The 56651-nt window shown below is 74.0% G+C and carries 52 protein-coding genes (2 of these 52 running past the window's edge); 15 read left to right on the top strand and 37 right to left on the bottom strand.

Annotated features, from left to right (window positions below; translation table 11 throughout):
* Positions 1–205, top strand: the 3' portion of a protein-coding gene (locus H7344_RS04995; protein WP_186344894.1) for a TSUP family transporter. The gene continues 521 nt to the left of window position 1, outside the view; the window shows 205 of its 726 coding nt (coding positions 522–726); its start codon lies off the left edge, out of view; its stop codon occupies positions 203–205.
* A gap of 20 nt (positions 206–225) precedes the next feature.
* Here the strand turns inward: H7344_RS04995 and H7344_RS04990 are convergent, their stop codons facing one another.
* The 11 genes from H7344_RS04990 to H7344_RS04940 form a co-directional block, all read right to left on the bottom strand.
* Positions 226–678 carry a hypothetical protein gene (locus tag H7344_RS04990; protein ID WP_186344893.1) on the bottom strand — a complete coding sequence of 151 codons (453 nt, stop codon included), beginning with the start codon at positions 676–678 and terminating at the stop codon, positions 226–228.
* 69 nt (positions 679–747) lie between these two features.
* A complete protein-coding gene (locus tag H7344_RS04985; RefSeq protein ID WP_186344892.1) occupies positions 748–2520 on the bottom strand; it encodes an alpha/beta hydrolase in 1773 nt (590 codons plus the stop codon).
* Entirely contained in the window at positions 2517–2825 is a 309-nt protein-coding gene (locus tag H7344_RS04980; RefSeq protein WP_186344891.1) for a hypothetical protein, read from the bottom strand. Before H7344_RS04980 ends, H7344_RS04985 begins: the two co-directional genes overlap by 4 nt.
* On the bottom strand, positions 2822–3412 hold the full coding sequence (locus H7344_RS04975) for a hypothetical protein (protein WP_186344890.1): 591 nt from the start codon (positions 3410–3412) through the stop codon (positions 2822–2824). Before H7344_RS04975 ends, H7344_RS04980 begins: the two co-directional genes overlap by 4 nt.
* Positions 3413–3462: 50 nt before the next feature.
* Positions 3463–4662: an acyl-CoA dehydrogenase family protein gene (locus H7344_RS04970; RefSeq protein WP_186344889.1), complete on the bottom strand. Its 1200-nt coding sequence runs from the start codon at positions 4660–4662 to the stop codon at positions 3463–3465.
* Positions 4659–6581, bottom strand: coding sequence for an acetyl/propionyl/methylcrotonyl-CoA carboxylase subunit alpha (locus tag H7344_RS04965; protein WP_186344888.1), 1923 nt, complete (start codon positions 6579–6581; stop codon positions 4659–4661). The genes H7344_RS04970 and H7344_RS04965 overlap by 4 nt, the downstream gene beginning before the upstream one ends.
* Positions 6582–6586: 5 nt before the next feature.
* A complete protein-coding gene (locus H7344_RS04960) occupies positions 6587–8140 on the bottom strand; it encodes an acyl-CoA carboxylase subunit beta (protein ID WP_186345059.1) in 1554 nt (517 codons plus the stop codon).
* 32 nt (positions 8141–8172) lie between these two features.
* Complete coding sequence (locus H7344_RS04955) at positions 8173–9345, bottom strand: acyl-CoA dehydrogenase family protein (protein WP_229707025.1); 1173 nt, start codon at positions 9343–9345, stop codon at positions 8173–8175.
* Positions 9342–11132: an acyclic terpene utilization AtuA family protein gene (locus tag H7344_RS04950; RefSeq protein ID WP_229707024.1), complete on the bottom strand. Its 1791-nt coding sequence runs from the start codon at positions 11130–11132 to the stop codon at positions 9342–9344. The genes H7344_RS04955 and H7344_RS04950 overlap by 4 nt, the downstream gene beginning before the upstream one ends.
* The gene (locus H7344_RS04945) at positions 11125–11931 is read right to left on the bottom strand and encodes a TIGR03084 family metal-binding protein (protein ID WP_186344887.1); all 807 of its coding nucleotides are present in this window, start codon (positions 11929–11931) and stop codon (positions 11125–11127) included. The genes H7344_RS04950 and H7344_RS04945 overlap by 8 nt, the downstream gene beginning before the upstream one ends.
* Positions 11928–12557 (bottom strand): TetR/AcrR family transcriptional regulator, encoded by a 630-nt coding sequence (locus H7344_RS04940; protein WP_308423349.1) that lies wholly within the window; start codon positions 12555–12557, stop codon positions 11928–11930. Before H7344_RS04940 ends, H7344_RS04945 begins: the two co-directional genes overlap by 4 nt.
* Before the next feature lie 114 nt (positions 12558–12671).
* Between H7344_RS04940 and H7344_RS04935 the strand changes: the two genes are divergently transcribed.
* Positions 12672–13430 (top strand): SDR family oxidoreductase, encoded by a 759-nt coding sequence (locus H7344_RS04935; protein ID WP_186344886.1) that lies wholly within the window; start codon positions 12672–12674, stop codon positions 13428–13430.
* A gap of 4 nt (positions 13431–13434) precedes the next feature.
* Here the strand turns inward: H7344_RS04935 and H7344_RS04930 are convergent, their stop codons facing one another.
* From H7344_RS04930 to H7344_RS04915, 4 genes are read right to left on the bottom strand one after another with little or no spacing between them, the layout of a single operon-like run.
* On the bottom strand, positions 13435–14115 hold the full coding sequence (locus H7344_RS04930; RefSeq protein ID WP_186344885.1) for a histidine phosphatase family protein: 681 nt from the start codon (positions 14113–14115) through the stop codon (positions 13435–13437).
* A complete protein-coding gene (locus H7344_RS04925) occupies positions 14115–15215 on the bottom strand; it encodes a phosphotransferase family protein (RefSeq protein ID WP_186344884.1) in 1101 nt (366 codons plus the stop codon). The genes H7344_RS04930 and H7344_RS04925 overlap by 1 nt, the downstream gene beginning before the upstream one ends.
* Positions 15212–15988, bottom strand: a complete 777-nt coding sequence (locus H7344_RS04920) for an SDR family NAD(P)-dependent oxidoreductase (protein WP_186344883.1) — start codon at positions 15986–15988, stop codon at positions 15212–15214. The genes H7344_RS04925 and H7344_RS04920 overlap by 4 nt, the downstream gene beginning before the upstream one ends.
* A complete protein-coding gene (locus H7344_RS04915; RefSeq protein WP_186344882.1) occupies positions 15985–17241 on the bottom strand; it encodes an acyl-CoA dehydrogenase family protein in 1257 nt (418 codons plus the stop codon). Before H7344_RS04915 ends, H7344_RS04920 begins: the two co-directional genes overlap by 4 nt.
* Before the next feature lie 67 nt (positions 17242–17308).
* On the opposite strand from H7344_RS04915, the gene H7344_RS04910 reads away from it, so the two are divergent.
* Positions 17309–17821: a hypothetical protein gene (locus tag H7344_RS04910; RefSeq protein ID WP_188834880.1), complete on the top strand. Its 513-nt coding sequence runs from the start codon at positions 17309–17311 to the stop codon at positions 17819–17821.
* A 147-nt stretch (positions 17822–17968) separates the two neighbouring features.
* Here H7344_RS04910 and H7344_RS04905 read toward each other — a convergent pair whose 3' ends face one another.
* The 4 genes from H7344_RS04905 to H7344_RS04890 form a co-directional block, all read right to left on the bottom strand.
* Complete coding sequence (locus H7344_RS04905) at positions 17969–19501, bottom strand: hypothetical protein (RefSeq protein WP_186344880.1); 1533 nt, start codon at positions 19499–19501, stop codon at positions 17969–17971.
* Positions 19476–20207 carry an ABC transporter ATP-binding protein gene (locus H7344_RS04900; protein ID WP_268238545.1) on the bottom strand — a complete coding sequence of 244 codons (732 nt, stop codon included), beginning with the start codon at positions 20205–20207 and terminating at the stop codon, positions 19476–19478. The genes H7344_RS04905 and H7344_RS04900 overlap by 26 nt, the downstream gene beginning before the upstream one ends.
* Before the next feature lie 173 nt (positions 20208–20380).
* Positions 20381–22594 (bottom strand): 3-hydroxyacyl-CoA dehydrogenase NAD-binding domain-containing protein, encoded by a 2214-nt coding sequence (locus H7344_RS04895; RefSeq protein ID WP_186344878.1) that lies wholly within the window; start codon positions 22592–22594, stop codon positions 20381–20383.
* A gap of 55 nt (positions 22595–22649) precedes the next feature.
* A complete protein-coding gene (locus H7344_RS04890; RefSeq protein WP_186344877.1) occupies positions 22650–23861 on the bottom strand; it encodes an acetyl-CoA C-acetyltransferase in 1212 nt (403 codons plus the stop codon).
* 110 nt (positions 23862–23971) lie between these two features.
* On the opposite strand from H7344_RS04890, the gene H7344_RS04885 reads away from it, so the two are divergent.
* Both H7344_RS04885 and H7344_RS04880 read left to right on the top strand, forming a co-directional pair.
* Positions 23972–24724, top strand: coding sequence for a MerR family transcriptional regulator (locus tag H7344_RS04885; protein ID WP_229707023.1), 753 nt, complete (start codon positions 23972–23974; stop codon positions 24722–24724).
* Positions 24725–24747: 23 nt separating this feature from the next.
* The gene (locus tag H7344_RS04880) at positions 24748–25650 is read left to right on the top strand and encodes an NAD(P)H-binding protein (protein ID WP_186344876.1); all 903 of its coding nucleotides are present in this window, start codon (positions 24748–24750) and stop codon (positions 25648–25650) included.
* A gap of 150 nt (positions 25651–25800) precedes the next feature.
* On the opposite strand, the gene H7344_RS04875 is transcribed toward H7344_RS04880, so the two are convergent.
* The 9 genes from H7344_RS04875 to H7344_RS04835 all read right to left on the bottom strand — a co-directional run bounded on the left by H7344_RS04875 (position 25801) and on the right by H7344_RS04835 (position 34722).
* Positions 25801–26496, bottom strand: coding sequence for a CPBP family intramembrane glutamic endopeptidase (locus H7344_RS04875; RefSeq protein WP_186344875.1), 696 nt, complete (start codon positions 26494–26496; stop codon positions 25801–25803).
* Between the two features lie 53 nt (positions 26497–26549).
* Positions 26550–28064: a DEAD/DEAH box helicase gene (locus H7344_RS04870; protein WP_186344874.1), complete on the bottom strand. Its 1515-nt coding sequence runs from the start codon at positions 28062–28064 to the stop codon at positions 26550–26552.
* 216 nt (positions 28065–28280) lie between these two features.
* Positions 28281–28475, bottom strand: a complete 195-nt coding sequence (locus H7344_RS04865; protein ID WP_186344873.1) for a CsbD family protein — start codon at positions 28473–28475, stop codon at positions 28281–28283.
* Between the two features lie 83 nt (positions 28476–28558).
* On the bottom strand, positions 28559–30013 hold the full coding sequence (locus H7344_RS04860) for a flavin-containing monooxygenase (RefSeq protein ID WP_186344872.1): 1455 nt from the start codon (positions 30011–30013) through the stop codon (positions 28559–28561).
* Positions 30014–30074: 61 nt separating this feature from the next.
* Positions 30075–30875 carry a glutamine amidotransferase gene (locus tag H7344_RS04855; protein WP_229707022.1) on the bottom strand — a complete coding sequence of 267 codons (801 nt, stop codon included), beginning with the start codon at positions 30873–30875 and terminating at the stop codon, positions 30075–30077.
* The gene (locus H7344_RS04850) at positions 30818–31981 is read right to left on the bottom strand and encodes a CaiB/BaiF CoA transferase family protein (RefSeq protein ID WP_186344871.1); all 1164 of its coding nucleotides are present in this window, start codon (positions 31979–31981) and stop codon (positions 30818–30820) included. Before H7344_RS04850 ends, H7344_RS04855 begins: the two co-directional genes overlap by 58 nt.
* Positions 31982–32208: 227 nt before the next feature.
* Positions 32209–32946, bottom strand: coding sequence for an amino acid ABC transporter ATP-binding protein (locus H7344_RS04845; RefSeq protein ID WP_186344870.1), 738 nt, complete (start codon positions 32944–32946; stop codon positions 32209–32211).
* The gene (locus H7344_RS04840; RefSeq protein ID WP_186344869.1) at positions 32943–33830 is read right to left on the bottom strand and encodes an amino acid ABC transporter permease; all 888 of its coding nucleotides are present in this window, start codon (positions 33828–33830) and stop codon (positions 32943–32945) included. The genes H7344_RS04845 and H7344_RS04840 overlap by 4 nt, the downstream gene beginning before the upstream one ends.
* Positions 33823–34722: an ABC transporter substrate-binding protein gene (locus H7344_RS04835; RefSeq protein WP_229707021.1), complete on the bottom strand. Its 900-nt coding sequence runs from the start codon at positions 34720–34722 to the stop codon at positions 33823–33825. Before H7344_RS04835 ends, H7344_RS04840 begins: the two co-directional genes overlap by 8 nt.
* 46 nt (positions 34723–34768) lie before the next feature.
* Here H7344_RS04835 and H7344_RS04830 point away from each other — a divergent pair, with 46 nt between their 5' ends.
* Positions 34769–35914 carry a MalY/PatB family protein gene (locus H7344_RS04830; RefSeq protein ID WP_186344867.1) on the top strand — a complete coding sequence of 382 codons (1146 nt, stop codon included), beginning with the start codon at positions 34769–34771 and terminating at the stop codon, positions 35912–35914.
* Here the strand turns inward: H7344_RS04830 and H7344_RS04825 are convergent.
* The 5 genes from H7344_RS04825 to H7344_RS04805 all read right to left on the bottom strand — a co-directional run bounded on the left by H7344_RS04825 (position 35885) and on the right by H7344_RS04805 (position 42554).
* The gene (locus H7344_RS04825) at positions 35885–37312 is read right to left on the bottom strand and encodes a glycosyltransferase (RefSeq protein WP_186344866.1); all 1428 of its coding nucleotides are present in this window, start codon (positions 37310–37312) and stop codon (positions 35885–35887) included. The two genes, H7344_RS04830 and H7344_RS04825, sit on opposite strands and share 30 nt — an antisense overlap.
* Positions 37305–38240 (bottom strand): glycosyltransferase family protein, encoded by a 936-nt coding sequence (locus H7344_RS04820; RefSeq protein ID WP_186344865.1) that lies wholly within the window; start codon positions 38238–38240, stop codon positions 37305–37307. Before H7344_RS04820 ends, H7344_RS04825 begins: the two co-directional genes overlap by 8 nt.
* The gene (locus H7344_RS04815; RefSeq protein ID WP_186344864.1) at positions 38237–39316 is read right to left on the bottom strand and encodes a sulfotransferase family protein; all 1080 of its coding nucleotides are present in this window, start codon (positions 39314–39316) and stop codon (positions 38237–38239) included. Before H7344_RS04815 ends, H7344_RS04820 begins: the two co-directional genes overlap by 4 nt.
* A 116-nt stretch (positions 39317–39432) precedes the next feature.
* Positions 39433–41031: a glycosyltransferase family 2 protein gene (locus H7344_RS04810; RefSeq protein ID WP_186344863.1), complete on the bottom strand. Its 1599-nt coding sequence runs from the start codon at positions 41029–41031 to the stop codon at positions 39433–39435.
* A complete protein-coding gene (locus H7344_RS04805; protein WP_186344862.1) occupies positions 41028–42554 on the bottom strand; it encodes a serine/threonine-protein kinase in 1527 nt (508 codons plus the stop codon). Before H7344_RS04805 ends, H7344_RS04810 begins: the two co-directional genes overlap by 4 nt.
* 21 nt (positions 42555–42575) lie before the next feature.
* Between H7344_RS04805 and H7344_RS04800 the strand changes: the two genes are divergently transcribed.
* From H7344_RS04800 to H7344_RS04790, 3 genes are read left to right on the top strand one after another with little or no spacing between them, the layout of a single operon-like run.
* A complete protein-coding gene (locus H7344_RS04800; protein WP_186344861.1) occupies positions 42576–44447 on the top strand; it encodes a glycosyltransferase family protein in 1872 nt (623 codons plus the stop codon).
* Positions 44444–45160 carry a class I SAM-dependent methyltransferase gene (locus tag H7344_RS04795; RefSeq protein WP_186344860.1) on the top strand — a complete coding sequence of 239 codons (717 nt, stop codon included), beginning with the start codon at positions 44444–44446 and terminating at the stop codon, positions 45158–45160. Before H7344_RS04800 ends, H7344_RS04795 begins: the two co-directional genes overlap by 4 nt.
* Entirely contained in the window at positions 45157–45849 is a 693-nt protein-coding gene (locus H7344_RS04790; RefSeq protein WP_186344859.1) for a sulfotransferase, read from the top strand. Before H7344_RS04795 ends, H7344_RS04790 begins: the two co-directional genes overlap by 4 nt.
* A gap of 11 nt (positions 45850–45860) precedes the next feature.
* Here H7344_RS04790 and H7344_RS04785 read toward each other — a convergent pair whose 3' ends face one another.
* Positions 45861–47228 carry a GH1 family beta-glucosidase gene (locus H7344_RS04785; RefSeq protein WP_229707020.1) on the bottom strand — a complete coding sequence of 456 codons (1368 nt, stop codon included), beginning with the start codon at positions 47226–47228 and terminating at the stop codon, positions 45861–45863.
* A gap of 16 nt (positions 47229–47244) precedes the next feature.
* Here H7344_RS04785 and H7344_RS04780 point away from each other — a divergent pair, with 16 nt between their 5' ends.
* On the top strand, positions 47245–47928 hold the full coding sequence (locus tag H7344_RS04780) for a pirin family protein (protein ID WP_186344857.1): 684 nt from the start codon (positions 47245–47247) through the stop codon (positions 47926–47928).
* 191 nt (positions 47929–48119) lie between these two features.
* On the opposite strand, the gene H7344_RS04775 is transcribed toward H7344_RS04780, so the two are convergent.
* A complete protein-coding gene (locus tag H7344_RS04775; RefSeq protein ID WP_186344856.1) occupies positions 48120–49046 on the bottom strand; it encodes a diacylglycerol/lipid kinase family protein in 927 nt (308 codons plus the stop codon).
* Positions 49043–50668, bottom strand: coding sequence for an FAD-binding oxidoreductase (locus H7344_RS04770; RefSeq protein ID WP_229707019.1), 1626 nt, complete (start codon positions 50666–50668; stop codon positions 49043–49045). Before H7344_RS04770 ends, H7344_RS04775 begins: the two co-directional genes overlap by 4 nt.
* A 17-nt stretch (positions 50669–50685) precedes the next feature.
* Between H7344_RS04770 and H7344_RS04765 the strand changes: the two genes are divergently transcribed.
* Genes H7344_RS04765 through H7344_RS21065 form a run of 5 tightly spaced genes read left to right on the top strand, consistent with a single transcriptional unit; the run spans position 50686 to position 55661 of the window.
* Positions 50686–51303: a TetR/AcrR family transcriptional regulator gene (locus tag H7344_RS04765; protein ID WP_186344855.1), complete on the top strand. Its 618-nt coding sequence runs from the start codon at positions 50686–50688 to the stop codon at positions 51301–51303.
* On the top strand, positions 51300–52898 hold the full coding sequence (locus tag H7344_RS04760) for a glycerol-3-phosphate dehydrogenase/oxidase (RefSeq protein ID WP_186344854.1): 1599 nt from the start codon (positions 51300–51302) through the stop codon (positions 52896–52898). The genes H7344_RS04765 and H7344_RS04760 overlap by 4 nt, the downstream gene beginning before the upstream one ends.
* 60 nt (positions 52899–52958) lie before the next feature.
* The gene (locus H7344_RS04755) at positions 52959–53981 is read left to right on the top strand and encodes a sigma-70 family RNA polymerase sigma factor (protein WP_186344853.1); all 1023 of its coding nucleotides are present in this window, start codon (positions 52959–52961) and stop codon (positions 53979–53981) included.
* The gene (locus H7344_RS04750) at positions 53978–54625 is read left to right on the top strand and encodes a TIGR03086 family metal-binding protein (RefSeq protein WP_186344852.1); all 648 of its coding nucleotides are present in this window, start codon (positions 53978–53980) and stop codon (positions 54623–54625) included. The genes H7344_RS04755 and H7344_RS04750 overlap by 4 nt, the downstream gene beginning before the upstream one ends.
* Before the next feature lie 10 nt (positions 54626–54635).
* Positions 54636–55661, top strand: a complete 1026-nt coding sequence (locus H7344_RS21065; protein WP_222130256.1) for a LuxR family transcriptional regulator — start codon at positions 54636–54638, stop codon at positions 55659–55661.
* A gap of 18 nt (positions 55662–55679) precedes the next feature.
* Here H7344_RS21065 and H7344_RS04740 read toward each other — a convergent pair whose 3' ends face one another.
* A protein-coding gene (locus tag H7344_RS04740) for a glutathionylspermidine synthase family protein (protein WP_186344851.1) crosses the window boundary here: on the bottom strand, positions 55680–56651 show its 3' portion. It continues 297 nt past the right edge of the window; the window shows 972 of its 1269 coding nt (coding positions 298–1269); its start codon lies beyond the right edge, outside the window — the gene reads right to left on this strand; it ends in the stop codon at positions 55680–55682.

Genomic DNA, 56651 nt, shown 5'->3' with positions numbered 1-56651 from the left:
GGTCGCGGTCGGAGCGCTGCTCGCCGTGGGGCGGGTGGACCTGGAGCTGTGCGTCCTGGCCGCGGCCGGCGCGCTCGCCTGCCCGGTGGGCTGGCGGGTCGGGGACGCGGTGTTCGCCCGGATCCCCGAGGCACGGTTCCGCCCGGTCGTCCTGGTCGGGCTCGTGGCCGGGGCGGTCGCCTCCGGCCTGACGGTCGCTCTCTGACCTCCCGGCGGGGCGCTGCGTCAGGACACGTCGTACGTCTCGCCGAGCAGGGCGTCCTGCTCGTTGGTGGTGTCGACGCACGGACCGCCGACGCCGGCGTCCACCTCGCCGGGATGGCGGCGGGACTCGCCCAGGCTGGCGCGGAGGTCGTCGCGGACCAGCACCGCGTAGGGCCGGGGCTCGGTGCCGGCGTTCTCCACCGTCCAGCCCTCGGTCTCGAGCGCCTCGGTGAGCGCGGCGATCGCCTCCGTCGTGGTGCCGGGGGGCTTCGCCGATCCCCCGGCGGAGTACTCCAGCGACGGCGGCTCAGCGGTGCAGACCGACCACCCGCCGCTCAGCGGACGCAGGTCGAGACCGACGCCCTCCGCGACGTCGGCGAGCGAGCGCACGGCGTCCTCGACGACCGCTCGGGAGGCCGTGGTGGCCTCCGCCCCCTCCTCGGGGGACACCTTCGGGTCACCGCATGCGCTCATCGTCACTCCCAGGAGGGCCGTCAGGGCCAGGGCCAGGATGGGGGCTGCCAGTCTCGCGCGCACCACGGGTCAGCCCCGGTCCCTCGTGCGCGACTCGCCCTCGACCCCGCTGCTGGGCTCGCGGTCCCACTCGGGGTCGCGCGCGAAGTCGTACCACGGGTCGTAGCTGTGCTCGGCGACGTTCACCTGGTCCCCGTGCCCGTCGACGATCAGCCCGATGTTGTAGAGCGACTCGCTGTCGTGGTGCAGGTAGGAGCTGTGGCCGTCGTCCCAGTTGCGGATCGGCGCGCGCTCGACGTCCTCGGCCTCGAAGCGGGTCGCACCGAAGCCGTCGGAGGACGGGTCCGTGCCGAGACCGACCGGGCCCTTGCCGACCCAGCCCTCGTCGCCGAGCACCGCGACGATGTCGCGGCTGTCGCGCCCGACGTAGACGTTGTCCGCCCCGACGCTGAAGTCGTCCGCGTGGTCGGCCGGGCCCGCGCCCGGGCTGCCGATCAGCACGACGTCGTCGGCGCGCAGGTCGAAGTCGCCGGCGGCGTACGACGTGGTCGTCGAGCCGTAGCTGTGCCCGATCGCGGTCAGGTGCGCCGGGTCGTCGGGGCGGGAGGCGCGCAGCCCGTCCACCATGTCCGCGAGCCGGCGCCCGCCGTCCTCCGCCCGGCCCTCGGTGGCAGTGGCGGGGTCGTAGAACGCGTCGGGCGCGTCGTACCCGAGCCAGAACAACGTCGCGACGCTCGACCCGTCGCCGTTGTAGCGCGTCGCCTCGTAGAGGTTGATCATCTGCCCGGTGTAGCTGGTGGTGTCGTCCATCGTCGTGGTGATGCCGGGGGTGAGGACCGCGACGTCGTCGGCGGTGTCAAGGTCGCCGACCCCGATCGCGACGCGGCCGTCGCCGTCGAAGGCGCCGGGGTCGTAGAGGTGCAGCAGGCCGCCCGGCCGCTCGCCCGTGATCGGGTCCTCGAAGGTGTCGGCGTCCTCCAGCGCCTGCCTCGCCTGCTCGGCGTTGGCGAGCACCCGCTCCTCGGTGGGCGAGAGCGTGCCGTCGTCGCGCTTGGACCCGAGGGTCGCGAGGTCGTCGTCGAGCACGACCCGGTTGGCGTCGTCGCGGACCGAGGCGGGGAGGCCGTCGGCGGCGCCGATCCGCTCGGGGTACGCCGTGACGACGGCCTCGCGCTCGGCCTCGCTCAGGCCCTCCCACCAGTCCCGGACCTGCTCCGGGCTCGCTCCCGATCCAGGAGCCCCCGGCCGGTCCATCACGTCCCGAGCCACCTGGGGGACGCCGCCGTCGTCCGCGAGCGCCTCGTCCAACGAGGTGCCCGCCTCGAACGCCTGCCGCAGCAGCGTCTCGGCCTCGCGCACCCGCCGCTGGAGGTCGTCGTGGTCGGTGACGAGCTCGGCGTAGTCGCCCCGCAGCTCGCTCGCCCGCGCCCGCAGCGCCGCGACCACCTCGGGCGTCGCCTCGGTGACGGCGTTGATGTCGGCGACGAGCGCCGTCCGCCGGCCGTCGAGCGACACCTTGCGGTCCACCAGCTCCTCGTAGGTGCGCGACAGGTCGCGGAGGGTGTCGGCGTACGCCGTCACCGCCCGCCCGACGCGCTGGACCGTCGTCGCCATCGCGGCGTGCTCGTCGCCGGCGCTCTTCGTGGCCTCGCCGTAGGCGTCCGCCGCGTCCCCGGTCCACCCCGTGACCCACCAGACCTCTGCCGCGGTGTCGGCGACCTCCTCGTAGCGCCCGGCGGCGGTGTAGAGCGTCGTCGCCAACGTGTCCGCAGCGGCGGGGTCTCCCTCCGGCTCGATGATCCGGTCGGGCTGCGACGGCGGGACCTCGATGACGACGCTCATCGCGCCGGTCCCAGTCGCCCGTCGAGATCGGTCAGGTCGTCGCGCGAGCCCTGGTCGGTCCCCTGGTAGTCGGTGACGCGCGCCCGCATCGCCTCCCCGAAGCCGGTCGCGATGTCCGAGCTCTCCCCGGCGTAGCCCGACCAGGCCGCCAGGAACGCCGTCGCCGCGGCCCGCACGCTCGGCGCCAGCCCGGCCGTGCTCGCGTCGGCGAGGTCGCGCTCGGTGTCGGTCATCAGGCCGGCGAGCTCGTCCCACCGCTCAGCGGCCTTCTCGACCTGGTTGTACTCGATGCCGAGGTTGCTCATGCCGGGGCTCCCTCGACGCCGGTGCCGTCGGTCCCGCCCGTGTCCTCGACCAGGCGTACGTCGCCTGCCCGGTGCCTCAGCACCAGGTGGCCCTCGACCGGTGCCAGCACCAGCTGGAGCTCCTCGCGCGCCACGCCCTCGCCGCGGCCGGCGAGCACGCGGGGCATGCCGTCCGGCGGAGCCAGGACGTGCCAGCCGTCGCGGACCAGCGTGTCCTCGGCCCGGCTGACCACGGCGACGCCCCCGGTCGGGTCGATCCCGGCCAGCCGCACGGTCGTCTCGACCCGAACGGTGCCGCGGGCGCGTCCGGCCGTCCGGCGGGTGGCGACCTCGCCGGGCTCGTCTCCGACCAGCACCGTCCAGAGGTCCACTGCGAGCGACTCGACCCGCGCGGTCTCCTCGGACGGGTCGACCTCGGGCAGCGCCGCCACCTCGTCCTCGGTCGGCCTGGCCGCCGCGGTGGGCGGCAGGACGACGACGCCGAGATCGGGGTGGCGGCGCCGGACCACGGACCAGAACGGGTCCGCCGCCACGCGCGCGACCGCCTCCTCACCGGTGGAGAACGGTCGTCCGGTCGGTTCGGGCATGGTCCTGGCCTACCCCTCCCGGCCTGCGCCCACACCAGCGGCGGGGCCGCTCAGTAGGACTTGGGCAGGCCCAGGGAGTGCATGGCCACGAAGTTGAGGATCATCTCCCGGCTGACGGGCGCGATCCGGCCGAGGCGGGCGGCGACGAGCATGTTGGCCAGGCCCAGCTCGCGGGTGAGGCCGGAGCCGCCGTGGGTGTGGACGGCGACGTCGGTGGCGTTGCAGGCGACCTCGCCGGCGGCGTACTTGGCCATGTTGGCGTACTCGCCGGCGCCCATGTCGTCGCCGGCGTCGTAGAGCGCGGCGGCCTTCTGCTGGAGCAGGCGGGACTGCTCGAGCTCGATCTTGACCTTCGCCAGCGGGTGCGCGATGCCCTGGTGGGTGCCGATGGGAGCCTTCCAGACCGTGCGGGTCTTGGCGTACTCGACGGCCTTGGCGAGCGCGAAGCGCGACATGCCGTTGGAGTACGCCGCGCCCATGATCCGCTCGGGGTTGAGCCCGGCGAACAGCTGCAGCAGGCCGGCGTCCTCGTCGCCGACGAGCGCGTCGGCGGGGAGCCGGACGTCGTCGAAGAACAGCGTCCACTGCTTCTCCGGGGCGTCGAACGTCATCTCCAGCGGCTGCTTCTCGAGCCCCGGCGCGTCGGTCGGGACGACGAACAGGCAGGGCTTGAGCTTGCCGGTCTTGGCGTCCGCGGCCCGGCTGACCACGAGGATGCCCTGCGCCTCGTCGACGCCGGAGATCCAGGTCTTCTGGCCCTTCAGCACCCACTCGCCCCTCGACGACTGAGCGTCCTTGGTGGCGGTGGTGGTGATGTTGTGGGAGTTGGAGCCGGCGTCGGCCTCGGTGATCGCGAACGCCATCGTGTAGTCGCCGGAGGCGATGGCGGGCAGCCAGCGCTTCTTCTGCTCGTCGGTGCCGAAGCGGCCGATGACCGAGCCGCAGATCGCCTGCGAGACGACCATCATCAGCATCGGCGCGCCGGCGGCCGCGGCCTCCTCGAGCACCGCGGCCAGGTCGCCGATGCCGCCGCCCCCGCCGCCGTGCTCCTCGGCGATGTTGACGCCGAGGAAGCCGTGCCTGCCCATGTCCTCCCACAGCTCGGTGGTCTTGCCTCCGGTGCGGGCCTTCTCGGCGACGTACTCGTGGCCGTACTTCGAGGCGAGCGCGAAGACCGCCTTGCGCAGCTCCTGGCGCTCCTCGGACTCGGTGAACGCGATGCTGGTGGTGGGGGCGGTGGTCCCGGTCATGACTGCTCCTCCTCGACGACGGCGAGCACCTCGCCGGCTGCGACCTGCTGCCCGGTGGTGACCGGGAGCTCGGTGACCGTGCCGGCGGTCGGCGCCGCCACGGTGTGCTGCATCTTCATCGCCTCCAGGACGAGGACCGGCTGCCCGGCCTCGACCTGCTGCCCCTGCTCGACCGCGACCCGGACGACGGTGCCCGGCATCGGCGCGAGCAGGCTGCCGCTCGCGACCTGGTCGGCCGGGTCGACGAACCGCGGCACGCGCGTGAACCGCACGTGCCCGCGCGGCGAGTCGACGTCGACGGCCTCGGCGCCGTGCTGGCCGCTGACCACGACGTCGTACGTCGTGCGCACGCCGTCCCGCTCGAGCGTGACCCGCTCCGGGCCGGCCACGACCACGGCGTACCCGTCCACGACGTACCCGTCGCGCGTGCCCAGCCACTCCACCGTGGTGACCTCGCCGTCGCGCTCGGCCAGCTCGGTGCGCTGCGGCTGGCTGACGACGTTGCGCCAGCCGACCGGGATCCCGCGCTGGACGGTGCGCGCGGCACCGGCCCGCTCGGCCAGGGCGAGGGCCGCGGCGACCGCCGCAGAGGTCGTGTGTCCGGGGACGCGCTGCGGCGCGTCCGCGGGCACACGACCGAGGAAGGCGGTGCTGAGGTCCCCCGCCAGGAAGTCCGGCGAGCGCAGCACCTCGACCAGCAGGTCGCGGTTGGTCACCAGCCCGTGGATGCGGGTGCGGGAGAGCACGCCGGCGAGCGTGCGGGCGGCCTGCTCGCGGGTCGGGGCGTGGGCGACGACCTTGGCGAGCATCGCGTCGTAGTGGGTGGAGACCTCCGAGCCGGACTCGAAGCCGGCGTCGACCCGGATGCCCGGCGCCGCCGGGACCTCGAAGGTCGTCAGCACGCCGCTCTGCGGCTGGTAGTCGGCCGCCGGGTCCTCCGCGTAGAGGCGGACCTCGATCGCGTGCCCCTCCGCTGGTCGAGGAGGTTGCGGAGCGCCTGTCTCGAGACCTGCCTCGGCCGAGCGCAGCTGCAGCCCGACCAGGTCGACGCCGTGGACGAGCTCGGTGACGGGGTGCTCGACCTGGAGCCGGGTGTTCATCTCCAGGAACCAGAACCGTTCGGTGGCCGGGTCGTAGAGGAACTCCACCGTGCCGGCGCCGCGGTAGTCGATCGCCTCCGCGGCCGCGCGGGCCGCCTCGTGCATGGCCGCCCGGACCTCGTCCGAGAGCCCGGGGGCCGGCGACTCCTCGACGACCTTCTGGTGGCGGCGCTGCACCGAGCAGTCCCGGTCGCCGTGGACCACGGCGTCGACCAGCTGCACCTCGACGTGGCGGCCGCGCTCGACGTACGGCTCGACGAACACCGTGCCGTCGCCGAAGGCCGACGCCGCCTCCTCCCGGGCTCGGGCGACCTCGGTGTCCAGGTCGGCGAGCGTGCGCACGACGCGCATGCCGCGACCGCCACCGCCGGCGGACGCCTTGACCAGCAGCGGGAGGTCGGCCTCGGTGGGCTGCTCGGGCGCTTCCAGGACCGGTACGCCCGCCTCGCGCATGATCGCCTTGGCGCCGATCTTCGACCCCATCGCCTCGATCGACTCCGGGCTGGGTCCGACCCAGACCAGGCCGGCGTCGAGCACGGCGCGAGCGAAGTCGGCGTTCTCCGACAGGAAGCCGTAGCCGGGGTGCACCGCGTCCGCGCCGGCGCGGCGCGCAGCGTCGAGGAGCAGGTCGATCCGCAGGTAGGTCTCGGCCGGGGTGGCCCCGGGGAGGCGGACCGCGAGGTCCGCCTCCCGGACGTAGGGCAGGTGCGCGTCGGGGTCGGAGTGGACCGCGACGGTCTCGATGCCGAGGTCCCGGCAGGTGCGGAAGACCCGGCTGGCGATCTCGGCACGGTTGGCGACGAGCAGTCTGGTGATCATCCCGGTCACATCCTGAAGACGCCGAAGCGGTCGGTGCCGACGATCGGCTTGTTCTCGATGACGGACAGGCAGATGCCCAGCACGGTGCGGGTGTCGCGGGGATCGATGACCCCGTCGTCGTAGACCATCCCGGACAGGAAGAACGGCAGGCTCTGCTCCTCGATGGAGGCCTCCACGAACTCCCGCATCGCGGCGTCGCCGGCCTCGTCGTAGTCCCGGCCCTTCGCCGCGGCCGCGGCCCGCGCGACGATGCTCATCACGCCGGCGAGCTGGGCGGGGCCCATGACGGCGGACTTCGCGGACGGCCAGGTGAAGAGGAAGCGCGGGTCGAAGGCGCGGCCGTTCATGCCGTAGTTGCCGGCGCCGTACGACGCGCCCATCACCACGCTCAGGTGCGGCACGGTCGAGTTGGAGATCGCGTTGATCATCATCGCGCCGTGCTTGATGATCCCGCCCTGCTCGTACTCCTGGCCGACCATGTAGCCGGTCGTGTTGTGCAGGAACAGCAGCGGGGTGTCGGTCTGGTTGGCGAGCTGGACGAACTGGGTCGCCTTCTGCGCCTCCTCGGAGAACAGCACGCCCTGGGCGTTGGCGAGGATGCCGACCGGCCGGCCGTGGATCCGCGCCCAGCCGGTCACCAAGGAGGTGCCGTAGAGCGGCTTGAACTCGTCGAACGCCACGGTGTTGGTCGCGCTCACCCCGTCGACGACCCGGGCGACGACCTCGCGGGGGTCGAAGGGCTCTTTGAGGTCGCTCGGGACCAGGTCCAGCAGGCCGTCCGGGTCGGCGTCGGGCTCGGCGTACGGCTGCTCGACCGGCGCAGCGGCCTTGCGCCAGTTGAGCCGCGCGACGATGCGTCGGCCGATCCGGATGGCGTCGCGCTCGTCCTCGGCGAGGTAGTCGGCCAGGCCGGAGGTGCGGGCGTGCATCTCCGCCCCGCCCAGCGACTCGTCGTGCGACTCCTCGCCGGTGGCCATCTTCACCAGCGGCGGGCCGCCGAGGAACACCTTGGCCTGCTCGCGGACCATGACGGTGTAGTCGGACATGCCCGGCACGTAGGCGCCGCCGGCGGTGGAGTTGCCGAAGACCAGTGCGATCGTCGGCTCCTTGCGGGCGCTGGCGCGGGTCAGGTCGCGGAAGAGCCGGCCGCCCGGGATGAAGATCTCCTTCTGCGTGGGCAGGTCCGCGCCGCCTGACTCGACCAGGGAGATCGTGGGCAGACCGTTCTCCTCCGCGACCTGGTTGGCGCGGAAGATCTTCTTCAGCGTCCACGGGTTCGAGGCGCCGCCCTTGACGGAGGGGTCGTTGGCGGTGATCAGGCACTCCACGCCCTCGACGACCCCGATCCCGGTGACGACGCTCGCGCCGACCGCGAAGTCCGAGCCCCAGCCCGCGAGCGGTGAGAGCTCCAGGAACGCCGACCCCTCGTCGACGAGCAGCTCGATCCGCTCGCGCGGCATCAGCTTCCCGCGGGCGTGGTGGCGCTCGACGTACCGCTCCCCGCCCCCGGCGACCGCCTTCGCGTGCTCGGCGTCGAGCTCGGCGAGCTTGGCGAGCATCGCCTCCCGGTTGGCTCCCACGACCGTCCCGCTCACGAGGTGTAGCCCAGGAGCTTGGCGGCGAGGTCGGTCAGCACCTCGGTGGCGCCGCCGCCGATGGGCAGCAGGCGCGCGTCGCGGTAGTGCATCTCGACCTCGGTGCCGTTCATGTACCCCGCCCCGCCGAAGAGCTGGACGGCCTCGTGGCAGACGAAGGTCGCGGTCTCGCACGCGGTCTGCTTGGCCAGGCACGCCTCGGCGATGACGTTCTCACCTGCTACATGCCTGCGAGCCGTGTCCATGACGTAGCAGCGCGCGACCCACACCTGCCTCTGCATCTCGACCAGCTTGTGCCGCACGACCTGGCGCTTGATGAGCGGCTCGCCGAAGGTCTCGCGCTGCTGGCAGTGCTCCTTGGCCAGCGCCAGCGACCGCGCGGCGATGCCGTAGGCGTGGACGGCGAGGGCCATCCGCTCGACGACGAACTGCTCGGCGATGTACCAGAAGCCGGCGTTCTCCTCGCCGACCAGGTTGCCGACCGGCACCCGCACGTCGACGTACGACAGCTCCGCGGTGTCCGAGCAGTGCCAGCCCATCTTCTCCAGCTTGCGGGTCACGCTGAAGCCGGGCGTGTCGGTGTCCACGACGAGCAGGCTGACGCCCGCGGCGCCTCCCCCTGAGCCGGCACTGCCGCCGGTGCGGACCGCGGTGGTCACGAAGTCCGCGCGGGTGGCGCTGGTGATGAAGGTCTTGGAGCCGTTGACGACGTAGACGTCCCCGTCACGCACGGCCGTGGTGCGCAGGTTGCCGACGTCGGATCCGCCGCCGGGCTCGGTGATGGCGAGCGAGCCGATCTTCTCGCCCGCCAGCGTCGGGCGGACGTAGCGGTCGACGAGGTCGGCCGAGCCGTGCGCGGAGATGTGCGGCAGCGCGATGCCGTGGGTGAACAGCGCGGAGAGCAGGCCACTGGACGCGCCGGCGGAGAGCATGCCCTCCTGGAGCGCGATCGTGTCGAGCAGGTCGCCGCCCTCGCCGCCCTGCTCCTCGGGGAAGCTGATGCCGAGCAGACCCTGCTTGGCCGCGCTCACGTGCAGCTCGCGCGGGACCTCCCGTGCGGCCTCCCACACGGCGAGGTGCGGGGCGATCTCGCGCCGGGTGAACTCCGCGCCCAGCTCGGTCAGCGCCTGCCGGTGGTCGGCCTGGTCGGTCTGGGCGTTCTGGCTCACAAGAGTCCTTCCTGGACGTGCACGACGCGCGAGCGGACCCACTCGCCGAGCCCCTTGGCCTGCGGGTCGAAGCGGGTCGACGCGGCGACCCCCCGTCCGAGCAGGCCCTTGATGACGACGTTGACCGCGCCGAGGTTCGGCAGCAGGTAGACCTGGACCGCGTCGGGCGGCAGGTCGGCAGCCTCGGGCACCAGCTCGCGGATCTTCCGCGGGGTGATGAGCTTCGAGAGCCAGGTGGTGCGGGCCTCGTCGAGCTCGGTGTCGCCGGTCCGGCCGACCCACAGGCCGAGGTTGGCGTCGCCGCCCTTGTCGCCCGAGCGGGCGTGGACGAAGCTGCCGAGCGGGGCCCGGCGGGTCAGGGAGTCCAGCGGCGCCGGGTACGGCGAGGGCCGCCGGCCGGTGTCGCCCGCCTCCTCGGCCGCGGCCGGGAGCGCCGTCGGCGGGTCGGGCACGACCTCGCGCCGGCCGTCGGCGTGGACGACCGTGTGGGTGACGGCCGCGCGGTCGACGTACTCCGGGCGGTAGACGCCGTACGGCGTGGGGGCGGCGGGCGGGCCGGTCATGGTGAAGCCGGGGTACGACGCCAGCGCGAGCTCGACTGCGGGGCCGGTGAACGCCTTGCCGACGGGGCCGGCCTCGGGGTCCATGACGGTGACCCGCAGCAGGGCGGACGCGCCCTCCTCGGTGTCGGCGTCGGCGGGCGGCAGCGCCGTGCGGGTCCAGGTGACCGACTCCGCGGTGAGCGCCGGAGCCAGCTGCTCGCGCAGCCAGTCGGCCTTGGCGTCGATGTCGAGGCCGGTCAGCACGAACTCCGCGGTGTTGCGGAAGCCGCCGAGCTCGTTGACGCAGACCTTGAGCCGCTCGGGCGGCGCCTCCCCGCGGACGCCGGTGATCGCGACCCGGTCCGCGCCGACCTCCTCGAGGCGGACGGTGTCGAGGTGGGTGGTCACGTCGGGGCCGAGGTAGCGGGTCGACTGGATCTCGTAGACCAGCTGCGCGGTGACGGTGTCGACCGTGACCGCGCCGCCGGTGCCGGCGTGCTTGGTGATGACGCTCGAGCCGTCCGCGGCCACCTCGGCCAGCGGGAAGCCGAGCGGCTTGGTCGGGTCCATCCGGCCGCTGCTGATGAGCTCGCGGAAGCCGGAGAAGTTGCCGCCGGTGGCCTGGGTGCCGCACTCGAGCACGTGACCGGCGACGACGGCGCCGGCCAGCTCGTCGTACGAGTCCGGCGTCCAGCCGTGGTGCGCCGCCGCCGGGCCGACGACCAGGCTGGCGTCGGTGACCCGGCCGGTGACGACGACGTCCGCGCCGGCCGTGAGAGCGGCGGCGATGCCGAAGCCGCCGAGGTAGGCGTTCGCGGTGAGCGCGCCACCGAGGCCGAGCTCGTCGGCGCGCGGGCGCAGGTCGTCGCCCTCGACGTGGGCGACCGCGACGTCGAGGCCCAGACCGCGGGCGACCTCACGGACCTTGTCGGCCAGGCCGGCCGGGTTGAGGCCGCCGGCGTTGCTGACGATGCGGGTACCGCGCTCGAGCGCGAGGCCCAGGCAGTCCTCGAGCTGGCGGACGAAGGTGCGCGCGTAGCCGAGGCCCGGGTCCTTCATCGTGTCCTTGCCGAGGATGAGCATGGTCAGCTCGGCGAGGTAGTCGCCGGTGAGCACGTCGAGCCCGGATCCGTCGTGGGGGCTGCCCTCGAGCATCTCGCGCATCGCGGAGAGCCGGTCGCCGTAGAAGCCGGAGCAGTTGCCGATGCGCAGCGGGCTCGTGCCGGTGCTCGTCGGGTCAGCCACGGGGCTGCCTCCCCTCTCCCGGAGGGCCGGCGAAGCACTGGGCCACGTCCAGCCAGCGGTCCGCGTCGGGACCGACGGCGACCAGGTCGGTGTCGGACCGGTGGACCCGCTGGGTGACCAGCCGGGCCAGGTCGAGCGCGGAGCCGGTCACCGACTGGGTGGCGTCCTCCGGGCCGAACGCCCAGGTCTCACCGCTCGGGGCGGTCAGCTGGACGCGGAACTCGTCGGTCGGCGGCGTCAGGCCACGCGTGGCGAAGGAGAAGTCGCGGGTGCGGACGCCTAGGAAGACGACGTGGCGGACCCGGTCGGTGACCTCCGGCTCCCGACCCAGCGCCTCGTGGACGTCGAGGGAGTGCGCCCAGGTCTCCATGAAGCGCGCGGTCGCCATCGAGGCGGCGGACATGGGCGGGCCGAACCACGGCAGCTTCGTGCCGGCCGGCAGCTCGCGCAGCGCGCGGGACAGGTCGTCGCGCGCGGTGCCCCAGCGGGCCAGGAGGGCCAGCGGCGCCAGCGCGGCGATCTCGTGGGCGCCCGCGTCGACGAAGCCATCGGGGTCGGCGGCGGCCCCGCGGACCAGCTCGTCCCAGGCGTCCTCGCCCGCGTCGTCCCCGACCGCGGACCGGGCGGACAGCACGGCCACCTCGTCGGTCCACACCAGGTGCGCCACCTGCGTCGCCACGCTCCAGCCCGGCGCGGGGGTGGGCGTGGCCCAGCCGTCCGCGTCGAGGCCCGAGACGGCGGCGTACAGCTGGTCGCCCTCGGCCCGCAGGTCCGCGAGGAGGTCCTCGAGCAGGGTCATCTGTCGTCCTTCCCGGAGGTGGCGAGCGCGGCGTCGAGCGTGTCGGCCCACTGGTCGAGGATGCGGCGGCGCCGGCGGGCGTCGTCGGTGATCGTGTCGGCGAGCCCGAGGCCGCGGACCAGGTCGAGGGTCGCCTGGACCAGCTCGCGCACGCCCGGGCGCGACTCGTCCGCGCCGAGCAGCTCGACGGTCAGCCGGTGGGTCTCGCGGCCGATCCGCTGCTCCAGCGGCGCGACGGCCTCCAACAGCGCCTCATCGGTGCGGGCGGCGACCCACAGCTCGAGCGCCGCGACGAAGAGCGGCGAGGCGAAGTGGTCGCCGAGCATGTGCAGGACCGCACGGGTACGCCGCCGGCCGGTCGGCAGCGCCGCGGCGGCGGCGTCGAGCTCGTCGCGGCGCACGTCGGAGAGGTGCTCGACCGCGGCGACGACGAGCGCGTTCTTGGTCGGGAAGTGGTGCAGCTGCGCCCCGCGGCTCACCCCGGCCCGCTCGGAGACGAGCGTCGTCGACGTGCCGCTGAAGCCGCGCTCGACCAGGCACTCCACCGTCGCCTCGAGCAGCCGGGCCCGCATCGTACGGGTCCGCTCCTCCTGGCTCACACGCGTCGCGCCGGGAGGGGTCGTCACGGCGTCAGCATGACCCCGAACCCCACAAACAGTCAAGCCTGACTGTTTGTTTGTCCGCCCGCGTGGCGCGCCCGCAGGGTCGAGGTGGCACGGCCGCAGGGCAGACTTCGCACCATGACCACGACCCTCATCACCGGCGCGTCCAGCGGCCTCGGGGCGGAGATGGCCCGCCAGCTCGCCGCGCGCGGCAACGACCTCGCCCTCTGCGCCCGCCGCGAGGAGCGGCTGACCGAGCTCAGGGCCGAGATCCTCGCCGCCCACCCCGAGCGCCGCGTCGAGACCCGCACCCTCGACGTGGTGGACGAGGACGCCGTCTTCGAGACCTTCCGCGCGTTCCGTCGCGACCTCGGATCGCTCGACCGCGTGGTCGTCAACGCCGGCCTCGGCAAGGGCGCTCCGCTCGGCACCGGCGGCCAGGCGGCCAACCGCGAGACGGCGGTGACGAACTTCGTCGGCGCGCTGACCCAGACCGAGGCCGCGATGGAGGTCTTTCGTGACCAGCAGGCCGGCCACCTGGTGATGGTCTCCTCGATGTCGGCGATGCGAGGCATGCCGAAGACGATGACGACATACGCCGCCACCAAGATCGGCGCGGCCTACCTGGCCGAAGGCATCCGCAACGAGCTGCACGGCAAGCCGCTGGGGAAGACGGTCAAGGTGACCGTGCTCTACCCCGGCTACATCGCCTCGGAGATGAACGAGAAGGTCGCCCAGAAGACCAAGATGATGGTCCCCACCGACGTCGGCGTCCGCGCGATGGTCGAGGCGATCGAGAAGCAGGTCGACTCCGCCTGCGTCCCGCGCCTGCCGTGGGCGCCCCTCTCGGTCGTCATGAAGCACGCGCCGCTCGGGGTGTTCAAGAAGCTGATGTGACCGCTCAGCGGTAGGTGAGCGTCTCCCCATCGAGGTGGGCGTGCTCGTTGAAGGTGAGCAGGCGGGGGCCGGTGGAGCCGACGACGACACGGGAGTACGACGAGTTCACGACGACCGTGTTGAAGCGGCTCCACAGGCGGGCGGTCGTAGCGGCGTCGCCACCCCCGTCGACCGGCGGGTCGACGAGCGCCGCGGCGGCGACCGCGATCGGACCGCCGGAGGTGACGACCACGGCGGTCCCGCCGGGGCCGGCCTGCGCGCACGCCCGCTCGAGCGCGTCGCGGACCCGGCCGACGAAGCCCGACCACGGCTCGGGGTACGCCGCGTCGTCGGCGCCGGAGGCCCAGCGCGCGGTCGCCTCCTCGAAGGCGCGCTGGAACGCCCGCCGGTCGTCGGTCGCGGCGACGAGGTCGGGGTGGGCGGCGACGACGCCGAGGTGGTCGAACTCGTCCCACCCGGGGTCGATCTCGACCGACGTGGCCCAGCCGCCGCCCTCGAGCATCCCGTCGGCGGTCTCGCGGTGCCGGCGCATGTCGCCGCGGACCACCACGTCGGGCGTGACGCCGTGCCCGGCGAGGTGCTTGCCGAGCAGCCGTGCCTGCTCCTGACCGGTGTCGGACAGCACGTCGTAGTCGTCGGACCCGAAGGACGCCTGGCCGTGCCGGACGAGCAGCAGGACGCCCATCAGGCGGGGCTTCCCGGGGTTCCCGAGCCGTGCTCGGCGATCAGCCGGCGGCAGCGCGCCTCGAGGTAGGCGACCACCTGGCCCAGCACCGCGTGCGACTCGTTGGTGGTCTGCTTGTGCACGTAGCGGTACCAGATCTGCTGGGCGATGACCGCGAGCCGGAACAGGCCGAAGACCTCGTAGAACAGCCGCTGGTCGGCGGTGATCTCGTAGCCCATCCGCGCGCAGTAGCGCTCGACGAGCTGGTCGCGGGTCCACATGCCGGGGGCGTTGGTCGGCTGCCGGCGGAACAGCTGGAACAGCTCGTCGTCCGCCGCCTCGACCCAGTAGGCCAGCGTCGAGGAGAGGTCCATGAGCGGGTCGCCCACGGTGGCCATCTCCCAGTCGAGCACCGCGCGCACCGCGAGCTGCTGGTCGTCGTCGTCGAGCACGAGGTTGTCGAAGCGGAAGTCGTTGTGGATCAGCACCTGCGCCACGTCCGCGGGCTGGTGCTCCTCGATCCACGCCACCACGTCGGACCAGTCGCCGGTGTCGTCGGTGCGCGCGTCGGCCATGCGGCCGACCCAGCCGCGCACCTGCCGGCCGACGTACCCCTCGCCGCGGCCGAGCGCCGCCAGCTCCGGCACGGCCGGCACGTCGACCGAGTGCAGCGCGACGAGCACGTCGAGCGCCCGCTCGCACAGCGCGTCGGCCTCCTCGGCGCTCACCTCGCGGGGGAACTCCGAGCGCAGGATCAGCCCCGGCACTTTCTCCATCACGTAGAACTCCGAGCCGATCACCGCCTCGTCGGTGCAGTGGCCGACCATGCCGGCGACGTACGGGAAGACCGGCGCGAGCGCGGACTGGATGCGGAACTCGCGGCCCATGTCGTGCGCCCCGGCCGCCTTCTTGCCGGCCGGCGGGCGGCGCAGGATCAGCTCGCGGTCGCCGGCGACGAGGAGGTACGTCAGGTTCGACGCGCCGCCGCTGAACTGGCGGACCTCGTCGATCGGGCCGACGCCCGCGCCCTGTCCGTCGAGCCAGGCGCTCACGGCCGCCGCGTCGAAGGCGTCCTCCTCGCGGACCGGCTTGGCCGGGTTGCCGCTGTCGGTGCTGCTCATGCCTGGCCCCCCGTCTGTCCCATCCGGTCGAGCTTGACCGCCTGGGCGCGCATCACCGCGTCGTACGTCGCCCGGTCACCCACCTTGAGCGCGTAGGCGTCCCGCGCCGCCTGGTCGGGCAGGATCACCTCGTCGCCGCGGTCGATCCCCGCGAGCACCGCCGCGGCCACCTCCTCCGCGCTCGTCGGCGACTCGTCGACCAGCTTGCTCATCACCGCGCCGAGCGTGGTGTCGCTGCCCCGCAGGGAGCTCATCAGGTTGGTGCGGAAGTACGACGGGCAGACCACGTGCGCGGTCACGCCGTACGACGCCAGCTCGTGGCCGGTGGTCTCGGTCAGCGCGACGACGGCCGCCTTGACCGCGTTGTACGACGCCATCCCGCCCGGGTGCACCAGGCCGGCGAGCGACGCGACGTTGACGATCCGCCCGGAGCCCTGCCGCTTGAGCATCGGGACGAACGCCCGCGTGCCCCGGACGGCGCCGAACAGGTTGATCTCGGTGATCCACTGCCACTCGTCGAGCGTGGCGACGTCGAGCCGCCCTCCGCCCGCGACGCCGGCGTTGTTGACCAGCACGTCGAGGCCGCCCCAGGTCCGCTCGACGTGGTCGACCGCGGCCGCCCAGTCCTCGTCGGACGTGATGTCGAGGCGGAGGTCGGCCCCCTCGGCGAGGTCGGTCGCGAGGACCGCGTCGCCGCGGGCACGGAACGCCTCGGTGAGCGCCTTGCCCAGGCCGGAGGCTGCGCCCGTGACCAGTACGCGTGCGCCGGTCATCGCTTGGCGCCGTACTTGCCGAGCTCGAGGCGAGCGACGACGCCGCGGTGCACCTCGTCGGGCCCGTCGGCGAGGCGCAGCGCGCGGGCGCCGGTCCAGGCGGCGGCGAGGGGGAAGTCGCTGGAGAGGCCGCCACCTCCGTGGATCTGCATGGCCATGTCGATGACCTGCTGGGCCATGTTGGGGACGGCCACCTTGATCTGGGAGACCTCCGACAGCGCGTTGATCGGGCCGCCCACGTCGAGCTTCCAGGCGGTGTTGAGCACCAGCAGGCGGGCGGAGTCGATGGCGATGCGCGCGTCGGCGATCCGCTCGCGGTTGCCGCCGAGGTTGATGATCGGCTTGCCGAACGCCGTGCGCTCCAGGCCGCGCTTGCAGGCCATCTCGAGGGCGAGCTCCGCGAGGCCGATGAGCCGCATGCAGTGGTGGACGCGGCCGGGGCCGAGGCGGCCCTGGGCGATCGCGAACGCCTCGCCGGGCCCGCTGATGATGTTGGAGACCGGCACGCGCACGTCGGTGAAGGACACCTCGCCGTGGCCGAGCGGCTCGTCGTGGATGCCCATCGTGTCGAGCAGCCGCTCGATCTTCACCCCGGGGGTGTCGCGCGGGACGAGGACCATCGAGTGCCGGCGGTGCCGGTCGGCGTCGGGATCCGTCAGCCCCATGAAGACGAAGATCTTGCAGTCCGGGTGGCCGACGCCCGTCGACCACCACTTGCGGCCGTTGATGACGACCTCGTCTCCGTCGACGACCGCGGTCGCCTCCATGTTCGTGGCGTCGGAGGAGGCCACGAACGGCTCGGTCATCGTGAACGCCGACCGGATCTTCCCGTCGAGGAGCGGCTCGAGCCAGTCCTTGCGCTGCTGCTCGCTGCCGTAGCGGAGCAGCACCTCCATGTTGCCGGTGTCGGGCGCGTTGCAGTTCAGCACCAGCGGAGCGATCGCCGACCGGCCGGTGAGCTCGGCGATCGGCGCGTAGTCGACGTTCGTCAGCCCCTCGCCGCCGTCGGTGCCGAACCGCGCGGCGTACTCACCGGCGTGCTCCTTGGGCAGGAAGAGGTTCCACAGGCCGCGCTCGCGGGCCTTGGCCTTGAGCTCCTCCAGCACCGGCAGCGGCGTCCAGGACTCCCCGCGGGCCCGGGCGGCGGCGAGGCCGGCGTGGTACTGCGGCTCGACCGGCTCCACCTCCTCGGCAAGGAAGGCGCGGACGCGCTCGGTCAGGTCGGCGGCCCGTGGGGACGGCGAGAAGTCCATGCGGCGCACCCTAACCAGCAGCGGGTGGGACACTCACGGGGTGCTGCGCACAGTTCTTCCCGTCGCCTTGCTGGTCCCGCTCCTCGCCGCGTGCAGCGGCTCCTCCGAGGACGGGCCGTCCGGCGACAGCGGGCCCTCGGTCGACCCGGAGGTCCGCTCCGGACTGGCGGCGCTCTACGCGGGCGACCACCCCGGCGAGCAGGACACCCGCAACGGCGAGTGCTTCGCCGACGAGCTGCTGGACCGGGTCGACCTCCGCGACCTCGAGGCGGCCGGCGTCGTCGTCGACGGCGCCGTCGCCCCCACCTCCCCCGAGCTCGAGCCGGAGCTGGCCGAGGTGTGGGTGGACGCGATGTTCTCGTGCATGGACTTCATCGACGAGTCCGCCCGCGCCCAGGTCGCCTTCACCAAGGGCGAGGTCGACTGGGAGCAGTACGCCGCGTGCCTGCGCGAGGACCTCGACGACGACACCGTCCGCTCGGCCGTCGTCGGCATGCTCACCGGCACCTGGGACTCCCCCGACGTCGCCGCCCTCACCCGGGCCCAGGCCGACTGCTCGACCGAGGCGAACCCGGGCTGAGCGCGGATCCCGGCTGAGGGCGGATCCGGGCTGAGCGCGCGACGACAATCGCGCAATTGCGCGGTTGTTGCGCGTTACCCGCGCGTAGACCCGACATTCCCGCGCAATTGAACGATCGTGTGCGCCGGGGCCGAGGGTCCTGGCGACTCAGCCGGCGACGGCCATGACGACCCGCGCCCGGTCGACCGGGTCGACCCACCGCGCCCGCGCGCGGACCAGCCGGGCTAGCGACCAGCAGACGAACGGCACGGCGACCAGCACCGACACCTCCCACGCGGGGACGCGCGCCAGGCCGGAGAAGACCAGGCCGGTGAGCGTGGTCGAGACCGCGAGCCGGGTCGAGTAGCCGACCATCGTCAGCGGCGGCGCCGGCGTGGCGCGCGCCGACCGCAGGTCGACCGCGTAGGGACGCTGCGCCGACCAGCGCATGCCGGCGCCCACGACCTGCACGGTCACCACGACGACCGTGCACACCAGCGCGGTCAGCTCCGCCGCCGACGGCACGCCGGCCCGCACCGCTGCGAGCAGAACCGTCACCGCCGACGCGGCGACCAGGAACTCCGCGAGCACCCAGGCCCGGGCCGTGAACACCGTCCCCGGCGCGACCGGCAGGCTCTCGCGCCACAGCCCGCCCCGCGCGTCGAGGCACCAGGCGTTGACGCCGAACAGCAGCGCGCCGCCGGAGGCGACCAGGCCGGGCAGGATCGTCATCGTCGACCAGGGCAGGTCGCCCAGCAGCGCCACCGCGCCGGGGCCGATCGCCAGCACGGCGATCCCGCGGCGCATCGGCACCGCGCGCCAGACCGACCCGCGGTCGGTCCGCACCAGGGCGGCCAGGTCCGAGCCGGGCAGGCGACGGGCGGCGTACCGCCCGGACTCGACGCGCGCCTCGTCACGCGGCGTGCGCCGGGCGGCGATGTGGGCGGGCACGGCGCCGAGGGCGGCGGCCAGGACGAGGGCGACCAGCAGCGCCGCGACCGTCGCGCCCCAGGTCCAGGAGACGCCGCCGAGCATGCCGAGCACGATCCGCCGGGTCGGCAGCCGGTCGAGCACCGTGACCAGCGCATCGGCCATCTGCAGCCCCAGCGCCAGCCCGAGCAGGGCGAGGGTGACGAGCCGGACGCCGGCGATGCCGTGGTTGCCGCGTCGGACGCCCTCGAAGGTCCACGCCACGACCTGGGCGAGCGCGGTGGCCACGGCGAGCCACAGCAGGACGACCACCTGGGCGGCGGCCAGCCCGGAGGGGCCGAGCGCGTAGGCGGTCGTCCCGAGCAGCGTCCAGGCCTGGAGCAGCCAGGCGATGTTGAGCGGCGCGAGCAGCAGCGCGCCGAGGTGGTCGGTGGTCGGGCTGACCGGCAGCACCGCGCCGGGGTCGCGGTCGAGCAGCTCCCGGCCGCCGCCGGAGGCGACCGCGGAGACCACCGCCAGCCCGAGGAAGCCGGCGAGCGCGGTCGGCAGCAGGAGCAGCAGGTCGAAGGCGCGGCCGTCGTCGCCGGCGCCGGGGGTGTACGCCGGCACGACCGCCGCCGCGGTCGTCAGCGCCACGAAGCCGAGCGCGAACCAGGCGGCCGAGCCGCGGCGACGTACCGTCCCCGTCCGGAACCGGACCAGGTGGCCGACGTCGGCGACCGCGCGCCGGGCCTCGGTCCAGCCGCTAGTCCAGGAGGCCGCGGTAGGCACGTGCCCCCTCCTCGCCGGACATCTCGGTGGCGCTGGCCGTGGCGACCCGGGCGCCGCCGCGCAGCACGGTGACGGTGCTGCACGCCTCGACCGCGAGCTCGCGCAGGTGGGTGGAGACCAGCACGCAGGCGCCGCGGGCGCGGGCGTCGTCGATGGCGGCCATCGTCGCCTCGACCCCGATCGGGTCGACGCCGTCGAACGGCTCGTCGAGGAGCAGCACCTCGGGCTGGTGCAGCACGGCGAGCACCACCGAGAGCCGCCGGCCCATGCCGTGGGAGAAGCCGGCCGTCACCCGGTGCGCGACGTCGCCGAGCTCGAAGCGCTCGAGCAGGTCGCGGGCGCGCTGCTCCCAGCCCGGCTCCGTGCGGTGCAGTCGGCGCAGCCGCGCGGAGAGCTGGAGGTGCTCCCACGGCGTCGCCCGCGGCACGAGCCCGCCGACGTCGGGGCAGTAGCCGACCGCCCGCTTCACGGCGAGCGGCTCACGGCGTACGTCGTGGCCCGCGACGGTCACGCTGCCCGAGGTGGGCGGCACGACGCCGGCGAGCACCCGCATGGTCGTCGACTTGCCGGCGCCGTTGCGGCCCAGCAGCGCGGTGGCGTGGCCGGCCTCGGCGACCAGGTCGACCCCCGTGACCGCCTCGACCTCGCCGAAGCGGACGTGCAGGTCGCGCACCTGCACCGGGTGGCCGTCGGGGGGAAGGGTCACGCCCCCATTGTCACGGCTGCGGCGTGGGGCGTCCCCCGTTCGCTCCCGCTGGTCGGCCCGCCGCCTCCGACATCTCAGGGGAGTCCTGCACATTTCGGGGCAGATCTCCCCCGATATGTGCAGGGGTCACCGGTTAACCGGTGACCCCTGCACCCGGATCCTGCGGAGCCGGATCAGGCCGGGAAGGACCCGCCGGAGGCCGCGAGGTCACGCAGGTGCTGCGTGGGGCGGAACCGGTCGCCGTACGCCTCGGCCAGCTCGTCGGCGCGCTTGACGAACGCCGCGAGACCGATCTCGCCGTCCGCACCCTGGTAGCCGGTCATGAACTGCGCCGCACCACCGGTCATCGGCGGGAAGCCGATGCCCATGATCGAGCCGATGTTCGCGGCGGCCGCCGAGGTGATGACGCCCTCCTCGAAGCACTTCGCGGTCTCGAGCGCCTCGGCGAAGAGCATCCGGTCCTTGCAGTCCTGGATCGAGGGCTGCTCGGCAGCGACCGGGAACAGGTCGGAGAGACCCGTCCAGATCGACTGGCGCTTGCCGGACTCGTCGTACTCGTAGAAGCCCTTGCCGCGCAGGCGGCCCGGACGGCCGGCCTCGATCATCTTGTCGACGACCGCGGTGCCCGGGTGCTCGGCGAGGTCGAGGCCGTCGCGCTCGGCGGCCTCGCGGGTGGCCTTGGCGATCTTGGCCATCAGCTCGAGGTTGAGCTCGTCGGAGAGCTGGAGGACCGGAGCCGGGTAGCCGGCCTGGGTGGTCGCGCGCTCGATCGTCCAGGGGTGGACGCCCTCGGCGAGCATCGCCATGCCCTCGTTGACCATGAAGCCGATGACGCGCGAGGTGTAGAAGCCGCGGCTGTCGTTGACGACGATCGGGGTCTTCTTGATCTGCTGCACCACGTCGTAGGCCTTGGCCAGCGCGACGTCGGAGGTCTCGCCGCCCTTGATGATCTCGACCAGCGGCATCTTGTCGACCGGGCTGAAGAAGTGCAGGCCGATGAAGTCCTTCGGGCGGTCGACGCCCTCGGCGAGCTCGGTGATCGGCAGGGTGGAGGTGTTGGAGCACAGCAGCGCGTCGTCGTTGACGTACGGCGCCACCTCGGCGAACACCTTCGCCTTGAGCGCCGGGTCCTCGAAGACGGCCTCGATGACCAGGTCGCAGCCGGCCAGGTCGGCGGGGTCCCCGGTGGGGAGGATCCGGCCGAGCATCTCGGCGGACTTCTCCTCGGTGAGCTTGCCGCGGGAGACGGCCTTGGCGTTGATCTTCTCGGAGTACGCCTTGCCCTTCGCGGCGTTCTCGGAGGAGACGTCCTTCAGGACGACCTCCATGCCGGCGCGGGCGCACACGTAGGCGATGCCCGCACCCATCATGCCGGCGCCGAGGACGCCGACCTTGGTGGCCTGCCACGGCTCGATGCCCTGCGGGCGGAGCGAGCCGGACTTGATGGCCTGCAGGTCGGTGAAGAACGCCTGGATCATGTTCTTCGAGCCCTGGTTGACCACGAGGTTGGTCAGGTAGCGCGACTCGATCCGCGACGCGGTGTCGAAGTCGACCTGCGCGCCCTCGACGGCCGCGGACAGGATCGCCCGGGCGGCGGGGTAGACCGCACCCTTGGTCTGCTTGCGCAGCAGGGCCGGGAACGCCGGCAGGAAGCCGGCCAGGGCCGGGGACTTCGGGGTGCCGCCGGGCATCTTGTAGCCGGGGGCGTCCCAGGGGTTCTTGCTGGCCTCGGGGTTGGCCTTGATCCACGCCTTCGCGGCCGGGACGAGCTCCTCGCGGGTGGCGACCAGCTCGTCGACCAGGCCCTTCTCCTTCGCCTGGGCGGCCTTGAACTGCTTGCCCTCGAGCAGGAAGCCCATCAGGCCCTCCTGGAGACCGAACATCCGCACGATGCGGGTCACGCCGCCGCCGCCGGGGAGCAGGCCGAGGCTGACCTCGGGCAGGCCCACGACGACCGAGGAGGAGTCCACGGCGATGCGGTGGTTGGCGGCCAGGCAGATCTCGAGGCCACCGCCGAGGGCGGCGCCGTTGATCGCGGCGACGACCGGCTTGGGGAACGTCTCGAGCTTGCGCAGGGCGGCCTTGACGCCCTCGGCCATCGCGAAGACGTCCGCGGCGTCGTCGCGGGTGGCGGTGACCATCTTCTTCAGGTCGCCGCCGGCGAAGAAGGTCTTCTTCGCGCTGGCGACGACGACGCCGGTCACGTCGGCCTCCTCGGCGTACAGCCGCTCCACGGCGGTCTGCATCGAGGAGATGTAGAGGTCGTTCATCGTGTTCGCCGACTGGTTCGGGTCGTCGAGGGTGAGGGTGACGATGCCGTCCGCGTCGCGCTCGTAGCGGACGGAGCTGTGCTCATTGATCCGGGGCTCGGTGGTGCTGGTGGTCATTCGGGGTCCTGTTCGTTCAGGTGACTTCGGTGTCAGGGCGAGGAGCAGCGCGCGGTCAGACCACTTCGACGATCGTGGCGATGCCCATGCCACCGCCGACGCAGAGGGTGGCGAGGCCGCGGCGCAGGTCGCGGCGCTTGAGCTCGTCGACGAGCGTGCCGAGGATCATCGCGCCGGTGGCACCCAGCGGGTGGCCCATCGCGATCGCGCCACCGTTGACGTTGGTGATCTCGTCGGTGATCCCCATGTCCTTCATGAAGCGCATCGCCACGGCGGCGAAGGCCTCGTTGATCTCGAACAGGTCGATGTCGCCGACCTCGAGGCCGGCCTTGGCCAGCGCCTTGCGGGCGGCCGGGGCAGGGCCGGTCAGCATGATCGTCGGGTCCGCGCCGGAGACGGCGGTGGCGAGGATGCGCGCACGCGGGGTGAGGCCGAGCTGGGTGCCGACCTCCTCGCTGCCGATCGCCACGATCGCGGCGCCGTCGACGATGCCGGAGGAGTTGCCGGCGTGGTGGACGTGGTCGATCTTCTCGACCCAGTGGTACTTCTCCAGCGCCACGTCGTCGAAGCCCGCGTCCGCACCGATCTGCGCGAACGACGGCTTGAGGCCCGAGAGGCTCTCGACGCTCGTGTCGGGACGGATCAGCTCGTCGCGATCGAGCACGGTGAGCCCGTTGATGTCGCGGACCGGGATGACGGCGTCGGCGAAGTAGTCGTTCGCCCAGGCCTTGGCGGCGCGGTGGTTGGACTGTGCGGCGTACGCGTCGACGTCCTCGCGGCTGAAGCCCTCGATCGTGGCGATGAGGTCGGCGCCGATGCCCTGGGGCACGAAGCCGGTCGTGAGCGCGGTGGCCGGGTCGGAGGCCCAGGCGCCGCCGTCGGAGCCCATCGGCACGCGGCTCATCGACTCCACGCCGCCGGCGAGGATGAGGTCCTCGAAGCCGCCGCGGACGCGGGACGCGGCCTGGTTGACGGCCTCGAGGCCCGAGGCGCAGAAGCGGTTGAGCTGGACGCCCGCGACGGTGTCGGGGTAGCCCGCGGCCAGCGCCGCGGTCTTGGCGATGTCGCCGCCCTGGTCACCGACCGGGGAGACGACGCCGAGGACGACGTCGTCGACGCGCTCGGGGTCGAGGCCGGGGTTGCGGGACTTGATCTCGTCCAGCAGGCCGACCACGAGGTCGACCGGCTTGACCTCGTGCAGCGAGCCGGCCGCCTTGCCCTTGCCACGCGGCGTACGAATGTGGTCGTACACGAATGCTTCTGCCATGACCGTCCTAGCGTCGGTGGTGCCTGTGATGGTGGTCCCCCGATTGTGACACCATCGGTGTCACGGTCAAGTGCGGAGCTGTTGTGGTCTGGCTCACGAGAGGAGCGCCGGTGACGCAGGCGGAGGAGCGGCTGGAGGCCGCCCGGGAGCTGCTGACGCTCGACGAGCTGACGAGCCGGGTCGGCATGAGCGTGCGCAACGTCCGCTTCTACACGACCAAGGGCCTCGTGCCGCCGCCGATCCGGCGCGGGCGCAGCGGCTACTACACGCCCGACCACGTCGCGCGGCTGGAGCTGGTGCGCGAGCTGCAGGGGCACGGGTTCACGCTGGCGGCGATCGAGAAGTACCTCGCCGGCATCCCCGACGACGCCGCGCCGGAGGACATCGCGCTGCACCGGGCGATGCTCGCGCCGTGGCAGGCCGACGTGCCCGTCGAGATGTCGCGTGCGGAGCTCGAGCGGCGCGCCGGCCGGTCGCTGGCCGACGACGACCTCGCGACGCTCGAGGCGCTCGGCATCGTGCGGCGCTCGCGCCGGGGACGGTTCGAGGTGGCGGCCACGCAGCTCCAGGTCGGGCTGGGCCTGGTCGACCTCGGCATCCCGACCGAGGCGGCGGTCGCGGCGGCCCAGGTCTACACCGCGCACGGCCGCCAGATCGCCCAGGAGCTCAACGAGCTGTTCAAGACGCTGGTGTGGCCGGCGTACAAGGAGGCCGGTGCGCCGCCCGAGCGGATCCAGCAGGTCGTCGAGCGGCTCAAGCCGCTGTCGATCGCCAGCCTGGTCGCGGCGTACGAGGCGGCCATGGACGAGGACCGCCGGGCCCGGATCGCGGCCCGCGCCGACCGCGGCGGCCGCGGGCACTAGGGGCGCGTCCCTACTGTGGGCGCATGAGCACCGTCCTGGTCACGGGCGCGACCGGCTTCGTCGGCGCCCGACTGGTCCCCGAGCTGCTCGACCGCGGGCACACCGTCCGGGCGATGACCCGTCATCCCGACACCTACGACGGCCCGGGCAAGGCGGTCTTCGGCGACGTGCACGACCCTGGCTCGCTGGCCGAGGCTTTCGAGGGCGTCGACGTGGCCGTCTACCTCGTGCACTCCCTCGGCGACGACGACTTCGAGCGCATGGACGCCGACGCGGCCCGGGGCTTCGGGCTGGCAGCAGCGGCCAGCGGGGTGCAGCAGATCGTCTACCTCGGCGGGCTCGGCTCCGAGGACGAGGCGCTCTCCGCGCACCTGCGCTCGCGGCGCGAGGTCGAGGGGCTGCTGGGCGAGGCCGGCGTGCCGGTCACCGTGCTGCGTGCGGCGATCGTCGTCGGCTCCGGCGGCGTCTCCTGGGAGATGACCCGCAAGCTGGTCAAGAACCTCCCGGCGATGGTCGTCCCGCGCTGGGCCTCCACGCTCACCCAGCCGATCGCGATCGCCGACGTGGTGCGCTACCTCGCCGGCGTCATCGGCCGGCCCGAAGCACGGGGCAGGGTCTTCGAGGTCGGCGGCGCCGACCGCCTCTCTTACGCCGAGATGCTCGCCCAGGCGGGCTCGGTCATGCACGGCCGGCGGCTGCCGATCATCCACGTGCCGCTGGGCACGCCGTTCCTCTCGCAGTACTGGATCAAGCTCATCACCGGCGTCGACGCCACCACCGCCGCGAACCTCATCGAGTCGATGGGCAACGAGGTCGTCGTCACCGACGACTCGATCCGCGACCTCGTCCCCGGCGAGCCGCTCACCTACGCCGAGGCCGTCGAGGCCGCGCTCGTCGAGGACCGTGAGGCCGGCGCGGCCGGCTGACGTCTGCGACCGGTCGACGTCCTCGGGTCGGGTCGGCCGGCTGCGAGCTTCATCGGCTGGCCGATGAAACTGTCGGTGGGACGCTGAAACTTCATCGGCCCACCGTGAGGTTCAGCGGCTGGCCGATGAACCTCACGGCCAGCCGAGGACTCAGCCGATGACCGGCGGCAGGACCAGCAGCATCGAGACCGACCAGGTGCAGTGGGTGAGGATCGGGGCAAGGATGCCGCCGGAGGCGCGCCGCTCGAGGCCGACGACCACGCCGAGGAGGATCGCGGCGAAGGCGAGCATGACGTTGCCGGTGGCGGCGGTGGCGACGACGTACGCGACGGTCGTCCACAGCACCGGGCGGCGAGGGATGGCGGCGTAGGCCGCACCCCGGAAGAACAGCTCCTCGGCGATGCCGTTGACGGCGGTGATGACCACGAGCAGCGGCAGGGAGCCCTGGTCGGCGTAGTCGAGGACGGAGCCCACCTGATCCTGCAGGTAGGGGATCTCGCGGATCACCAGCCCGCCGAGCACGAAGACGCCGACGATGGCGGCGCCGAGCAGGACCGGAGTGACCACCGGGCGGGCGAGGGAGTCGCGCCAGGCGATCCGGCCGAGGTGGAGCGGGCCGGAGGCGAACGCGCCCACGGTCCATACCAGCGCCAGGACCGCGGTCGAGACGTAGAACCAGCCGCTGCCGGGGTCGATCCGCAGCGAGAACCCCAGCACCAGCGCGCCGAGCACCACGAAGGCGATCGTCACCAGCTGCCGACGGCGCAGGGCCGCGGGGGTCTGGCGGTGGTCGCGCGGGACGACGTCCCACAGCGCACGCTGCAACCAGGCTCGGACGGGGCTCACGACACCGACCTTACGGACGGTCCCTGGGCCCGGTCCGAGCGCTGGTCACGAGGTCAGCGGCGACCGGAGCTGAACGACGACGCGCTGTGACGGCTGCCACCGGCCGAGGCGCCGGCGGCGGAAGCGGTACGCCGCCCGCGACCGCCCTGGCCGGAGCCGGCCGGCTTGGCGCCGGCCTTGGCGCCGCCCGACCGCGAGCCGCCGGAGCCGCCCGTGGAGCCCGAGCCGTTCGCGCTCGTGCCGGAGCCCTGGCCGCCGGGGCGACCGCGGCCGCCGCGCGAGGAGCGTCGGCCACCGCCGGAGCGGGCACCGCCGCCCGCGCCGCCGTTGCCGCCGCCGGAGCGAGCCGGGCCGGAGGAGGCGGGCGCCTCGACGACGAGGCCGCCGGGGACGACCAGGCGCTCGCCGGGGGCGAGCTCGACGAGCACGGGGTGGGTCGCCGCGGCGAGGCGGGTGATCGTCGGCTTGATGCCGGCGGCGCGGGTCAGGTCGCGCACGTCGCGGACCTGGTCGTCGGTCATCAGGGTGACGACGGTGCCGGCGGCGCCGGCGCGGGCGGTGCGGCCCGAGCGGTGCAGGTAGGCCTTGTGCTCGGCCGGCGGGTCGGCGTGGACGACGAGCGCGACGTCGTCGACGTGGATGCCGCGGGCGGCGATGTCGGTGGCGACCAGCGTGCTGGCCTTGCCGGAGTGGAACGCCTCCATGTTGCGGGTGCGGGCGTTCTGGCTGAGGTTGCCGTGCAGCTCGACGGTCGGAACGCCGGACTTGTTGAGCTGGCGGGTCAGCGCCTTGGCGCCGTGCTTGGTGCGGGTGAAGACGACCGTGCGGCCCGGCGCGCTGGCCAGGTCGACGAGCACGGGGACGCGGTGCTCGCGGGCCAGGTGCAGGACGTGGTGGTCCATCGCGCTGACCGGCGACTGGGCGGAGTCGGCCTGGTGGACGACCGGCTCGTGGAGGAACCGCTTGACCAGGACGTCGATCGCCTTGTCGAGGGTCGCGGAGAAGAGCAGGCGCTGGCCGCGGGCCGGCGTGGCGTCGAGCAGGCGGCGTACTGCCGGGAGGAAGCCGAGGTCGGCCATGTGGTCGGCCTCGTCGAGCACGGTGACCTCGACCGCGCCGAGGTCGCAGTGACCCTGGCCGATGAGGTCCTCGAGCCGGCCGGGGCAGGCGAGCAGGATGTCGACGCCGGCCTTGAGGCCGCGGACCTGCGGGTTCTGGCCGACGCCGCCGAAGACGGTCAGCGTGGTGAGGCCGAAGGCGTCCGCGAGGGGCTTGAGGGCCTCCTCGATCTGGCCGACCAGCTCACGGGTCGGCGCCAGCACGAGGGCGCGGGGCTTGCGGGCCGTCGCGGGGCGGCCGGAGGCGGCCAGGCGGGCGACGAGCGGGAGGAGGAAGGCGTAGGTCTTGCCCGAGCCGGTGCGGCCGCGGCCCAGGACGTCGCGACCCGCGAGGGAGTCCGGCAGCGTCTTGGCCTGGATCGGCGTGGGCTCGGTGATGCCGCGGTCCGCGAGGACGGCGGAGAGGTCGGCGGGAACGCCGATCGCGGTGAAGGCAGAAGAAGAAGGCATGAAGGGGTGACAGATCCGTCTCGTGGCGGGTGTCTCGCCATGAGGACGGCGCGGAGCCGGTTCCTGCGGGAAGCAGGCGCTCGAACGCTTGGAGATGCGGCTCCGGGGCGGGACTGGAACGGGCCGCATCCCCCACTGTAGGGATGCGGCCCGCTCAACACCCCATCGTCGCGGGGTGACATCGCTCTCCCGCCTCGGCGGGAATGCATGCGCTCGCTACTTCGTGAGCCCGTCCTTGGCGTCCTTCGCGGCGTCCTTGACCTTCTCGCCGGCGTTCTTCAGGTTGGCCGAGCTCTGGTCGGCCTTGCCCTCCGCCTTGAGCGAGTCGTCGCCGGTCGCGTCGCCGGCGCCCTCCTTGCCCTTGCCGCCGAGCTCCTCGGCCTTGTTGCTGATCTTGTCGCCCAGTCCCATGTCTGACCTCCTGTGGTCGTTCGGTCGGGTACGCCCCTCCGGTGACCCCCGGGCAGTGCCGGGAAACAGGACTCAGCAGCTTCTCAGCGGAAGGTCAGCACACCGTCGTCGATGGCGTCGCGGCGGATCGTCCGGACGTCGGTCAGGTAGTTCTGGTCCAGCTTCCACGGCGCCCGGTCGCCCTGCCGCGGCAGGCCGTCGAGCGCCCGCTGGACGTAGCCGGAGGAGAAGTCCAGGAACGGCCGCTCGTCCACCGACGGGTCGCGGTCCGCGACGAAGGAGCGCTTCCCGGTCTTGTCGAGGTGGCTGAGCATCCGACAGACGTAGTCGGCGACCAGGTCGGCCTTGAGCGTCCAGGACGCGTTCGTGTAGCCGATCGTGTAGACGAAGTTCGGGATGCCGCTGAGCATGAGCGCCTTGTACGACATGGTCTCCGACAGCTCGACCGGCTTGCCGTCCACCTCGAGCGGGATGCCGCCGAAGGGCAGCAGCTTGAGTCCGGTCGCGCTCACCACGACGTCCGCCTCGAGCTCGCTGCCGTCGGTGAGCCGGATGCCGGTCTCGGTGAACGTGTCGATCGCCGCGGTCACGACCGAGGCGTCGCCGCTGCGCAGCACCTTGAACAGGTCGCCGTCCGGCACGAAGCACAGCCGCTGGTCCCACGGGTCGTACGACGGCTTGAAGTGGGTGTCGACGTCCACGTGCTCCGGCAGCTGGCGGCGTACGCCGGCGCGCACGGCGCCCTTCACCACCTGCGGCTTGGCCTTGGCCAGCTTGTAGGTCCCGATCGCGAGCAGGATGTTCTTCCACCGCACGACCGGGTAGCTGATCGCGGCCGGCAGCTTGGCGAGGGCCTTGGCCCACGGGTCCCGGCCGGGCCGGGACAGGATGTAGGTGGGCGAGCGCTGGAGCATCGTGACGTGCTCGGCGTCGCCGGCCAGCGCGGGGACGAGCGTGACGGCGGTGGCGCCGCTGCCGATCACGACGACCTTCTTGCCGGTGACGTCGAGGTCCTCGGGCCAGTGCTGCGGGTGGACCAGCCGCCCGGCGTACTCCTCCTGGCCCGGGAAGACCGGGGTGTGGCCCGCCTTGTAGTCGTAGTAGCCCGCACAGCTCCACAGCAGGTCGGTCGTCAGCGTCGTCGCGCCCTCGGGTGTCTCGACGTGGACCGTCCAGCGGGCCGCGTCGGAGTCCCAGGACGCGCCGGTCACCTTGTGCTGGTAGCGGACAAGGCGGTCGACCCCGCGCTCCTCGGCGACCGTGCGGATGTAGTCGAGGATCAGCTGCCCGTCGGCGAGCGCGGTGTCGCCGGGCCAGGGGCGCCAGCGGTAGCCGAAGGTGAACATGTCGGAGTCCGAGCGGATGCCGGGGTAGCGGAACAGGTCCCACGTCCCGCCGCTGACCTCGCGCATCTCCAGCACCGCGAGGCTGCGGCCGGGGTGCTCCTCGCGCAGCCGGCAGGCCGCGCCGATGCCGGACAGGCCGGCGCCGATGACGAGGACGTCCACGTGCTCAGGGCTCTGCTCTGGGGTGCTCACCGGAGCATTATTGACGGATGTTCAACAGTGCGTCGAGGGTGACGCGCCTCTCACCGCTCGCTCATCGGGCGTACCGCTCCACGAAGCGGGCGAGCAACCGTGCGGGTTCGGTGACGTTGGCGGTGCGGGCCAGCGCCTTGAGCGCCTCGGCGCCACCGGGCTGGAAGTAGCCGTGGTGCTCGTAGACGTCGATGCGCAGGCACAGCCCGTCGACGTCGAGCTCGGGGTGGAACTGGGTGGCGTAGACGTTCCGCCCGATCCGGAACGCCTGCACCGGGCACGTCGCCGACGACGCGAGCAGCACCGCGCCGTCGGGGAGGCGGGCGACGGCCTCCTTGTGGCCGAGGTACGCCGCGAACCGCTCCGGCAGCACGCCGGTGAGCGGGTCCGCGCGGCCCTCGTCGGTCAGCCGGATCTCGACCGCACCGATCGGCTCGCCATGGGTGCGGTCGACCACGCCGCCGTCCAGCACGCCGAGGGTGCCGATGCCGTAGCAGCAGCCGAGGAACGGCGAGTCCGCGGCGACCGCCCGGCGGCACAGGTCGCCGAGCTCGGCCTCGACCCGCCGCTGGACGTCCGACTTCGCCTCGGCCGGGTCGCTGACGTTGAACGGCCCCCCGCCCAGCACGATGCCGGACCAGTCGTCGAGGTCGACCGGGCCGCCCAGGGCCTCGGCCAGCGGCTGCTGCTCGAGCCGCACGCGGCGTACGTCGCGCTCGTCGAGGCCGCCGGCGAGGAGGACGGCGTCGTACTCCCCGTCGGCGGCAGCGTCCTCCGCACGGGTCCCGAGGAAGAGGAAGGGCTTCAGACCTGGACCGCCACTCCGCGCTCGATCAGCCCGTCGACGTCCGCCACGCCCCACGCGGTCAGCGCGGCGCGGGTGTGCTCGCCGGCCTCGCGCGACGGCGGCAGCGTCAGCGTCGCCCCGGTGCGGCTGAAGCGGGGCGCCGGCGTGGGCTGGAGCAGGTCGTCCTTGGTCACGAAGACGCCGCGCGCCTTCATGTGCGGGTGCTCCGCCGCCTCGCTGATCGGGATGATGCCGGCCACGCAGGCATCGGTGCCCTCGAACACCTCCACCCACTCGGCCTGGGTGCGGCTCGCGAAGGTCTCGGTGAAGAGCGCGCGCATCTCGTCCCACCGCTCCATCTCGAACTGGCCCGGGCAGCGGTCCTGCACGCCGAGCAGCTCGACGAGCTTGGCGAAGAACTGCGGCTCCAGCGACCCGACCGACATGTGCCGGCCGTCGGAGGTCTCGTAGACGTCGTAGAACGGCGCGCCGCCGTCGAGCAGGTTGACCGCCCGCTCCTCCTTGAACTGCCCGCCCGCGAGGAACGCCGCGGTCATCGCGTTGAGGCTGGCCGTGCCGTCGACGATCGCGGCGTCGACGGTCTGACCCCGGCCGCTGACCTTCGCCTCGAGCAGCGCGGCGAGGATGCCGATGACGAGGTAGGTCGACCCGCCGCCGAAGTCGCCGACCAGGTTGCTCGGGAAGTGCGGCTTGTCCTTGTCCTGGCCGAGGCCGAAGAGGGTGCCGGTGATCGCGATGTAGTTCATGTCGTGCCCGGCCGCCTGGGCGAGCGGGCCGTCCTGGCCCCACCCGGTCATCCGGCCGTAGACCAGCCGCTCGTTGACCGCCGCGCAGTCCTCCGGGCCGAGGCCGAGCCGCTCCATCACGCCGGGGCGCATCCCCTCGACCAGGACGTCGGCGCCCCTGACCAGCTCGAGCACGGTCTCGCGCGCCTCGGGGTTCTTCAGGTCCAGCGCCACGCTCGGCCGGCCGCGGTTGAGCAGGTTGTGCGCGCCGCCGGCGAGCATCTGCCCGCCCGGCCGCTCCACCCGGATCACGTCCGCCCCCAGGTCGGCCAGCAGCATGCACGCGTGCGGCCCCGGCCCGATCCCCGCGATCTCGACGACCCTGACCCCGCGCAGCGGTCCGGTTCCCTGGCCCAGCTCGATGCTCTCGCTCATGCGCGGATCATGACAGAACTACTGTCACGGTTGCGAGGGGTCGTCTCGAGCCCGGCCGACCGATGGGTGGATCTCGTCGGCGAACGGGCAGAACGGACGTCCGGTCCACGCCGACCTGCGGAGACGTCGCTGCGCTCGACGTTCTGCCCGTTTGACCACGGCCCGAAGCCGCACTCGGCGCACGGGTCTCGTCGACGCTCGTCAGGCCTCGCTGCTCGATCAGCGCGTCAGGCGGGGAGGACGCGGGCGAGGAACTGGCGGGTGCGGTCCTCGCGGGGGTCGGTGAAGAGCTGGTCGGGCGGGCCCTGCTCGAGGATCCGGCCCTGGTGGAGGAAGCAGACCTTGGTGGCGACGTCGCGGGCGAAGGCCATCTCGTGGGTGGCGAGCACCATCGTCGTGCCGGCGGCGGCCAGATCACGGACGATGGTGAGGACCTCGCCGACCAGCTCCGGGTCGAGGGCGGCGGTGATCTCGTCGAGCAGCAACAGGTCCGGGCCGGTGCAGAGCGCGCGGACGAGGGCGACCCGCTGCTGCTGGCCCCCGGAGAGCCGGTCGGGGTGCTTGCGGGCGTGCTCGGCGAGGCCGAACTGGTCGAGCAGCCCCAGCGCCCGCTCCTCGGCCGCGGCCTTGGAGTCGCCGTGCACGCGGCGCGGGGCGAGGGTGCAGTTGTCGAGGACCGAGAGGTGCGGGAAGAGGTTGTAGGCCTGGAACACCATCCCGACCCGCTTGCGCACCTCGCGCGGGTCGACGAGGGGGTCGCTGATCTCGACGCCGCCGAGGGTGATGGTGCCGTCGTCGACATCCTCGAGCAGGTCCAGGCAGCGCAGCAGGGTGGACTTGCCCGAGCCGGACGAGCCGATGAGGCAGACGACGTCGTGGGCATGGACGTCGAGGTCGACCGAGTCGAGCACCAGCCGGTCGCCGTACGCCTTGCGCAGCCCGCGCACCTCCAGGAGAGCACTCACAGCTGCCCCGCCCTCTCGCGCGCCAGCCAGCGCCGCTGCAGCCAGTCGGTGAACCGCGCCAGCGGCACGGTCAGGACGACGAAGAAGGCGGCGACGACGACGTACGGCGTGTAGTTGAAGTTGTACGCCGCGTAGTCGCGCGCGGCGAAGACCGCGTCGAAGACCGCGACGGCGGAGACCAGGGCGGTGTCCTTCTGCAGCGACACGAAGTCGTTGAGCAGCGGCGGGACGACCCGGCGGACGGCCTGCGGGACGACCACGAACCGCAGCGCCTGCGGACGGCTCAGTCCGAGCGCCTGGGCGGAGGCGACCTGCGAGGGGTGGACGGAGTCGATGCCGGCGCGGAAGACCTCGGCGACGTACGCGCTGTAGGAGAGGACCAGCGCGACGCCGGCCCAGAAGGTGCCGCTGATCGGCACGCCCTGCAGGCCCAGCGCCGGCATGCCGAAGCCGAGCATGAGGACGAGCAGCAGGGTGGGGATGCCGCGGAGCAGGTCGGTGTAGACGACCGCGAGCACGCGCACGGGCGCCAGCCACGGCGAGCGGGCGACGCGGGCGAGCGCCACCAGCAGGCCGAGCACGAGGATGACGACCTCGCAGATGAGGAACAGCCTGACGTTGAGCCAGAAGCCGTCGAGCACGTCAGGGAAGACGCCCTTGGCGTGCTCCCAGGAGAAGAACAGCTCCTTGACGTTCGGCCACCCCGGCGAGGAGGTGATCGCCACGCCGAGCGCGAGCAGCACCAGGGCGACGAGCCCGCTGGCGACGAGCAGCGAGCGGCGGCGCAGCCGTCGCCGGACCGCACGCCGCTCGAGCTCGCGCAGGCTCGGCGTCCAGGCAGCCGCCGAGCCGGCACTCGCCGACCCGGGAGAGGTGTCAGTCAAGCGTCGGCACGCTCACGGTGTCGGAGAGCCACTCCTGCTCGATCTCGGCGAGGGTGCCGTCCTCGCGGAGGTTGGCGAGGGCCGCGTCGACGCAGTCGCGCAGCGGGTTGCCCTTCTCGAAGAGCATGCCGAACTCCTCCTGCTCGCCGGTCTCGGGCTGGAACTGGCCGATGATCGTGCTGCCCTCGATCTCGACGGCGGAGATGTAGAACGCGGTGGGCAGGTCGGCGAGGATGGCCTCGACCTGGCCGTTCTTCAGCGCCTGCTTGGCGGCGTTGGTGTCCTCGAAGACCAGCGGGTCCTCGGCGGGCTGGACGACCTCGCGGATCGCGGTGAGCGAGGTGGTGCCGGTCTGCGCGCCGAGCTTGTGCTCGGCCAGCTCCTCGACCGTGCTGAGGCCGGCGAGCGGCGAGTCCTCGAGCGTGATGACGGCCTGGGCGGCCTGGTAGTAGCCCTCGGAGAAGTCCACGACCCGCTCCCGCGCCGGGGTGATCGAGACCTGGTTGATGTCGAGGTCGAACTTCTTCTTGCCCGGTGCGTAGGAGGAGTTGAACGGCACGGTCACCCAGCTGACCTCGTCCTCGGAGAAGCCCAGCTCCTCGGCGACGGCGTACGCGACGGCCGACTCGTAGCCCTCGCCGTTGGTGGGGTCGTTGTCGACGAACCACGGCTCGTACGCCGGGGAGTCGGTGCCGACGGTGAGCTGGCCGGCCTGCACGAGCGGCGCGTCGGCGGCGCAGGCGGCCGGGTCGGTCTCGGCGCCGGCGTCGGCCGAGCTGCTGTCGGTCGCGGCCTCCGGCTCGTCGTCCTCGACCGGCGCGCACGCCGAGAAGGCGGTGGCGAGGACGGTGAGCAGGACGGGGGCGGCCAGGGCGGTACGACGCGTGCGCATGGTGCGCATCGTAGGGAGTGGGAGTGGCCCCCTGTTCAATGAACGCGTGATCCGTGACCTGAGCAACACCGAGGCCCGCCGCGCGCTCGTCCACAAGTGGGGCCAGGTCCCCGAGGACGTGCTGCCCGCGTGGGTCGCCGAGATGGACTACGCGCTGGCTCCGGTCGTGGCCGACGCGGTTGCCGAGGCGGTGGCGGCGGGGGTGACCGGCTACCCGTCGTTCGAGCCCGGCGGAGGCGCGCTGGGACGGGCGTACGCCGGGTTCGCGGCGCGGCGGTTCGGCTGGCGGGTGGACCCGGCCCAGGTGCTGCCGACCGTCGACGTGACGGCGGGCGTGCGGCTCGCGATCGACGTGCTGAGCGGGCCGGGCGCGGTGGTGCTGCCGCTGCCGGCGTACGCCCCGCAGCTGGGGCTGCCCGAGGTCTGCGGCCGCGAGCGGTGGGACCTCCCGGTGGAGCCGGACGCGGAGCGGGTGACGATCGACCTCGACCGACTGGACCGGATGTTCGCCGACGGGGCGTCCACGCTGCTGCTGACCCAGCCGCACAACCCCTGCGGCCAGGTCTACACGCGGGCCGAGCTCGAGGGCGTCCGCGACGTGGTGGCCCGGCACGGCGGGCGGGTGGTCAGCGACGAGATCCACGCGCCGCTGGTGCTGCCGGGCACCGAGCACCTGCCGTACCTGTCGCTCGACGGCGCGAGCGAGCACGCGGTCGCCGTGGTGGCGGCGTCCAAGGCGTTCAACACCGCGGGGCTGCGGTGCGCCCAGGTGGTCAGCGACGACCCGGCGACCGCTGAGCGGCTGGCCGGCGTGCCCGTGGCGCGGAACGACTCGTGGTCGCCGCTGGGCGAGGTGGCCGCCGTGGCGGCGTACGAGCAGGGCGACGCCTGGCTCGACGCGCTCCTCGAGCGGCTCGACGGCCAGCGGACGCTGCTCGCGGAGCTGCTGGCCGAGCACCTGCCGGAGGCGCGGGTGCGGCCGCTGGAGGCGACGTACCTCGCGTGGCTGGACCTGCGCGCCTACGGCCACGACGACCCCGCCGCCGTCGCGCTGGAGCGCGGACGGGTGCGGGTGGCGCCGGGTCACGACTACCACCCCGGGCTGCCCGGGCACGTGCGGCTCAACGTCGCGACGTCGCCGGAGCGGCTGCGTGAGGTCGTCCTACGCCTCGCGCGGGGGCTCACCCGGTAGCTCGTCCGGCAGCTCCTCGGGGGCGCACTCGAGCAGCCGGCTGGGGCGGAAGCCGTCCCAGCGCTGCTGCACCCGCGCAGGGTCGAGCAGCTCCTCGAGGTCGACCTCCCAGGTGTGGCCCGAGGCGTTGCGGCGCAGCAGGTAGCCCAGCCCGTGCGTGCGGTAGACCGTGCCGCCGGCGGCGTGGACGGCGGCGAGCAGCTGGGCGTCGACGTACCGCCGGACCTGGCGCCACCAGCCGACCTCGCGCAGCAGGTCGCGGCTCACCAGGATCGTGCCACCGGCGACGAAGCGGGTCCACGCCTCGGTGCGGTGGCCGCGGGTGACGGTGGTGTCGAGCGGCGCGAGGTAGTGCTGCTCCGCGGGCGTCCCGACCACGTCGGCGCCGCTCCAGCCGCGGGCGCGGAGGAGGTCGGCGACGAAGTCGGGGCCGTACCAGTCGTCGTCGTCCATCTTCAGCACCAGCTCGCCCGACGCTGCCCGGGAGGCGACGGTCAGCACGTCGCCGAAGACGGCGCCGGGGGGCTGCGGCAGGACGGTGGTGGGTACGCCGGAACGGAGCCGCACGTCGGCCTCGTCCGGGGTGAAGCCGTGCGGCGCGAGGACCAGCTCGAGCCGGTCGACCCCGCGCTGCTTGGCGACCTGCCGCAGCGCGTGGTCGACCATGTCGGGCCGCTTGGTGGCGAGCACGACGCTCACCGACGGCTGGCGGCGGACCGGTCCGTGGGCGTCCAGCGCCGCGCGGCGCAGCAGCACCGAGTGCTCCTCGCGGGCGCGGGGGTCGGCGAGGTCGACGTCGTCGCCCGCGGTGACCAGGGCGCGGAGCGCCTCGTCCACGCCGGTCGGCGCCTCGCCGACGAGCGGCACGCCGGCCATCGCCAGCGCGGCGACGGCGGCGGGGCCGGTGGCGGGCGTGACCCGGATGGCCGCGTGGTCGCGGGAGGCGTCGACCAGCAGGCACTCGCTCGGCCGGGTCGCGGTCACCTCCACCACCGGGCCGTCCGCCCAGCGGAAGCCCTCGGCGTTGTAGATGCGGTCGTCCAGGGTGAGCGGCGCTCGGCGCTCGGTCACCTCCAGTGCCGGGCGGACGGCGTGCCGCGCCAGCTCGGCGAGGACCTCGGTGACCTCCACGTGCGCAGTGAGGCGCACGACGACCCGCCACCCGTCGTCGGTGGTGTGCGCGCGGTAGCGGCGCAGCGGCGGCCACTCCGGCCGGGGCACGAAGCCGAGCGGGCCGGGGTCGGCGTCGAGCAGCACCTCGACGGTCCTGGCCAGGACGCCCGGAGCGACGCCGCGGTGGTCGTCCGGCGCGGCGGCGTACGCCCTCAGCTCGGTGCGGTCGGCGAACCGCAGCGTGACCCGGTCGTGGTGGCCGGGCTGGAGGCCGGGGTCAGACATCCAGCCGGCCGCGGCGCTTGACCAGCGGCCGCGGCGCCTGCGGGAGCCAGGTGCGGGTGACGTGGTCGACGACGTGGACGCCGGGCGGCGCCTCGATCCGGTGCAGGCCGGGGACCTCCTCGCCGCGCCCTTCGCGCAGCGCGGAGTAGACCTCCCACTCGCGGCGCTTGCGGGGCGCGCGGGAGGAGTCGAAGTCCTCGGTGCTGGTCCAGTGGGCGAACTCGTCCTGGTCGAGCCACTTCAGCTCCACGCAGAGGCCCTCGGGGGCGACGATCCGCTCGGAGGTCTCCGGGAACTCCCGCACCTCCCACTCGAAGGCCTTCACGAACGTGAACTGCGGGCCCATCGGGTAGACCCACGGCTCCAGGAACCGGAAGCCGAGGTCGATCCAGGCGACGGACTCGCTCTCGACGCTGAGCGGGTGTCGCGGGACCGCCACGACCGCGCCGGAGCCGTGCAGCTGCCAGGACAGGTCGGCCAGCAGCGCCTCGCCCTCGGGCGTGAGCACCATGTCGCCGTCCCACTTCATCGAGTAGCTGGTGCGCACGTGGGAGAAGGACCAGTTGTAGAAGTGCGTGAGCGAGCGGACCGAGTGCGGCGGCGTCGCCAGGTGCTCGGTGCCGGCGCGGCTGACCTGGAACGGGTAGCTCGTGACCTCGATCCGGTCGCCCGCGCCGCACTCGTCCGCGACCCGCTGCGCCACCTCGGCCGTGCCGTCGTCGGACCGGTTGTCGACGAGCACCACCCGCTGGACCGCCCGCAGCATCGGCGGCAGGACCCAGGGGAGGTTCCGGGCCTCGTTGCGCACGCGGAACACGCAGGTCAGCCCCGGGTCGAGCGCGCCGTCCTGCCACGCCCAGCGGACGTCGTACGCCGCGTCGCCCTCGAGGCAGGCGATGTCCGGCCGGTGGTTGTCGACGGTGCTCATCGGGCCTTGCCGAGCGCCTTGCGCAGGCCACGGCGGGCGCTCGCCGGCACCATCGCGCGGACGCCGTGGGGGATGCGGTCGGCGCCGCGGCGGCCGATGGGGAGCTGGTCGGGCTGCGGCTTCTGCACCTGGCCCTCGCGCTTGGCGGCCAGGGCGGTGGACTCGCTGAGCGCCTCGGCCTCCTCGTAGAGCTCGGCGTACGCCGTGCGCAGCTCGTCGAGGCGGTCGTGCGCGGCCGGGGTGTCGTTGTCGTCGTCGGCGAGCCGGTCCAGCTCCTGCCAGGACTCCTCGGCGACCTCGCGCAGCCGGGTCGGCACACGGACGTCGTCCCAGGTCAGCTGGACGCGGCGCAGCGTGGGGTCGATGAACTGGTGGACCTTGCGGATGTCGTTGGCCGAGGCCGACTTCACCGCGTCGAGGTCGAAGCGCTGGCCGAGGCCGAAGACCGGGATCGTCCAGTCGGTGAGCAGGTCGTGGTAGCGCACGAACGCCCGCGCGCTCCCCCGCGTCGACCGCTCGGTGTGGAGCATCATGTTGACCCAGGCCGCGGTGCGGCTGATCTCGCCGGCGGTGCTGGAGGTGCGCCCACCCGCGTAGTACTTCTGCTTGCTGCCGACCACCTCGGTCGGCGGGCGGAGCATCGTGACGTACGCCGGGGTCGCGTCGCAGCGGAGCGCCGCGCTGCGCCACAGGCCCAGGAACCAGGCCAGCCGCGGGTCCTTCACCACGACCTCCGGTCCGCCCTCGACGAACTGCTGCTCCAGCCACGCGTGCAGCCGTCCGCGCAACGGCTCGAACGTCGAGAGCTTGCCCGCCTCGAACCACGCCGCCGGCCGCGCGTCGGAGACCGCCACGTTGCACCGCTGCAGCAGCTCGTGGTGGAAGTCGACCACCCACTGCGGCTCGCCGAACCCCTTCGGGTTGGTCTCGTCGGCCTGCACCTCCGGCTGCGGCACGTGCATCCCGAGCGTCTGGAGCGTGCCGGACATCGTGCTCGTCCCGCTCCGCCCGGAGCCGACCACGAACACCACCCGCCGCTTCACCGGAGGGGTCGGCGGGACAGGCGGGGTCGACATGGCCCTCAGCCTAGGAGATCCGCCACGCTCCCCCGTCCACCCACATCCGCGCAGGCCCCTCGGCGGGCGGCGGGTCGTGCGCGATCTGGTGCCAGCAGGTGGCACCGGATCGCGAGCTAGCGGGTGAGGCGGCGGCGGGCGCGGGCCAGGAGGGACGGCGGCTCGGGGTGTGGCTCCGGCTCCAGCTCCGGCTCCAGCTCCGGCGCAGGCTGCCTTGGCTTCGCTGGGCCCGGCTTCGGCGGGGGCTGGTCGTCGGGCCAGGCCTCGGCGGGGTCGAGGGCGGGGCCGGCGGTGCCGGGGAGGCGGGGGCGCTTGAGGGAGCCGGCGTGGACGAAGCCGGCGTCGTCGGCCTCCAGCCACCACGAGCCGAACAGCTCGTCGACGACGTCGTCGAGGTCCTCCCCGGGCTCGGCGACGAGGCGGGCACGCGACAGGGCGGCGGTCCGCTCGATCCGCACGACCGCACCGTCGGGGCAGTGGACCTGGCGCAGGCCGTGGTGGGTGCGCTCGAGGTGCATGAGCAGCGCGGCGAGGGCGGGCCGCTTCGGCGCCCACCCGGCGCCGGGCAGGACCATCCGGAACATCGCCGGGCAGCGGCCCTCCGGGAGCGAGTCGAGGAACCGCACGCGGGGGTCGCCGACGTACGACGCGTGCACGAGGCGGGTGTCGAGCAGCGGGTCCGCGAGCGGCGAGCGTCGGTCGTCGGTGAGGGCGTCCCAGTCGCCGAGCAGCACCACCGACAGGTCGGCCAGCGTCGAGGCGAGCACCGCGTCGACGACCGTGCAGACCGCGTCGTGGGACTGGCCGCGGGTGTCGAGGACGACCTCGAGGTAGGGCACGGAGTAGAGCCGGCCCGGCCGCCGCTTCGGCCGCAGGTCGGGGACGCGGTCGGCGAGGTAGGGGTCGTTGTGGGCGTTCACGTCCTCGCGCTGGTTCATCACGTGCGACGGCCCGAGGTGCCAGCTGCGCGCGGCCCGGTCGGGGACGAAGACGGCGCCGGCCTCGGCGAGGCGGTAGCCGAGGTCGATGTCCTCGCCGAGCACCAGCGAGATGTCCATGCCGCCGGCGGCGTCGTACAGCGAGCGGTGCAGCGACGCCGTCGCCCCCACGTGCGTGCGCAGCGCCCGCGGACCGGCGGCGCGCAGGTCGTCGGTGCGGGCGTAGACCTGCTCGACCCAGTCGTGCGGCTCGTGCGGCTGCCCGTCGAAGTACGCCGCCACCGACCCGTCCGCGACGGCCGCCCGCACCGCGGCGGGACCGGCCGCGAGCACCGACGCCGGGTCGACGAACCACTTGTGCCCCAGCACCACCGCGTGGTCGATCACGTGGTGCCAGCGCAGCTGCGCCTCGACGTGCTCCCGCTCGGCCAGCATGTCGGCGTCGAGCCAGTGCAGGACGTCGCCGTCGGCGGCGAGCGCGCCGGTGTGGCAGGCGTTCGCACGGCCCCAGCCCGACCCGACCCGCACGATGCGCGTCCGCTCGGGCCGGACCTCGGGCAGCACCAGGTCGTCGGGGCCGTCGTTCGCGACGACCACCTCGAGCAGGTGGGCCGGGTAGGTCTGCGCGGCGAGACCGGCGAGCACGGTCGGCAGCAGCGCCTCGGCCCGGTACGCCGGGACCACGACGCTCACCGACAGCCGCGGCTCCCACGCGCCGAGCTCCGGCACCTCGATCGCGCTCCAGTCGTTGCGGCGCACCCGCGGCTGGCCCCTCATCGCGGTCCTCCTGCGTCCGGGGCCACGAGCGGTCCGAGGCGCAGCCCGCGCCACTGGGCGACGACGTCCTCGCGGCGCAGCAGGTCCCCCACGCCGGCGTGCCCGCGGAGGCGGGCGACGTGGCCGAGCCCGGAGGTGCGGTACGTCGTCGCACCGGCCGCCCGCCGCTCGTCGGCCCCGAGGCCGGCCAGGGCCCGGTCGACCAGCACGAGTCCGGCGGCCCCGGGGAACCGGTCCGGCCCGGCGACGTACGCCTGCGTCTCCAGCCGCCGGCGCACCGTCGTGTCGATCGCCTCGGCGTGGACGACCTCCGCCGGCATCTCGACCACCTCGGCGCCGGACCAGCGCCGCGCCCGGAGCAGGTCACGCAGCACGTCCGGCCCCCACCAGCCGTCCGCGGCGGTCTCGAGCACGACGTCACCGGTGGGGGCAGCGCCCGGCTCGACGACCTCGACCTCGACGCCGACCTGCAGGGCGACCTGGGCTCGTGCGTGTTCATCCCCTCCGCCCGTCAGCACCACGCTGACGGTCGGCTCGGAGGCGACGCGCAGGCCGGCGCCGGCGCCGACCAGTTCGCGCCACGCGGGCACCGCATGGGCGTCCTGCGCGGCGCGGCTGAGCAGCACGGAGCGGACGTCACGGTCCAGCGGGGCGGCGCCCGGCTCGAGCAGGTCGGCGAGCGCGTCGCCGAGGCGTTCGCGGGCCACGGGCGGCACTGGAGCGACTCCGACCAGCGGCACCCCCGCCAGCGCGAGGCCGGCGACCAGTCGCTCCGGCGCCGGCCAGGTGACGCGCACGGCCTCGACGTCGCGCAACGACGCCACGAGGGCGGCGGTCGGCTGCCACCCGGGGTCGAGGTCGACGGCCGGACGGGTGGCCGGCAGCCCGGAGCCGCGCGGGTCGAGCACGGCCTCGTCGAGCGGCCCCACCTCGAGGTCCGTCCCCGTCGGCACGAGCACCGGCTCGACGGCGAGGATCGTCGACGGCTCGGCGGGTGGGGCGGTCACGAGGGAGGCGGGCACGTCGTCCGTGACGACGTCGGCGACGGCCGGCAGCCCGAGGTCGAGCCCGGGCGCGGCGACCAGCCCGCCGTGGCCGGCGACGGCCGGCGAGCCGGTCCCGCGCGCCAGCGCGACCAGCACGTCGGCGACCGGCACGCCCTTGACCAGCTCGACCCGGGTGGCCGCGCCGCCGTCGACCAGGCGCACGTCCAGCTCGGCCAGCGCCGGCCACTCCGGCCGCGGGACGAGCGTCACCGGCGAGACCGCCGACCGCAGCACCACGGCGTACGACCGAGCCCGGCCGAGCGGCGGCAGCGCCGAGACCACCCGGCGCAACGCGGTCTCGTCGGCCAGGAAGAGCGAGACCGACGCCCACCCGCCGTCGCGCTGCGGGACCGACGCCGGGTCGCAGACCGTCACGCCGTCGCGCGCGCCGACCGCCGACGGGTCGTCGGTCAGCACCAGCGCCGGGGTCCGCAGGTCAGCGGGCAGCGACACGGCGGGCTCGGCGGGGGCAGGCATGGTGCTGAGTAGGGTACGGCCGTGCCGCCGCGGACCTCCGAGACCGAGGCGATCGCGATCGTCGCGGCCAGCCCGCTCCTCGACGTCGAGTGGTACGCCGCGCAGGCCGGCCGGGCGTTCGGCTCGCGGGCCGAGGCCGCCGAGCACTGGGTGCGGCACCGGCCCGAGGGCGCGACGCCGCACCCGCTCTTCGAGCCGGCCTGGCTGTATCCGCGCGGCCGGTGGGCCAAGCACGCGCCGGACCCGTTGAGCTTCTGGCTGGCCGACCCCGAGGAGCGGCAGCGCTCCCCGCACCCGCTCGTCGACCCCGACGTCACCGGTCCGCTCGAGGACTGGCTGCGCACCGACGACGCGGCACGGCTCCTCGAGCGGATGGCACAGCCGCAGGAGCGCGACGCGCCGGCGCAGGTCAGCGTGGTGGTCGAGGTCGAGGACCTGGCGCGGGCCGTCTCGTGGGCGCGCCACCTGGCCCGCAAGCCGGACGTGTGCGCCCAGCTGGTCACCGACGACCGCACCGCGACCCGCATCCTCGCCGCGGTGGTCGCCGACCTGCCGACCGTGCGGGTCGTGGCGGACCCCGAGCCGGCGGCCGTCGTGGTGGACGTCCGGCCCGAGGTGCGGCCGCCACGCTGGGCCTGGCTGCCGCCGCTCCTGGCCGCCCTGGAGGACGACGCCGTCGCGGTCGCCCAGCCGCTGCTGCTGGCGCCGGACTTCACCATCGGCGCCGGGCCGCTCGCCGGCCTCCCCGTCGACGACGCGGTCCGCGCCGCGCACGTCCCGCTCGCCGCTCCCTGGCCCGGGGCGCACGCCCTCCGGACCGGCCGGCGCGGCGAGGTCCGGCTCGTCCCGGAGTCGCGGCTGGTCCTCGCCGGAGAGAGCCGCTCCGTCGTCGTCACCACCGGGTCGGACGACGGGCTCTGGCGGGCCGCCGGGTTCGAGGCGCCCGGCCGACCACTGCGGGTCCGCGACGGGCTGGCTGACGGTCACCGCTCCCTGCGGTGGTCGATCGACATCGCGGCGCCGGCCGCGCCGCGCGGGCAGCGGTGGGGCGACTGGCACTTCGCGCGCTCGCTGGCAGCTGCCCTCGAACGGCGGGGCCAGTGGGTCGCGATCGACCACCCCGAGACCCGCGCACGGCGTACCCGCGAGCTCGACGACGTCACCCTCGTCCTCCGCGGCCTCGAGCGGGTCGAGCCGCCCGCGCACACCGCCACCCTGCTCTGGGTGATCAGCCACCCCGAGCTGGTCACGCCGGGCGAGCTGGCGACCTACGACGCCGCCTTCGCCGCCTCCGCGACCTGGGCCGCCCGGCACGGCATCGAGCCGCTGCCGCAGTGCACGGACACCACCCGCTTCCACCCCGACGTGGACGGATGGGCCCCCGCCCGAGGACCGCGCGCGCTCTTCGTCGGCAACTCCCGCGGCGAGCTGCGGTCCAGCGTGGCCGCCGCGCAGCGCACCGGCCTCGACCTCACCGTCATCGGCCAGGGCTGGCCCGACGACGTGCCGGTCGCCGCCGACCACGTCGCCAACGACGAGCTGGGCGCGCTCTACGCGAGCGCCGGCATCGTGCTCAACGACCACTGGGAGGACATGCGGGCCGAGGGGTTCGTCTCCAACCGGGTGCTCGACGTGCTGGCCACCGGTGGGCGGCTGCTCTCCGACGACGTGGCGGGGCTGGCGGACGTGCTGGGCGACGCGGCCGCCGCGGTGCGGGTGTGGCGGACCGACGAGGAGTTCCGCGCGCTGACCACCGGCGACCCGGACGAGCACTGGCCGGACGCGGCCGCCCGGCGGCGTACCGCCGAGCGCGTCGTCGCCGAGCACTCCTTCGACGCCCGCGCGGCGACCCTGCTGGACCGGGCGCTCGCGCTCGTAGACTCCCGGCCGTGACCGACACACCCGCCGCACTCGACCTCGCGGCCGTGCCGCTCCCGCCGTACCGGCTGCGCATGGGCGGCGCGCACTTCAAGCGCGACGCCGACTTCGTCGAGGCGGGCATCCGGGACGTCAAGCTGTTGCGCCAGCGTGCGGGGCTGGGCCGCCGCAAGCGGCTGCTCGACTGGGGCTGCGGCGCGGGCCGGCTCGCGATCGGCGTCAAGCACCTGCTCGGCAACGTCGCGGACTACCACGGCGTCGACATCCAGCCCGAGCTGCTGAACTGGGCCAAGGACCACCTCACCGACGAGCACACCCGGTTCACGCTGGTCGACCAGCACAACGCCCGCTACAACCCCGACGGGCAGGCGACCTACGACATCCCGGCGGAGCCGGGCAGCGTCGACGTCCTCTACTCCTACTCGGTCTTCTCCCACATGCTCGCCGACGACGTCGCCGGCTACGCGCGCACGATCGCGCGGATCCTCGCGCCGGAGGGCCGGGCGCTCATGACCGCGTTCGTCGAGGAGGACGTGCCGGACTGCGTCGAGAACCCCACCGACTACCTCAAGCTGGAGTGGAAGGGCGCGCTGCACTGCGTGCGGTTCGAGCGCCGCTACTTCGAGCGGCTGGTGTGGGACGCGGGCCTCGTCGTCGAGGAGTTCGTGCACGGCCGCGAGACCGACGGGCAGTCGATGTACGTGTTGGCGCGGCGGGACTCGCGGTGACCTCGACCGGCCCCGCGGCGGAGGGCGAGGAGCTGCGCTACCTGTTCGTCGTCACCTACGGCCGGTCCGGGTCCACGCTCCTCGCCGGGCTGCTCAACGCGATCCCGGGCTACCTCGTGCGCGGCGAGCACCGCGACGCCCTGCGTCACCTGTACGCCTACCAGCAGTCCCTGCTGGCCACCCGCGACGAGCTGGTCGCGCGGTACGGCGCCGACAGCCTGCGCAGCCGGACCCATCCCTTCTTCGGCATGGCCGACGTGCAGCCGCAGCGCACCGTGCGCGCGGTGCGGCACCTCGCGCTCGAGACCGTGCTGCGACCCAAGCCGGGCACCCGGGTCGCGGGGTTCAAGGAGATCCGCTGGTACCACGACGACCTCGAGGAGTACGTCGCGTGGCTGCGGAAGGTCTTCCCCGGCGCGCGGTTCCTCGTCAACACCCGCGATCACGCCGACGTGCTGCGCAGCAAGTGGTGGGCGCAGGGCGACCCGGTCGAGAAGGCCGCCGAGCTGGCGCGGATCGAGGAGCGCATCCTCGCCCTGGCCGCCGACCTCGGGGACGCGGCGTACCGGGTCCACTACGACGAGTACGTCGCCGACCCGGCCGCGCTGCGCGGGATGTACGACTGGCTCGGCGAGCCGTGGGACGAGGACTCGGTCCGCGCGACGATGGCGGTCCGGCACTCGGTCTGAGCCCGGACCGCCTACCCCAGCGACCGGGTCTGCGCGGCGATCACGTCGGCGTACCACCGGTAGGACCGCTTCGGCGTCCGCACCTGCGTCTCGTAGTCCACGTGCACCAGCCCGAACCGCTGCTCGTATCCCTCGGACCACTCGAAGTTGTCCAGCAGCGACCAGCAGTAGTAGCCACGGACGTCGACGCCGCGCTGCACGGCGGTCGCGACCGCGCGGAGGTGGCCGTCGAGGTAGTCGATGCGTGCCTGGTCGTCGACGACGCCGTCGGCGTCCGGGCCCATGTTGTACGCCGCGCCGTTCTCGGTGATGTAGAGCGGCGGGAGAGCGTGGCGGAAGCGCGCGCGGAACATGATCAGCCACTCGCGCAGCGCGTCGGGCACGACCGGCCAGCCGAAGTCGGTCGTCGGGTAGCCCAGCAGCTCGCGGAACTCGAACGGCAGCTCGGCGTCCTCGCCGGCGGCCGCGATCTTCCACGGGTTGTAGTAGTTGACGCCGTAGAAGTCGAGCGGCTGCCGGATCGTCGCGAGGTCGCCGTCGAGCACGACGTCCTCGAGCAGCGGGGCGAGGTCGACCGGGTAGCGGCCGAGCAGCATCGGCTCGATGAACAGGCCGTTCCACATCGCGTCGAAGAGCTTGGTCGCCCCGATGTCGGCGGCGTCCTCGGAGGCCGGCCACATCGGGGCGTGGTTGTTGGCGCAGCCGACGCTCGCCCTCACGCCGGACGGCACCGACTCGCGCAGCGCGATCGCGGCGCGGCCGTGCGCGAGGAGCAGGTGGTGGGCGACCGGCAGCGCGTCGAACATCAGCGCCTTGCCCGGCGCGTGCATGCCGATGCCGTAGCCCATCATCATCACGACGTTCGGCTCGTTGACCGGCACCCAGTGCTCGACCCGGTCGCCGAACCGCTCGCCGCAGATCGCGGCATACTCCGCGAAGCGGTCGATGGTCGCCCGGTTGAGCCAGCCGCCGTCGTCCTCGAGCGCCTGCGGCAGGTCCCAGTGGTAGAGCGTGACCATCGGCTGCACGTCGGCCGCGAGCAGCGTGTCGAGCAGCCGGTCGTAGAAGTCGATGCCCTGGGTGTTGACCGCGCCGGACCCGGTCGGCTGGATCCGCGACCACGACAGCGACAGCCGGTAGCCGCCGACGCCGAGGTCCTTCATCAGCGCGACGTCCTCGTGGAACCGGTGGTAGTGGTCGCACGCCACGTCGCCGGTCGAGCCGTCGTTGATCCGGCCGGGCGTGTGGGTGAAGGTGTCCCAGATCGACGGGCCGCGGCCGCCCTCGCGCGCCGCGCCCTCGACCTGGTACGCCGCGGTGCTGGTGCCGAAGCGGAAGCCCGGCGGCAGCTGGGGGAGGTCGGAGGAGGCGGGGGCCACGGGCACAATCATGGACGTGACGACAGAGATCCGCCGGGGTTCCGCCCGTTTCGCCAGCCGCTCGCCGGGGATGGTGACCTCGCACGCGTTCTCGTTCGGCGAGCACTACGACCCCGAGCGGCTCCGCTTCGGGCCGATGGTGTGCCACGACGACCACCACCTGGGCGCCGGCAAGGGTTTCGACACCCACCGGCACTCCGGGCTCGACATCGTCACCTGGGTGGTCACCGGCCGGCTCTCCCACCGCGACTCCTCGGGGCACGAGGCCGTCGTCTCCCCCGGCGAGGTGGCCGTGCTGGCCGCCGGCTCGGGCGTCGAGCACGCCGAGCACGCCACGCCCGACGGCCGGGCCCGCTTCGTGCAGGTCTGGCTGGCCGCCGACCCCGACCGCGCCGCCGACGACCCGACGTACGCCGTCACGCCGGTGCCCGCCTCCGCCGCTCCCGGCGGCGGGCTGGTCGAGCTGGTCGCCCCCCAGCCCGGCGCGGTGCTCTCCGTCGCGCGGCTCGACGCCCTCGAGACGCTGACCCTCCCCGCCGCGCCGCTCGTCCACGCCTACGTCGTCACCGGCGCCCTCACCCGCAGCTCGCTCGCCGAGCCCCTCGCCGCCGGCGACGCCTTCCTCTTCGCCGACGAGCCCGCGCACGAGGTCACCGCCGCCGTCCCCACCGAGCTGCTCGTCTGGACGTTCGCGGGTTGATCGGCTGTCGCGCTCGGGCAGGTGGGCCGGGCCGTCCCGGGGTGTCGGAGTCACCGGTTAACCGGTGACCCCTGCACATATCGGGGCAGATCTACCCCGATATGTGCAGGACTCCCCTGGGATGTCGGCGCCCGAACCGCCCCGGCGCAGACCAGCCCGCCCGCGACCGGCCCAGGACGGGACGGGACGGCTCAGCAGACGACGGAGACGGCGGCGGGGCGGACCTCGACGACGAGCGGGTCGCCGGCGAGCGGCGGGAGCGTGCCGAGCGGCTCGCCGTCACCACCGACGGGCACGCCGGGGCCGGCGGCGCGGGACGGGTCGGCCCGCAGCTCGACCCGCCGACCGCGGAGCACGGTGACCTCGGGGAGGTCGACGTGCCCGCCGTCGTACACCTTCGGCAGCGAGCGGACGAGCGCGGCCTTGGACGCGGCCTCGATGACGACGACGTCGAGGAGGCCGTCGGTGACCGAGGCGGGCGGGGCGATCCGCATGCCCTTGCCGTAGTAGGCGGAGTTGGCGACGACGACGGTCGCGGCCTCGAGCTCGCGCTCCTCGCCGTCGACGGAGAGGAGGTAGCGGGCGGGGGCGTAGGTGAGGAGGGCGCGGACGGCGGCGTAGGGGTACTGCAGCCGCCGCGGCAGCCGGTGCGCGCCGTCGACCAGCTCGGCGGCGCGGGCGTCGACGCCGCAGTAGACCGAGCCCGCGACCTCGCGGGGCGGGACGCCCGGGAACGACGCGCACAGCAGGTCGACCCGGCACGTCGAGCCGGAGAGCAGCAGCGCGGCGAGGTCCTCGGGCGTGCCGGGCAGGCCGAGCATCCGCGCGAAGTCGTTGCCGCGCCCGGCCGGCAGCACTGCCAGGGTGCCACCGGCCGCCGACACCTCGCCGGCCAGCGACGACAGCATCCCGTCGCCGCCGACCGACACCACGACGTCGCCGCGCTCGACGGCCGCGGTGACCAGCCCGGGCATGGACCGCGGTCCGGGTGAGTACGTCACGTCGACGGTCGCGCCGGCCTCGCGCAGCAGCCGCGCCACCGGCACGACCGCCTCGGGCGCCGCGCCGCCACCGGAGGCCGGGTTGACCAGGAACGTGAACGAGCGCTGCGCGCTCACGGGACCAGCACTCCCGGGTTGAGGACCCCGGTCGGGTCGAGCTCGGCCTTGACCGCGCGCAGCACGCCGACGCCGAGGTCGCCGATCTCGGCGGGCAGCCACGGCCGGTGGTCGGTGCCCACCGCGTGGTGGTGGGTGATGGTCGCGCCGGCGGCGGCGATCGCGTCGCTCGCGGCGGTCTTGGCGACCTGCCAGCGCTCCAGCGAGCGCGAGCCCCCGGCCGCCGCGACGGTGAAGTAGAGCGAGCAGCCGGTCTCGTAGACGTGGCTGATGTGGCACAGCACCAGGCACGGACCCTGCCCCTCGCTGGCGAGCGCGTCGACCAGCGCGGCCCGCACCGCGTCGTACAGCGCCGGCACCCGCGACCAGAACGTCGCCGTCTCCAGCGTCTCGACGAGGACGCCGACGTCGAGCATCGAGTCGCGGAGGTACGGCGCGTCGAACCGCCCGTGCGCCCACGCCCGGCCCGGCTCCTCCCCCAGCGGCATCCCGCCGAGACCGGTCAGCACCGACGCGACCGCGGTCCGCCGCGCGGCGACCAGCTCGGGCTCGCCCTCGTGCCCGACGACCATCAGGCAGCCGCTCGCACCCTCCGCTCCGATCGCGTCGGGCCGGGCCAGGTTGATCGCGGTCTCGTGCTCGTCGGAGAGCCGCAGCACGGTCGGCAGCAGACCCGCCTGCGCCAGCGTCCGCATCGCAGCCGCGCCGTCGGTGAACGACGGCCAGCCCCAGCCCTCGTAGACCTTCTCGGCGGGCAGCCGCCGCACCCGCACCGTCACCTCGGTGATCACGCCGAAGGCGCCCTCGGACCCGAGCAGCAGCTGCCGCAGGTCCGGACCGGCCGCGCTGGCCGGCGCCGACCCGAGCCGCAGCTCGCCGCGCGGCGTGGCGACGCGCAGCCCGACGACGAGGGCATCGAAGCGCCCGTACCCCGCGCTCGACTGCCCGCTCGACCGCGTGGCCGCGAAGCCGCCGATCGTCGCGTGCTCGAACGACTGCGGGTAGTGGCCCAGCACCAGCCCCTCCGCGGACAGGAGCGCCTCGGCCTCCGGCCCGCGCAGGCCGGGCTCGAGGGTGGCGGTCATCGAGGTGTGGTCGACCGCGAGCAGCCGCTTCATCCGGACGAGGTCGAGCGAGACCAGGCCGGCGTACCCTTCGCGGCGCGCCGCCAGCCCGCCCGTCACCGACGTCCCACCGCCGAACGGCACGACCGCGAGGTGGTGCTCGACCGCGAGGGCGAGGACGGCGGCGACCTGCTCGTGGTCGGCGGGGCGTACGACGGCGTCGGGCGCGTCGGAGAGGTCTCCGGCCCGCTGGCGCAGCAGGTCGGGCGTGGACTTCCCGCGCGTGCGCAGGCGCCGGGTGGCGTCGTCGAGCAGCACGTGCTCCGCCCCCACGGCCTCCCGCAGCGCGTCGACGACCGTCGGCCCCAGCGCGGACGGCGGGACGACCACGGCGGCGACGGCGGGCTGCTCGTCGATGCCGAAGACCGCCTCGACCAGGCCGCGGGCCGACGCGGGCAGGTCGGCGGCGCGGGCGGGGTCGCCCCACCGGCTGGGGTGCATCTCGACCGCAGGCAGCTCGACCGCAGGCGTCGCGATCGCGGGGGTGTCGTGCGTCATGCGTTACACTGTGACATATGACGTCACTTCGTCACAACGGTGCCGAGACCGGCGGACCTCGCGACGCGTACCTCGACGCGGCGCGGGCCTGCATCCTCGACCTCGGCTGGCGGCGCACGACGCTCACCGAGGTCGCCCGCCGCGCCGGGGTCTCCCGGATGACGATCTACCGGACCTGGTCCGACATGCGGCAGCTGCTCGCCGACCTGATGACCCGCGAGTGGACCGAGGTCGTGGTTGCCGCCGAGACCGACGACGGGTCGGCTCGACCGGCCGCGGAGAAGCCGGTCGTCGAGCGGCTGGTCGACACGCTGGTGCGCACGGTCAAGGTGCTGCGCGGCAACGAGCTGTTCGTGCGGATCGTCGAGCTCGACCCCGAGCTGATCCTCCCCTACCTCCTGGACCGGCGCGGCCGCTCCCAGCAGCTCATCCTCGAGCTGGTGGAACAGGCGCTGCGCGACGCCCAGGCCTCCGGCGACGTGCGCGCCGGCGACCCCGCCGCGATGGCGCGGGGGCTCGTGCTCTCCGCCCACGGCTTCGTCCTCTCCGCGCACACGATGGTCGACGACGACGTCTCCGAGGAGGCGCTCGAGGCCGAGATGCGCGTCGTGCTCACCCGGACGCTGCAGCCGTGACCGCGCCCGAGCAGAGGACGGAGCGGATCACCCCGGGCCTGGCGGACGCTCCGGGCGAGGTCGACCTCCTGGTGGTGGGGCTGGGCATCACCGGCGCCGGCGTGGCGCTCGACGCGGTCACCCGCGGCCTGTCCGTGCTGGCCGTCGACGCCCACGACCTCGCCTTCGGCACGTCGCGGTGGAGCTCGAAGCTGGTCCACGGCGGCCTCCGCTACCTCGCCAAGGGCCAGGTCGGTGTCGCCCACGAGAGCGCGGTCGAGCGCGGCGTGCTGATGGAGGTCACCGCACCCCACCTGACCCGGCCGATGCCGGTCGTCGTGCCGCTGACCAGCAGCGTCACCCGCGCCCAGGCCGCGCTCACCGCCGTAGGCCTGCGCGCCGGCGACGCGCTCCGCCGCGGCGCGCGCACCCACGCCGAGACGCTCCCGCGGCCCCGTCGCCTGTCGGCCACCGAGACGCTCGCGCTCGCCCCTGCGCTGCGGCCCGCCGGCCTGCGCGGCGGGATGCTGAGCTGGGACGGCCGGCTCGAGGACGACGCCCGCCTGGTGACGACCGTGGCGCGCACCGCGGCGGCGTACGGCGCCTCCGTCCGGACCCGCGCACGCGTCCTCTCGACCCAGCCGGCGAACGGCGGCACCGAGGTGCTGCTCCGCGACGAGCTCACGGGCGCCACGACGACGGTCCGTGCCCGGGCGGTCGTCAACGCCGCCGGCGTGTGGGCCGGCGAGCTCGCCGACGACGTCACGCTGCGTCCCAGCCGCGGCACCCACCTGGTGCTGCGCGCCGACGCGCTGCCGGGGCTCCAGGTCTCGGTCTTCGCGCCGGTGCCGGGCGAGACCAACCGGTTCGTGCTGGTGCTGCCCCAGCCCGACGGGACGGTGTACGTCGGCCTCACCGACGAGCCGGTCACCGGCCCGGTCCCGGACGTGCCGGAGCCGACCGAGCCGGAGATCGGGTTCCTCCTCGACGTGGTGTCCGCGTGCTTCGCCCGCCAGCTGCACCGCGCCGACGTGGTCGGCGCGTTCGCCGGGCTCCGCCCGCTGCTGGAGTCCGGCGGGCCGGACGGGCCGGGCGGTGGCTCGACCGCGGACCTGTCCCGCAAGCACGCCGTGCTCGTCGGGCGCGACGGCCTGGTGACGGTGGTCGGCGGCAAGCTGACGACGTACCGCCGGATGGCGCAGGACGCCGTCGACGCCGCCCTCGCGCTCCCGGCGACCGCCGGCCTGGCCGCCGGGCCCTGCCGCACCCGCTCCCTCCCGCTGCTCGGTGCCGCGTCCCGCCCGACGCTGGCGGCGCTCGAGCAGCCCGAGCGGCTCGTGCGCCGGTTCGGCACCGACGCCGCGCTGGTCCTCGGCAACGCCGTCGAGGTCACCGGCCTCGACGAGGCCGGGCTGCTCGCGCCGGTCGCCGAGGGTGTCCCGGTCACGCTGGCCGAGCTGGTCTTCGGGGTGACCCACGAGGGGGCGGCGGACGTCGACGACCTGCTGGACCGGCGTACCCGCGTCGGCCTGGTCCCCGCCGACCGGGCCCTCGCCGAGCCCGCCGCCCGACGTGCGCTCGAGCTCGTCGAGGAGCACCTGCGCGCACACCGATGAGTTCTCCCCTCGACGCCGGTCAGTGAGCGGAGCAGACTGACCGAGGTGGAGGCAGAGGGCATGACGGCGACGACCGTGACGGCAGCAACGACGAGCAACCCCGAGCTGAGCGACTTCCCGACGCTCACCGAGCGCTACCAGCGCGAGCTGCTGGCGCACTGCTACCGGATGAGCGGCTCGGTGCACGAGGCCGAGGACCTCGTCCAGGAGACGTTCCTGCGCGCCTGGAAGGCCTCGGCGGACTTCCAGGGCCGCAGCTCGGTGCGCACCTGGCTCTACCGGATCGCCACGAACGTGTGCCTCACCAACCTCGAGGGCCGGCCGCGACGCCCGCTGCCCGCGGGGCTCGGCACCTCCGACCAGATGGCCGGCGAGGCGCTCGAGACCGACCACGAGATCGCCTGGCTCGAGCCGGTGCCGGACGCCGCCGTCGTCGTCGCCGAGCGGGACTCGATCCGGCTCGCCTTCGTCGCCGCGCTCCAGCACCTGCCGGCCAAGCAGCGGGCGGTGCTGATCCTCCGCGACGTGCTGCGGTGGTCGGCCGCCGAGGTCGCCGAGGCGCTCGACACGACCGTCGCCGCGGTCAACTCCGCGCTCCAGCGCGCGCACGCGCAGATGAAGGACCGCGGACTGACCGAGGACACCGTCGAGCCGGACCTGACCGAGGCGCAGCAGCAGCTGCTGGAGCGGTACGTCGACGCGTTCTGGCGAAAGGACGTCGGCGCGATCGTCTCGATGCTGACCGCCGAGGCGACCTGGGACATGCCGCCGTTCACCAGCTGGTTCAAGGGCGCGACGAACATCGGCTGGCTGATCGGCAACGAGTGCCCCGGCGGCCAGCACGACATGCCGATGCTCGCCACCTGGGCCAACGGGCAGCCGGCGTACGGCCTCTACATGCGCACGCCCGAGGGCGACTTCACCCCCTTCCAGCTGCAGGTCATCGAGCTGGAGGACGACAAGGTGCGGCACGTGACGGCGTTCTTCGACGCCCGGCTGTTCGCGACGTTCGGCCTGCCCGACCGGCTGCCCGCCGACCACCGGCCCGAGGCCACCCACCCCGACGACCAGCCCGCGCCATGACCCGGGCGCTCGACGGCGCCGTCGAGCTGCTCGACCGGTCCCTGGCCTACGCCCGGGGCGCCCTCGCCGACGTCACCGAGGCCGACCTCGACCGGCGGACGCCGTGCATCGCGTGGACCCTGCGGGCGCTGCTGGCGCACATGGAGGACGCGCTCGACGCGTTCACCGAGGCGGCTAGCGGCGTCGTCCGGGTCGACCCGCCGCCGCCCACGCGGACCCGGGTCGACGCGCTGCGCGAGAAGGCCTGCGCGCTGCTCGCCGCCTGGACCCGCGCCGCCGCCACCAGTCGCGGCGGGTCGGCCCGGAGCTCGGTCGCCGTCGGCGACGCCGGCCTCGCCGGGCCGGTGCTGGTCGCGGCGGCCGCGCTCGAGATCACCGTCCACGCCTGGGACGTCGGCCGCGCGACCGGTCGCGGTCGCCCCGTGCCCGACGACCTGGCGCGCGGGCTGCTCGCAGTGGCCGGGGTGGTCGTCGACCCCGCGGACCGGGGGGTGCGCTTCGGGCCGGTGCGGCCCGTCGCCGACGACGCGACGTACGCCGTGCAGCTGCTGGCCTTCCTCGGTCGCGACGCCGACCTGCACCTGGCTGGACCACCCGCGGCGATGTCGCGCGAACCGGGCACGCGAGGAGGGCTCGCTTCCTAGGGTGGCCGCCGTGCCTCCGTCCGCAGAACACCTGACCAGCGCCGTGGACGGACCGGTCGACGAGGTGACCGCCCTGGTCCGCGCGGGGCGGGTCGTGGAGGCGCTCTCGGCGCTGACCCGGCTGCGCGGACAGGGGCTCGGCGACCGCGACGGGGTGCGGGCGGCCGCCGCCGCGGTCGACTGCCGGCTCGCGCGGGGCGACCTGGCCGACGCGGTCGGGCTGAGCGACCGGCTGGCGGAGTCGACCGCGAGCCCGGGCGACGTCGCCGCCTTCGCGCTGCACGCGCGCGCCGAGGTCTCGGCCGCGCTCGGCGACGCGGAGTCGGCACTGGAGGGCTTCCTCGCGGCAGGGGCGGTGCTCGTCGAGGCCGACCCGTCGCCCGAGCACGTCCTCGAGGTGCCGTGGCGGGCGGGCGCGGCGTTGGCGCTGGTCCGCACGGGCCGGTTCCGCGAGGGCGCCGACCTCGCCCGCGAGCACCTCGTGGTCGCGGAGGCCTCCGGCTCGCCGTACGCCGTGGCCGGCGCGCTGCGCACCCTCGCCACCGCCGACTCCGGCGCCCACCGCACCGCGCTGCTCCGCCGCGCCCGCGCCACCCTCGCCGACGCGACCGCGGACGGGCTGCCTGCCGAGCGGCTGGCCGCCCAGCTCGACACCGACCTCGCCGGGCTGCTCCTCCTCACCCCCGGCGCCGGCGCCGGCAGCCCCGCCGGCCCGGGAGAGGCGCTGGCGCTGCTGCGCAGCGCGGAGGAGTACGCCGGACGGCAGGAGCTGTGGCCGCTGCAGGGGCGGGTACGCCGCCTGCTCGAGCGGTTCGGCGAGCGGCCGCGCCGGGTGCAGTCCGAGGCGCTCGCCGCGCTCACCGCCTCCGAGCGAAGGGTGGCCGGCCTCGCCGCCGACGGCCTCACCAACCGCCAGATCGCCGAGGAGCTCGTCGTGACCGTCAAGGCCGTCGAGTGGCACCTCTCCCACGTCTACCGCAAGCTCGGCATCACGTCCCGGACCCGGCTCGCGGCCACCCTGGGCGCGCCCGCCTGAGGACGCGCCGGCCCCGCCTCAGCGCGGCGGCAGCCGCGGCGCGTCGGCGGCGACCCGGTCGAGGATCCAGGCCTGGACCTGGGCGTCGTCGGGGGAGAGCGCGTCGCTGATCGCGTGCGGGACGACCCGGCTGAAGTAGTCGGTGACCGGGCCGTCGGACTCGCGGACGATCATGCCGGCGGCCTGGCCGTCGACGATCCACGAGCCGAGCACCACGTGGTTGCCCTCGAAGACCGGCAGCTGGGTGTAGCCCTGGTAGACCCAGCCCTCGTCGCCGTACACACCGGGCATCCGGGTCTCGGATCCGTCGGCGAGGTGGATGCGGATGTTGTCGCCCTCGCGGCCGTGCAGCGGCTTGGCCACCCATTCGTCGAGGTCGCGCGGCTCGTCGAACCAGGCCGGCAGCAGGAGCCGGTGGCCGGGGTTGCGCTCCCACAGCACCGGCAGGATCGCCTTGGTGGAGAGCAGCACCTTCCACGGCGGCTCGAACCAGCGCACCGGCTGCCGCTCGGCGCCGTCGACGATCAGCCGGCCGAACTCCTCGCCGAGCATCTGCTCCCAGGGGTAGAGCTTGAACGCCGTGCGGATCGGCTGGTCGTGGGCGTCGCGGAACTCGCGGGCGTCGGGGTTCCACCCGACCTCCGCGATCGGCTGGGCATAGGCGTTGACGCCGGCCTGCACCGCGCAGTCCACGAGGTAGGCGACGGTCATCTCCATCTCGCCGCCGTCGTAGGAGCCCTCGTCGCCGAGGTCGAAGAGGAAGTGCACCTTGCCGTCGCCGAGGGCGCCGAAGTTCAGCAGCCGGCGCCAGGCGTTGACCAGCCGGTCGTGGACGCTGTTCCACTGGTCGACGTCGGACATCACGTCCTCGACCCACCGCCACTGCGCGACGCCGGTCTCGACGAGCCCGGTGGCGGTGTCGCCGTTGACCTCGAGCATCTTCACCGACCCGTCGGCGCCGTAGGCGAGGTCGAAGCGGGCGTAGATCGC

This window comes from Nocardioides deserti, assembly GCF_014266025.1.
In the GTDB taxonomy this organism is placed as follows: domain Bacteria; phylum Actinomycetota; class Actinomycetes; order Propionibacteriales; family Nocardioidaceae; genus Nocardioides; species Nocardioides deserti.
This window is presented reverse-complemented; position numbering and strand designations above follow the sequence as displayed.

What these genes read in the sequence shown, in the direction of transcription:
- H7344_RS04990 (WP_186344893.1), bottom strand. Translation starts at nt 678, where the DNA reads ATGAGCGCATGCGGTGACCCGAAGGTGTCCCCCGAGGAGGGGGCGGAG.
- H7344_RS04970 (WP_186344889.1), bottom strand. Translation starts at nt 4,662, where the DNA reads ATGACCGGGACCACCGCCCCCACCACCAGCATCGCGTTCACCGAGTCC.
- H7344_RS04980 (WP_186344891.1), bottom strand. Translation starts at nt 2,825, where the DNA reads ATGAGCAACCTCGGCATCGAGTACAACCAGGTCGAGAAGGCCGCTGAG.
- H7344_RS04805 (WP_186344862.1), bottom strand. Translation starts at nt 42,554, where the DNA reads ATGCCTGCCCCCGCCGAGCCCGCCGTGTCGCTGCCCGCTGACCTGCGG.
- H7344_RS04750 (WP_186344852.1), top strand. Translation starts at nt 53,978, where the DNA reads ATGACCCGGGCGCTCGACGGCGCCGTCGAGCTGCTCGACCGGTCCCTG.
- H7344_RS04945 (WP_186344887.1), bottom strand. Translation starts at nt 11,931, where the DNA reads ATGACCCTGCTCGAGGACCTCCTCGCGGACCTGCGGGCCGAGGGCGAC.
- H7344_RS04820 (WP_186344865.1), bottom strand. Translation starts at nt 38,240, where the DNA reads ATGAGCACCGTCGACAACCACCGGCCGGACATCGCCTGCCTCGAGGGC.
- H7344_RS04895 (WP_186344878.1), bottom strand. Translation starts at nt 22,594, where the DNA reads ATGACCACCAGCACCACCGAGCCCCGGATCAATGAGCACAGCTCCGTC.
- H7344_RS04985 (WP_186344892.1), bottom strand. Translation starts at nt 2,520, where the DNA reads ATGAGCGTCGTCATCGAGGTCCCGCCGTCGCAGCCCGACCGGATCATC.
- H7344_RS04965 (WP_186344888.1), bottom strand. Translation starts at nt 6,581, where the DNA reads ATGATCACCAGACTGCTCGTCGCCAACCGTGCCGAGATCGCCAGCCGG.
- H7344_RS04835 (WP_229707021.1), bottom strand. Translation starts at nt 34,722, where the DNA reads ATGCGCACGCGTCGTACCGCCCTGGCCGCCCCCGTCCTGCTCACCGTC.
- H7344_RS04755 (WP_186344853.1), top strand. Translation starts at nt 52,959, where the DNA reads ATGACGGCGACGACCGTGACGGCAGCAACGACGAGCAACCCCGAGCTG.
- H7344_RS04850 (WP_186344871.1), bottom strand. Translation starts at nt 31,981, where the DNA reads ATGAGCGAGAGCATCGAGCTGGGCCAGGGAACCGGACCGCTGCGCGGG.
- H7344_RS04770 (WP_229707019.1), bottom strand. Translation starts at nt 50,668, where the DNA reads ATGACGCACGACACCCCCGCGATCGCGACGCCTGCGGTCGAGCTGCCT.
- H7344_RS04935 (WP_186344886.1), top strand. Translation starts at nt 12,672, where the DNA reads ATGACCACGACCCTCATCACCGGCGCGTCCAGCGGCCTCGGGGCGGAG.
- H7344_RS04865 (WP_186344873.1), bottom strand. Translation starts at nt 28,475, where the DNA reads ATGGGACTGGGCGACAAGATCAGCAACAAGGCCGAGGAGCTCGGCGGC.
- H7344_RS04920 (WP_186344883.1), bottom strand. Translation starts at nt 15,988, where the DNA reads ATGACCGGCGCACGCGTACTGGTCACGGGCGCAGCCTCCGGCCTGGGC.
- H7344_RS04960 (WP_186345059.1), bottom strand. Translation starts at nt 8,140, where the DNA reads ATGCTCGCCAAGCTCGCCGAGCTCGACGCCGAGCACGCGAAGGCGGTC.
- H7344_RS04890 (WP_186344877.1), bottom strand. Translation starts at nt 23,861, where the DNA reads ATGGCAGAAGCATTCGTGTACGACCACATTCGTACGCCGCGTGGCAAG.
- H7344_RS04880 (WP_186344876.1), top strand. Translation starts at nt 24,748, where the DNA reads ATGAGCACCGTCCTGGTCACGGGCGCGACCGGCTTCGTCGGCGCCCGA.
- H7344_RS04825 (WP_186344866.1), bottom strand. Translation starts at nt 37,312, where the DNA reads ATGTCTGACCCCGGCCTCCAGCCCGGCCACCACGACCGGGTCACGCTG.
- H7344_RS04915 (WP_186344882.1), bottom strand. Translation starts at nt 17,241, where the DNA reads ATGGACTTCTCGCCGTCCCCACGGGCCGCCGACCTGACCGAGCGCGTC.
- H7344_RS04815 (WP_186344864.1), bottom strand. Translation starts at nt 39,316, where the DNA reads ATGTCGACCCCGCCTGTCCCGCCGACCCCTCCGGTGAAGCGGCGGGTG.
- H7344_RS04765 (WP_186344855.1), top strand. Translation starts at nt 50,686, where the DNA reads ATGACGTCACTTCGTCACAACGGTGCCGAGACCGGCGGACCTCGCGAC.
- H7344_RS04975 (WP_186344890.1), bottom strand. Translation starts at nt 3,412, where the DNA reads ATGCCCGAACCGACCGGACGACCGTTCTCCACCGGTGAGGAGGCGGTC.
- H7344_RS04925 (WP_186344884.1), bottom strand. Translation starts at nt 15,215, where the DNA reads ATGAGCAGCACCGACAGCGGCAACCCGGCCAAGCCGGTCCGCGAGGAG.
- H7344_RS04930 (WP_186344885.1), bottom strand. Translation starts at nt 14,115, where the DNA reads ATGGGCGTCCTGCTGCTCGTCCGGCACGGCCAGGCGTCCTTCGGGTCC.
- H7344_RS04870 (WP_186344874.1), bottom strand. Translation starts at nt 28,064, where the DNA reads ATGCCTTCTTCTTCTGCCTTCACCGCGATCGGCGTTCCCGCCGACCTC.
- H7344_RS04810 (WP_186344863.1), bottom strand. Translation starts at nt 41,031, where the DNA reads ATGAGGGGCCAGCCGCGGGTGCGCCGCAACGACTGGAGCGCGATCGAG.